Source organism: Methanolobus sp. (genome assembly GCF_030682845.1).
Classification (GTDB): domain Archaea; phylum Halobacteriota; class Methanosarcinia; order Methanosarcinales; family Methanosarcinaceae; genus Methanolobus.
In genome coordinates this window covers 1-57,113 of sequence record NZ_JAUXNK010000046.1, presented here as the reverse complement: position 1 = coordinate 57,113, position 57,113 = coordinate 1, and the positions used below count along the sequence as shown (strand labels likewise).

Here is a 57,113-nt window from a genome sequence, read left to right as displayed (position 1 = left end):
CGTCAACATCCCTTTTACTGAAAGAGGATTCAAGCAGTTCACTAAGGGTGTCAACCAACTTCTCGTACTGCTCAACGGTTGCAAGTGTCTTGTCCATCAGTTCCAGGAATCCTGTGCTTATCTCGGGAGGGGCCTCGAACCTGCGAAGCGTTAGCCAGTAAGAGACTTCCTGAGCCTCATCTGAAATAGAATCCTGTGGTTTGAGGAAATTGAGCAAGTCTGTAGCATGTACAGGAAGCATTATAGAGGAGGAGAGTTCACCCCGGATGGTCTGCTTGATGACATCCGCTTCGTGCTCAATGTCATCGATCTCATGGTTGAGCCTCTCAACCGTTTCCATGTCGCCCTCACAGAAGGCGTATACAGATTCACTTAATTTCCTAACGCAATCTCCGCCCTTGTTTGCATGTATGCACAGGGGCTTGAATGGGGAACTTGCAAATATATTCAAAACCGAGCGAATGTATTCTTTCTTCATATTCCAATCCCTAACAGTCCTACAAATATCAGCGCGGATGTCAATGCTGCCACAGGCACAGTGATTATCCAGGAGAGAAATATCTTCCCTATAACACTTAAATCAACCGCTGCAAGTCCTCCTGCCAAGCCTACACCTATAACGGAGCCTACAAGAGTATGCGTGGTGGAGATGGGAAGAGCAATATAGCTATGCATTACCACAACTGTTGCGGTGGCAAATTCAGCAGAGAAGCCTCTTGTAGGGGTGAGTTCTGTTATTTTTGTCCCAATGGTTTCTATAACACGGTAGCCCCATGTCGCAAGGCCGAATACCATGCCAAGGCCCCCCATGATCATTACCCAGAGGGGAACTGTTACTCCTGCCATGTCAAGTGCATGAAGGGCCGCATACAGAGGGCCCACAGCGTTTGCCACGTCGTTTGAGCCGTGTGCGAAAGCAATAAAACATGCAGTGGCTACCTGCAGGAAGACAAACTTGTTCTCTATCCTGTAGGGATCATCGCTTTTCTGCAATATGAAATATCTTATCAGGGAAAAGATGATGTAGGCAAGCAGGGCGCCCAGTACAGGAGAAATCAGCCAACTGGCAACGATCTTGAAAAGGACTGGCCAGTTTATCTCATTAAATCCTATGATACCATTGTATGCTGCTATCAGGCCAAAACCTAATACAGCACCAACAATAGAGTGAGTTGTTGAGACGGGGAGATTGTAAAAGGTCGCAAGGGTGATCCAGAAACCTGCCGCAAGGATGGCGGCAAGCATTCCGATAGCTACAAGATGAGTATCAGTCATGGCTATCGAATCAATAGGTACTATGCCTTTGGCAATAGTGGAAGTAACCCGCTTTCCGAAGAAAACGGCACCTGCGAACTCAAAGACGGCTGCAACGATAATAACCTGCTTTATTGATAGAGCACCGCTGCCTACTGATGTTCCCATGGCATTGGCCAGGTCGTTGGCACCAATGTTCCATGCCATATATAGGCCTGCGATGATAAGCATAATTACAAGTGGATCAAATAATTCCATTTTGTGAGATTCCTCAATATGATTTTTTAGTACGGCTACGGACCATATATAGATAAAGGTGCCTTATTTAAACTATATATCACTATATAGGAATATATATGCACATCTAGACTGAACTAAATATGAACTGCCATCAAAAAAAGGAATCAAGAGTGCGCTGCGCCCTTATATTGCAGAGCATCTTTGCTTTTTCCATCCACTGACCCGAAGGAGTACGCAGACGCGAGGACATATCCCTGAGTGCCTCTTCCACAGACCCGAATACCTGTGGCTGTGCTTTTAGGGCCGCACGGGCTGCCTCACGCACAACCCAGACACCCAGAGGGGCCCAGTAATCAGGCCTAATCTCGCGCACCATGAAAACCGACGCCTGCTTGCGTATAGAACTCATGTGTTCCAGAGCTGCCAGCCTTGCTGCATAGTAGCCGCCGGCAAGATTTGAATAGCCCTTCTTTCCGCTGAGATCCTCACTATCTGATTCGATCCATGTAGTGCCCCCGGTCCAGACTGCCTGCGGCATCCATACCTCTATAAGTTCAAAAGTGAAGCTCCTTGGGATTATCATGATCTCAAAATGGTTGCCAAAAGCCCCACCGCTGAAAACGCACACATCGCTTACCTGCTGGTAGTCCCTTATTTTCATGAGCAGTTGCTTCCCGACCATGTCATCCACAGCAGTGATAGACCAGCGGGTCGGTACCAGGCGCCTCTCCTGTCCCAGAAGGCCTATGGAAAGAAGGCGAGTTATATGTTCAGCAGGTATGTTGCTGCCCCACAGTTCGGAGATGGCGTCCTTTGCAAGAGCATCGGTATCATAAACTAAAGAGTCCACTTTCCGGGGAACCTTGGGGTTCTCAGTTATATCGAAATCCTTCAGTTCACCGGAAGGACCCATGGGAGTCAGGACATTATCGAACTTAAGTTTATTCCGGATAGGCTTACTGAACCACGCTTCAGTGTCCACCGGTTTTTTCGACAGGGCCAACTCCTGTGACTTTTCAATTAGAGGATTAGCAGTATTGCGGGCGTTTCTGACATTTACACCGGTGCTTGCCCTGACAAGCCTTGAACGCGACGAGATGATATCCTGTATCCCCATTTTCAACAGAGCTTTGGGGTCTTCAAGCAGGATAGCCTCATCTCCTCCAAGCTGAGGAGGGATCATGGGTCCGGCCCTGACCTCCGGGTAATTGTGCCTGCCTACGAACACTGCAGGAGGGGACGCACCAAAAATAGAGGTCTCGCCAGTAATGCCGGAAAAAGACGATTCTACAGACCTGAATTTCTCAAGGATCGGGCAGAACGGGCGGCCACAAAGTCCTTTACCCTTGCATTTAACACAGAGACTGCTGTTCAAAGACTTTCCGAATCTCCACAAAGGATACAATAGCCTGCATCAGGCTCATTCTTGTTCAACCAGCCGGACATCTGGACATATTTACATATATTGCACATGCCTGCAACCTGTTCCTTAGGGCTTAAGCCCTGCATGAGCCGGAAAGTGAATTTACGTATTTCTTCCTGAGTGTCTTCCGAAAGGCCAACTTCAGCTCCTCTTTTCTCACTCAGATACTGGGATACGGCCGCCCTTGAGAGGCCCAGGACCTCGGCCGCTTCCTGTTGAGTACGGCCACGCTCAGATATGATAATACGAGCTATCTCTGCACGTATGGCAGGCAGCACCCTTTGCACCATGATCTCACATGTAGTTTTCACTGGAATTTCCCCTGTTCTTTCAATTGTTCATGACTTATTGCGGTAATCTTCAATCGCTTTATGCAATGCATCCAGAGCAAACCCAGAGCATCTGTCCTTTCCCTTTGGGAGGCCTCCCAATGCATCCTGGACATCCTCATTGGAAATTGCAAGAGCTTCTTCAACGGTCTTCCCCTTTGCAAGCTGGGTGACCATCGTGGAAGTCGAGATTGCCACGACGCACCCGAATGTTTTGAATTTTACATCCTTGAGCACGTCGTCGTCCACCTTGATATATACAGTAATGACATCGCCATCGATAGTACTGCCTATCTCACCGACGCCATCAGCATCCTCAATTATCCCGACGTTCTTTGGATTTGTGAATTCTTCAATTATCTTCTTTGAATACATGTAATTTCTCCGGGTGTATATTCAGCATTCTACCGGGGAGGATATCTGCCTAAGCTTTGCCACTGTTTCCTGCAATGCCTCTGCAAGATAATCGACCTCATCCATGGTGTTTTCCCTTCCCAGACTTATCCTGATAGAGCCATGGATGTAATCCGGGTCAAGCCCGATAGAGTCTAACACATGGGATGCATGCTGGGATCTTGAAGAACATGCAGAACCTGTAGACACGGCAATGCCTGCGATATCAAGCAGCATAAGCATTGATTCCCCTTCTACGTGCCTGAAACTGAGATTGGCATTATTCGGCAGCCTCTGTGTGGCATGACCGTTAAGACGGACATCATCAATAGTATTAAATACTTTTTTAATAAGGGCATCACGAAGTCTGCCCATCCGGGCCGGGTCAGTCCCAAGGCGCTCTTTTGCAATAGAGGAGGCTTTTGCAAAGCCCACAATACCAGCAATGTTCTCTGTTCCAGGGCGCAGGCCCGATTCATGCCCCCCACCAAAAATGACAGGTGTCAGGCTGGTACCTTCACGCACATACAGGGCGCCCACGCCTTTTGGCCCGTGCAATTTGTGAGAGGATATCGAGAGCATATCCACGCCGAGCTGGTCCACATCCACAGGTATCTTGCCGACCGACTGTACAGCATCAGTGTGCAGATACACATCATTATCCTTTGCTATCTTCGCAATCTCTTCTATAGGCTGTATGGTGCCTATCTCATTGTTTGCATGCATTATACTTATGATTACAGTGTCATCCCTGATGGCCCTCTCGATATCGCCCACATCCACAATACCTTCACTGCTTACTGGCACATATGTGACATCATGTCCTATGCTCTTGAGAAAATCACATGTGCTGAGAACGGCAGGATGTTCCAGAACCGATGTGATGATATGCTGCCTTTTTCCCGGTTCCCGCGAAAGGACACCCTGGAGAGCAAGGTTATCAGACTCAGTACCCCCTGAAGTGAATATGATCTCCTCTTCCCGGGCACCAATGGAATCTGCAACATGGCCGCGTGCCATGGAAAGCGCCTCAGCGGCTTCCTGTCCGAATGAGTGAAGACTTGATGAATTACCGAACTTTTCCGTAAAATAAGGAAGCATAGCATCCACAACCCGGGGATCGACCGGCGTGGTTGCACTGTGGTCCATATATATGCGCTTCATAATATCCATCATGAATAGAAGAGGTGTTTAACAAATAAATACCCTGCACACAGACACTAAATGTAAAGACAGGGAACACAATCCCTGTCCTGAAAACAAGTTATATAGAAATATCAAGGAATAGGATACTCAATCCTTTATCTGATCCGGAGAGAAACCCCGCTCAACCAGAACATCCTTCATGCGTCCTATGTGGTTACCTTGCAGTTCCACACCAGTGCCCTTGACAGTCCCTCCACATGCGAATTTGGACTTCAGGTACGTAGAGAGTTCGTGAAGATCTATCTCATGGGCATCAAAACCTTCCACAACAGTGACCTCTTTCCCATAACGCCTTCTATTTACCTTTACCGTTATCCTTTGCTGCTCCTTCGCTACTTCTTCGCATATGCAAAGTTCCTTTGGCAGGCCACATACCGAACACATTTCAGAACTCATCTTTTGACTTATCCTCCGGGATTATTACCTATTTTAAACTCTACATAGTTTTAAATTAAAATAGATGATTAAAGTAAACAACAATGATATTAAAACCTAGTGGTGAATATGTCGCTACAAGTACCGAATTTGCATGCAGCATATATAAGCAGGCCCTTGGCCTGATGTTCAGAAAGAATATTCCGGAAGGATATGCCCTTATCTTTGTTATGAATAAAAGCAAAAAAGTGTCGTTGCACATGCTTTTTGTTAATTTTGAAATAGATGTCCTATTCCTTGATGAGGACAAAAGGATAGTTAAAATCTGCGGACTTCGTCCATGGACAGGCCTGTGTTCATCCGGAACAAAGGTAAAATACATAATCGAGACAAACACAGGTAAAGCAAAAAAAGCATGCCTTAAAGTTGGCGACATGCTTACTTTCAGGAATGAGTGCTAAAAATAGATGGCTTCATCACGTATTTTTCGGATATCTGATGACATTTTCACAAGGATATCTGACTGTCCCCGGATTCCTTAAAGAAACGTTTATTAGTTTCCGGGTGCTTTAAAAGCCTAGTTAATCTTGAGTTTAAATACCGAGGCACATGAATGTTATCTGAAAATGATTTTAAGATCGTTACTGAAAAGATGGGAAGGGAACCTAACCTAGTGGAACAGGGGTGCTTCCTGAACCTCTGGAGCGAACATTGCTCATACCGCTCAAGTGCGCCGCTGCTCAGAACCTTTACAACCACAGGCGAACGTGTGATCATCGGACCGGGGGACGATGCTGCCATTGTGAGTTTTGGTAATGGATGGGTACTTGCCATAGGAATGGAAAGTCACAACCATCCTTCATATGTGGACCCGTATAACGGGGCAGCTACCGGCGTTGGAGGAATTGTACGCGACATAATATCCATGGGCGCACGCCCCATCGCATTGATGGATCCTCTCTATTTCGGGCCGCTTAACAGTCCCAAGAACCTGTATCTCTTCGAACACATCATCAAGGGCATCGCAGGATATGGAAACTGTATCGGAGTGCCTGTTGTTCGTGGAGAGGCTTTCTTTGACGAGGCATACAGCGGTAACCCTCTTGTCAATGTGGTGGCCGTAGGTCTTGCACGCGAAGAGGACATAGTCACAGCATGCGCACAAAAGGCAGGCAACAAACTCGTCCTCATGGGTTCGACCACAGGCAGGGACGGACTTGGCGGTGCATCCTTTGCGTCCAGGGACCTTTCAGAAGAATCAGAGGCAGAGGACAGGCCAAGCATACAGATAGGTGATCCGTTTACAGAGAAACTGGTGATAGAAGCAACCCTTGAGATAATCAGGAAAGGATATGTCAAAGCCTGCAGGGACCTTGGAGCTGCAGGGCTTGCCGGAGCCAGTTCAGAAATGGCTTCAAAGGGCAACCTGGGGATGTACATCATCGCTGATAATGTGATACTCCGCGAGGATGGCATGGTCCCCTATGAGATACTGATAGCAGAATCACAGGAGCGCATGCTGTTTGAGGTTGAACCCCAGAATGTCCAGGCAGTCCTTGATGTCGCAAAGAAATATGACCTCAATGCAAGTATGATAGGAGAGCTCACTAAAGAACTCAAGTATACTGTTGAGTTCAAGGAAGATATAGTCGCTGATATTCCCATAAAACTGCTCACTGAAGGTGCACCTACCTTCGAGCGCCCTTCCCGGGCCCCTGCGCCCCGCGAGGAAGGCGACAAGCCGGAAATACCGAAAGACCTCAAAGAAACAGTACTCAAAGTCCTCTCATCCCACAACGTGGCTTCAAAAAAATGGATATACAGACAGTATGACCATGAAGTCCAGTTAAGGACAGTAATGAAACCCGGAGATGATGCGGGAATTCTTAGGATCAGCGGCAACGAGGGTATTGCAATGTCCTGCGGCTGCAACCCGAGACACACGCTGCTTGACCCCTACCAGGGAGGAAAAGGCACACTGGTCGAGAATGCCATGAACCTTGCTGTTAAGGGCTCCCGGGGGATAGCCGTTGTAGACTGCCTCAATTTCGGCAATCCAGAAAAACCCGACATCTACTGGCAGTTCAAATATGCCATCCTTGGATTAGGAGATGGCTGCAGGGAACTTTCCATTCCGGTTGTGGGAGGTAATGTCTCCCTGTACAACGAAAGCGAGGAGTTCAGAACTGCCATTCCACCCACACCATCCATTGGCGTCATAGGCTACATCAGCGATGTGAATATCGCACCTCGGTCTGTGTTCGTGAACGAAGGGGATACCATCATCCTGGTCGGGACAACAAAGGATGAGATGGGAGGTTCCGAGTACTACAGCCTTGCAGGAAAGAAGAAGAACGGGAAAGTGCCCCGGGTACCGGAGAATGCTTCTGATATCATCGATGCTGTGATCAGGACAGTAGAAAGTGGGAAGGTGACAGCTTCACACGATATTTCTCTTGGAGGGCTTGCAGCAGCGCTGTGTAAAATGTGCATGAATATGGGTGCTAGTGTAGACCTGACATCCACAGGACAGGAGATGAGGGTTGATGACGTGCTGTTTTCGGAATCATACGCCAGAGCCATCATTACAACCTCTGATCCTGAAGCTGTTGAAAAATTGCTTGGGAACATTCCCCATACAGTCATTGGGACGGCAGGTGGCAGCGAACTGAAGGTAACAGGAAACGGATTTGGCATATCTGTTCAGCTTGAGGAAATAAAAGAGGCAGAAGAGAGCCTCACAAAACTGATGATGGAGTAAAATCCATCATCAATTCAAACACATAAGTACAACTCACTTGCGTGCTGTCGTTGTTCTGGTTTCATCTGCCCTGTCAGAGCTGCCTACCCGTGTTGCGAAATACAGCATGTATAGCGCTGCCAGACCTACAAGGATGTAGATTATTCTTGAGAGCAGAGTCATCTCGCCAAAGATTGCTGCTACAAGGTCAAACCTGAGTGCACCAATCAGACCCCAGTTGAGACCACCAATTATCACAAGTGCAAGAGATAACCAGTCAAGAGCGTTCATTCTTGTTGCCAATTTGTCACCTCCTAAAAACTCCCCTAAATATTAATTTTCTTTATGTGGGTGATGGTTATTAAAATGTGGAGTAACAATTTTAAGAATCAGTCATGAAGCGTGGAATTTCAACGGAGAAAAGAGGTATGCCTGTTTAAGCACCAGACGACTATCCGTTCTCTGAAAAGAAAGGGTAAATAAGGATATAAAATTAAAATATAAAATTGAATATAAATAAGATGGGCTCTGGCCCATCATAAAAGTTTATTCTTCCTTTTCTGCAAATGCAAATTTACGCAGTACTTTGGTGATCTTGATGTTTACAGTCTCGCCGACTTCGGTCTGAGGCACAAAGATAACAAAGCCCTCTATCCTGGCAATGCCGTCGCCTTCTTTTGCGATGTCCTGAATCGTTACTTCGTATGTTTCTCCAGCAGCTACAGGAGCTGTTGACTCTTGATTATTGTTAAACAAAACAATGCACGTCCTTTATTTGAAAAATAAGATCTTCAACCATACTGCTGAAGAGCCACCATAAATAAGGAATTTATAGAGAATCCGCAGAATAGTTTCTTATCTCAGGCATAATACATACAAATCCATATTTAAATCTTTTTAGTGATAATACAAGCTGCCGGGTAGATCATAGACCACATCTATTTTAACTATGAAATAAAATAAGTACCTAGCAATCACAATCAAATTATTGATTTGAAATAATATTCAGGATGAACTCAATGGACGAAGTACAGATCAAAGTAGAGAAAGCACATCCGAACGACTTCGGCAGGGGCATTGTAAGGCTTGACCCCACAACCCTTCTTAGTTTGCAGTTGTCTCCCGGAGACATAGTGGAGATAGAGGGTAAGAGAAAGACTGCGGCCAAGGTGTGGAGAGCCGAGAGGCAGGACTGGGGGCAGGGCATAGTCCGCATAGACGGATTCATCCGCCAGAATGCCGGTGTGGGGATTGGAGAGCGGGTTACGATCAGGAAAGCTGATGTTGAAACAGCTACCAAGGTCATCCTGGCCCCGCCGGAAGGCGTGACCATGGAATTCGGGGATCACATTAGCGAGATAATCAAAAGGAACATAATGAAGCGGCCTCTTGTGGAAGGGGATGTCATACCCATCATCAGTTCCATGACCCAGCCAATGTCCAGCCAGGTGGGCGGAGGGCAGGCTATACCGCTTATAGCCGTCGAGGTCGAACCTACCGAGACCATTGTGATAATAGGTGAATTCACTGAAATAGAACTGAGGCAAAAACCCGTAAGGGGATATGACGGTGCGGCAAGAGGAATCACCTATGAGGACATCGGAGGTCTTGGCACTGAGATACAGCGTGTAAGGGAAATGATAGAGTTGCCCCTGAAGCACCCGGAGCTGTTCCAGAGACTTAACATTGAGCCACCCAAAGGCATCATACTGTTCGGACCACCGGGCACCGGAAAGACGCTTATTGCAAAAGCTGTGGCAAATGAATCCCGTGCCAACTTCCTCTACATTGCGGGTCCCGAGATCATGGGTAAATACTATGGTGAGAGCGAGGAGCGCATACGCAAGATATTCGAGGAGGCAGAGGAAGAGGCTCCCTCTATTATATTCATTGATGAGATAGACTCCATTGCACCCAAGAGGCAGAACGTTACAGGTGAAGTGGAAAGGAGGGTTGTCGCCCAGCTCCTCACAATGATGGACGGCCTTGAGGAAAGAGGACAGGTAGTTGTCATCGGAGCCACCAACCGTGTGGACGCCATAGACCCGGCCCTGCGCAGGCCTGGAAGGTTTGACAGGGAAATCGAGATAGGAGTCCCGGACACGGATGACCGTCTGGAGATACTGCAGATCCATACCAGGGGAGTACCACTTCGCGAGGATGTCACACCTGAGATGCTGGAGTATCTTGCAAAGCACACCCAGGGCTTTGTAGGTGCAGACCTTCTTGCACTGGTGCAGGAAGCTGCTATGAAGTCACTCAGGCGCGCACTGCCTGACATCAACCTGGAGGACGAAGAAATACCGCCGGAGATCCTGGATACCATCAATGTATGCAGGGAGGACTTTGAGGGTGCGCTTCGCGAGATAGAACCGTCTGCCATGAGAGAAGTGCTTGTGGAAGTGCCCGCCGTTAAATGGAGCGACGTGGGAGGGCTTGATAAAGCGAAGCAGGAAATTGTAGAGGCAGTGGAATGGCCTCTTACAAGGCCTGAAAAGTTCGTTCAGATGGGCATCAGGCCCCCAAAAGGTATTTTGCTGTTCGGCCCGCCGGGCACCGGAAAGACGCTTATTGCACAGGCAGTTGCTAATGAATCTAACGCGAACTTCATCAGTGTGAAGGGACCGCAGATGCTCTCCAAGTGGGTGGGCGAGTCTGAAAAAGCCATCCGCGAAACATTCAAGAAAGCAAGACAGGTAGCTCCTTGCATAGTATTCTTCGATGAGATCGATTCAATAGCACCCATGCGCAGTGCGATGACTGAGGACGGCAAGGTTTCTGAAAGGATAGTCAACCAGTTGCTCACAGAACTGGACGGCCTGGAACCCCTGAAAGAGATAGTCGTGATAGCCGCCACCAACCGCCCCGATATGCTGGACCCTGCACTTCTTAGGTCCGGGCGCTTTGACAGGCTGGTGCTTGTAGGGCAGTCCACACTTACCGGCAGGAAAGACATATTCCGGATACACACCCGGAATATCCCCATGGGAGATGACGTCAGTATAGATGACCTCGCAATCCTTACCGAAGGCTTTGTTGGCTCAGACATAGAAGCCGTATGCAGAGAAGCGGTGATGCTGGCACTGCGCGAAAACTTCGAGAGCGAGAAGGTCGGCATGAAGTATTTCAGGGAAGCTCTGGCCAAGGTCAGACCAACGCTGTCAGAGAACATGGTAGAGTATTATGAGAGAATACAGGCACAGTTCAAAGGTGGCATAAAGAAAGAGGAACCAAGTTCTTATATAGGATACAGATAAATATATGAAAAATTTAAGTGTCGCTTTTATATTCAGGGGTGAATGAAATAATGGCAAATGTCTTTGCAAAAAACCTTTCAAGCAAACAGGTAATGGCAACCGATGGTACAGAAATAGGTGTCCTTTTCAATATAGTGATGGACGTAAAAACAGGAGACCTGATAAACCTGATAGTAAAGCCGGATATGAGTCTAGATACATCCAAATACCTGACCGATGACCAGTACATATTGTTACCGTTTGAGTCTGTCAGGGCTATCAAGGACTACATAGTTGTCGACAAGAACCTTGCCAAGAGCCTAAAAGATAAAGCAGGTTTGTAAAGCCACGGATACAAGTTCACCCCGGGCTTTACAGCCTTTTTACAGCCTTTTTTATACCCATTCACTTCAGGCTTAAAAGGTCACAGCATACCCTTTGAAAGTAGGTAGTCAATAGCTTCTGCTGTTCCGTCGCCATATGTAGTGCCTGTAACATGATCTGCAGCGCTTTTAGTCACACTATCGGCATTCCCTACAGCGACAGAGAAGCCTGCCACATCAAGCATTTCGACGTCATTCACAGAATCGCCTATTGCAACAAAATCAGATACTTCCAGACCCATAAGTTCAGCCATTTTTACAAGGCCTGTGCCTTTGTTTATCTTTTTGCTCTTGATATGGATAGCAAAATGGGTGTCGATGATCTCAACATCAAATCCGGTGGTTTCCAGCAAAGCTCTCGCGCTCTCAATATCAAAGTTCCTTCTGAGCACTATCTCCGTTCTTCGCAGGGACGAGTCAAGTTTCTCCATGTCCGGTACTACCTGCGAAAGAAAACTGAAGGCCTGCTCACACTCGTGTATATGATCCGACACTATGGGTTCCTTATCAAAGCCATCTGTGATAATACCACCATTCTCGGCTATTATGCGACAACATACCCCTATGAGTTTTGAGGCAGCTCTGGCATAACAGAGTACATTACCCGTTGCAAGAACAACCGGAACATCAAGGATGCGCAGTTTTTCAACCGCTTTCAGGCTGAGCCGGCGATCCGTATCTGTGATCGTGCCGTCTATGTCAATGGCAAGGGCCTTGAATTTCATAAAAAGTAGATAAAGGGAAACAATTAAAACATTTCCCTGATCATGGATCTCGCAATCCTGCAGTAGTGACGGAGATTATAGACTCGGCATCCGGAAGGTTAGGCGAGTCCACAAGCCGGACTATTCTCTTGTCCCCTTTGGATTTGCGCAGGTATAACCTGAAAGTGGCCGTATGACCCACAATATGCCCGCCAATTGGTTTTGTAGGATCACCGAAGAAAGCATCCGGTTTTGACATTACCTGGTTCGTCACAACAACACATGCGTTTAAAAGGTCCCCGAACCTTTGCAGCCCATGAAGGTGCTTGTTGAGTTTCTGCTGCCTGTCAGCAAGGGTGCCTCTGCCTATATACTCAGCCCTGAAATGGGCTGTCAGGGAGTCCACAATGAAAAGCCTTACAGGTTTTTCGGTGTTTTTGAGTTCATTAGCAAGTTCCATTGCTGAATCCACAAGCAATATCTGGTGGTTGGAATTGAAGGCACGGGCAACATGTATGTTCTTCAGGAACTCTGCATGGTCGTACTCCTGGCCATACTTTTCGGATAGCCCTTCCACCATCTGCTGGATTCTCTCCGGTCTGAAAGTGTTCTCAGTGTCGATGATGATCACAGAGCCGTTAAGGCCGCCCTGCTCCCGGGGAAGCTGTACATTGACTGCAAGCTGGTGTGCAACCTGGGTCTTCCCGGAGCCGAACTCACCGTACATCTCAGTTATCGATTGGGTCTCGATCCCGCCTCCCATCATCTCATTGAACTCCACACAGCCCGTGGAAAGTTTTCCCACGTGCTTCCTGCGTTCCATTACAACATCCCCGGTCTCAAAACCTCCGATATCCGCCGATTGCCGGGCAGCCAGGATGATCTTGGCGGCAGTGGATTCACCTATATCTGCTGCAGTTGCAAGTTCCGCAGGAGATGAAACAGCTATCGCTTCTACTGTCGTGAACCCTGCATCCATCAGTTTCTGTGCGGTTGCGGGACCAACATGGTCCAGTTCTTCTAATAACACTTCAGTCATTCTTGTTACTCCATAGGTGCACATGCTATCCATTTCGTGCACAATTGTGCTATTCTATAGCGACTGGAGTATATATACATAGACCAAGCATGGTGAAAGTATTCAATACTCAGGAGAGGTTCCTGCAACAAAAACCTTATCAAAGAAAATGATAATTAACATCCCGATGGCAAAAGTAGCGATCGGTGGTACTTTCGAATGCTTGCACGACGGGCACAGGGAACTTCTCAGGAAGGCATTCGAGCTTGCAGACAGCGGACAGGTAGACATAGGCCTGACATCAAATGCAATGGCAAACAAACGAAGTCGTAAGATACCGGACTATCCCTATCGCGAGTTACAACTCCTGAGATACATTAAGGAAATCCCGAAAAAAGCAGAGTACAGACTGATAGAACTCAATGACCCTTATGGCAAGACACTCGACGAAGACTATGATTATATTGTGGTTTCACCGGAAACACACCCGGTAGCACTTAAGATCAACAGCATCCGCAAAGATAAAGGCATGAAGCCTATAGAGATAGTCAGGATCGGATTCGTGCTTGCGCAGGACAGCGAACGTATCTCCTCGACCAGGATCGTCAGTGGAGAAATAGATATACATGGGCGCATCCTGCGCTGAGGTCAAAAGTACATAATTTTATTAACCTCCTTTTACAACTAATCTCCATGAGCAGAGAATTCTCGCAGATGGATAAACAGATATTTGACAAGCTGGCACCTGAAGCCGGCGGAAGTACAATGTCCAAGATGGGGCACAGTTACCCGTTCATCCTCAGACCTATATCCCACAAGATAGCACAGTCTGCGGAGGATTTCAGGGAAAGGCTGGAAAGGCTTGATGCCACCGAGATTGATTATCTCGTAGGGCTTGCCATGGAAGAGAAAGAAGATATCCGCTCCCTGGAAGAAGAAGATGTTGATTCGTTCATGGAACTTGTCAGGAACAAGCTCTCTCCCGAGAGGGAAAAGGAACTGAAGGCAAAACTCGGGTTCGCATGACCCAAAAAATGCCTCATGAATTACTTTTCGGGACAGCAGGCACACCCGGAGGCTCTCTTAAAGGCACAAGTGTCAGCGGGATCGAAAGGATAAGGGAACTGGGGCTTGGCTGCATGGAACTTGAGTTCGTCCGCGGAGTGAAAATGGGAGAGAAGGGTGCAAGAAGCGTTTTTGGAAGGGCAAATGAACTGGAAGTGGTCCTGAGCGCGCATGCACCATATTACATCAACCTTAACTCTGCCGAATCCGAGAAAATAGATGCCAGTATCGGAAGGATATATGCAGCCTCAAGGACAGGTAGCCTGTGCGGGGCAAGGAACATCGTATTCCATCCTGCATATTATCATGAAGACACCACGGAAAAAGTGCACGAGAGAGTTTCAACTCTTCTCAAAACACTGACAGCAAGACTTGAGGACGACAGCATACATGTTATCCTGCGGCCAGAAACTACCGGCAAACCTTCTCAATTCGGGTCCCTGAATGAAACACTGAGACTGAGCAGCGAGATAGAAGGAGTGCTGCCTTGCATTGATTTTGCACACCTGCATGCCAGGAGCAACGGAGCTGAGAACTCCGAAGAGGAATTCTGCCGTGTACTTGCAATGATTGAAGAAACACTCGGAAAAGAAGCCCTGTGCGATATGCACATGCATGTTTCGGGGATAGAGTACGGAGAAAAGGGGGAGAAGAACCACCTCAATCTGGAGGATTCAGACCTTCAATATGCAGAACTTATGAAGGCATTGAAAGACTTCAGGGTGAAAGGTCTTCTGATATGTGAAAGCCCGGACAATGAAGGCGACGCACTGCTGTTGAAAAGAACCTATGAGGGCATTTGAACACTCCTTTTCAGATATGTATACCCGGTGCCAGGTGTTCCAGTATCGGATGCAGCAGTGTCAGCACCCCTATGATAATTATGAATGAACCGCTGACCAGGGGAAGCTTGCTAATGCTCTTGCTGCTTACATAGCCCTCTATAAAACCCTTTCCTTTAACAAATACTATCGAGAGGAGAGTTATAGATATTGCCAGACCGGCGCTGAATACGAGCACATAGAAAAGACCTTTATATACCTGATCATTGGATATGCTGAAGAGCAATATCGCAAGCGCTGCCGGGCATGGTATCAGCCCTGTGGAAAGCCCTATTGCAATTACCCCTTTCCTTGTATCGATAGTGTGCTCATGGGGGTGATAGAATTTCCTTAATATCCATACTCCCACACCTATCAGTATGAGCCCACCGACCAGGCTCATGATATCGTGGGTCGGATCGACATTCAAGGCCTCGACCAGATAAATGGAAGCAACACCCAATGCCATTACTACAATGACATGAGAAATAACTATTGTAAGTCCAAGGAGAAGAGCATCTTTTAGATCTGCATCCGTACCCATGACAAAAACTGCCATGATCGATTTTCCATGACCTGGTTCGAGTGCATGTAATGCACCAAGGAGGAATGCAGAGAGAATTATCAAGAAGTTAAGATCCGAAGACAATACACTCATTCCCGGCGGCAATAATTCCATGATTTTTAATCCCCGTATGATACTACTATTTAACTCCAGAATCTTTTAGTATTACTTAATACTACATAGAAGGATATAAGCTATATAAGCGTTATGAGCAAGTATGTCCTAAGTACGTGCTAAAGTAGCACCAGATTATTCAGGGCTACGTAGGAATTGGACGAAACCAAGCAGATAAGATTGGTTTCTATATGCAATGCAGCCGCAATATGTATACGATGTTCACTCTTGTAGAGTCTTAAAAAAGAGAAGATACCACATGCAGGCTGCATTTATAAAACACAACGTTTATATAATTATAAAATAAGTTAATATCTGATGAAAGAAAAATACATAATTCTTTTATTTGCACTATATATTATGCTTGCTATTACATTTTTATTCAATGGATGACTTTTGCTCTGCGAGAGTATAACTGTAAAAATTACCGAATGGAGTATAGTCCCCGGATGCACAATCAAGAGAGGTATTTGCCTAGATCAGCAGATATTTCATTATAAATGATTTGTCTGCTTTTCCGTTACCTGATTAGCAACACTTACAGGAATATTTATTCCACTTTTTTCCATATAGCATTTTATCCGGTCCATGGCGTGGTCAACCATTCCACCGTGCGTCAGAATAAGACATCTTTGGCCTGACAGTGCATTAAGTATCGAACGGTCGATCACCCCGGAAGTAACATGAATGTAAAGGTCGTTTTCTTCCGCTATGAGTTTGCTTTTCTTGCCCATAGCACCCACGCATTCAATGCCGTCCCTTGAAATGATACGTATCAGTTCATCATGGGAATATCTGGAAGTGTCATAGATACCAATAGAGCCGGCCCTGAGAGCTTTTCTGTCCATCTCGACTATCGCAAGACCATCTTCGTGGATGTGCAGTACACGACAGTTAATGGCCTCATACATCGAATCCATAGCATATTCCCCGTAAAGTATCCCCAGGTTTATAGTATCCCCTTCCTTAACCTCGGGAGGGACATCGACCCACATCAGATGCTGAGGACGCAGGGTCTGCACCAGGTCGGGAATATCACGGGGGCAGCTTTTTATTTTCGCAAGACCTCTCTTTTTGATCTCCTCGTATATCTCCAGCGTAACAGGCCTCTTGAGATAAGCTGTCTTGAGATTCTCAGTCTGCCTGAATATTTCCTCAGGAACACCTTCACTGATTACCCTGCGGTTGTTCATAAGGAAGACATAATCTGCCCAGCTGTATGCAAGGTCGACATTATGGGTGGAGATCACGATTGTCTTGCCGAAATAATTTAGCTCATTTAGCAGGTCCATTACTTCATCAGCGCCCACAGGATCAAGGTTGGAAAGTGGCTCATCAAGAATGATAACTTCCGGGTCCATGGCGACTATGCCGGCAATTGCAACCCTCTTTTTCTGCCCTCCGCTGAGGTGGTGAGGAGGTTTGTTCCTGAGATGGGTCAGCCCCACATACTCCAGGGTGTCAGTGACTATCTTTTCGACCTTCTCTTTGGGATAACCCAGGTTAGTAGGTCCGAAAGCGACATCCTGGTAGATCGTGGGCGCAAATATCTGATCATCGGAATTCTGGAAAACAATACCTACATTCTTTCGTACTTCGCGCAGGGACTTTGAATCATATTTCAGGGGCTCCCCGTGATAGAGCACCTGGCCTTTCTGAGGGCGGTGGGTCCCGTTAAGGGCAAGGAAAAGCGTGGATTTGCCAGAGCCGTTGCGACCGACAAATGCTATTTTCTTTCCCTTTTCGATCTTTATATTGATATCCTCAAGAGCGAGGGTGCCATCAGGGTAAGAGTAACTGAGATCCTTTGTTTCCAGAACGACCATGTTTTTACCTCAGATAAAGGATATACCTCTTGTAAAATAGAAAACAGCCAGCACAAGCGTAAAATAACCGCATGTCAGCACGATCTCGAGTAGCCGGACTGGTCTTTTCTCATCAAGCATGGTCAGCTTCCCGTCATAGCACCTTGAGTTCATTGACACATATAGTTTTTCCCCCTGCTCCCATGACCTGATGAAAAGGTTAGTCGCAAGCATGGCCACAGACCGGAAGGATGTCCTGAAATCCTTATATCCCAGCCGGACAGTCTGAGCATACTTCACACCCATAGCCACCTCCAGGAAGACAAAGATATAGCGATACATCATCATCGATATCTCAATGAACGAGTCAGGAATTCTTGTCGCCTTTAGGACCGAGAACAGTTCTATCATAGGCGTGGTAAGGGACAGGAAGAGCAGGCAGGACATACCTCCCAGGGTCCGTGCAAGTACCAGCAGGGCCATATTGAGACCGGCAGAGCCCACACCAAGGGTAAAGCCCAGAACCTCAAAGGAAAATAACTTCTCCCCCTCTCCAAAGAAAAATGCTATTATTACAGCACTCACCATGACAAAACCTGCAGGTGCTGCCAGTATTCGGAAATATGGACCTGCAGGGACCTTGCCAAAATAAACTGTTGCGAAACTCATGCACACAGCTATTACAAGAGGGACAAATGGAGAGTTGGAGGAAACACCTGCAAGGATGCCAAATGCAACAACAGTTAATTTGAGCCAGTTGTTCCTGTACCTGAGAGGGCTCGATACGGCATAGTCATCCAGGATATGTGTCATTTTCCAAACCAGCTTAAAACTAACCAATAAATAGAACGGATCTTACCTGCTATTGTACAAATATAAAGAAAGGAAATACAGTACCTTCTAGATAAGCATTTCGTTATGAATCAACATCGATAAGAACTGTGATGTTTACAGGATATCAGGGAGCTCAAGAGATATTTGCATCGGACAAGTGGACATCTCCAGTGCCAGTATAGATCGAGCATGAAAATGAAAAAAGAGAAAGGAAAAAAAAGAAAAGAATTTGTGCCTTTCCCGGGGAAAGCACAACGTCATTCAATTCTTCTCGCCTTTTCCCTTATAGTAGCCAATCGTGTATCCGATCACAACAGCACCGAACGCGGCCTGAAGAGCAAAGAGCAGGCTTTCTGTCTCGCCTCCTGGTGGTTCAAAGCCAATGCCTCCGAACCACGGTTCATAGTCAGGATTCATCTCAGCTATCATGTCTGCAGCCTCACCATCCGCACCGCCGAATTCCGAATCAGGATTATTGGCTACACCATAGAAGAACTGTGCTGCAAAGAGTATCACGACTATGGCAACAAGGTATTCAAGCTTCATTCCATGGCCTCCCTTAGTTTTGTGGCTGCTGAAGAAGTGAGCACATTAAGGCCCACCAGCACATCGCCCTTGATCTGCACCACATATTTCATTATCAGTGCTGTCAGAGCTCCTTCCATGATAGCAAGAGGGACCTGGGTTGTTGCAAATACAAGGGCAAACATTTTGAATGATGCAAATACGCTGCCTTCGAAGGGAAAGGCTAAAGCAAGCTGTAAGGAGGTTACGACATACGTTACCCAGTTGGCAATTGCAGTGGCAAGGAATACGTTCAGGTAGAAATTCATACCTGCCTTTGATGCCATCTTATAGAATGCATAAGCAACAAAAGGACCTGCGATACCCATTGAGAACACGTTGGCGCCCAGAGTAGTCAGACCGCCATGTGCCAGGAACAGGGACTGATACAATAGCACGATCACACTTAGAACAGAAGTAACAGCCGGTCCGAAGAGGATAGCTGCCATTCCGGTACCGGTAGGATGTGAGGAACTGCCAGTCACAGAAGGAAGTTTCAGGGACGACATCACGAATATAAACGCACCTGCAACAGCAAGCAAAGGCACGATTTCACGTCTTTGGCTCACCAATTTGTTCATCTGATAGATACCATACATTATAACAGGAATGGAAACGGCAAACCATATCTGCCACCAGGGAGAGGGTAGAAAACCTTCAAATATATGCAACTAAGATCACCTTCCTTTTTATAACACCACTAAATCAAGTATAATTGAGTAGACGTATATCAGGTATTATGTTATGGTAAATAAACATAACGATAGAGATTGAAGTTAAGTTATGTTAGTGCTTATGCTAACAGCCGTCCGTGTTGAAATAACTTATATACTCACACATCTGTTGATAATAGACTGATATGAGAAAATTCAGCTAATACAGTCCTTCAAAACCGCACATATAATTATAAAACAGAGCTTAAAAAAAGTAACTTTACTTGATATTATCTGACAACCATCAAACAGTACACATCCGACTTGTTCAGAGGCGGCTCGCTCACAGTGCCAACCGCGGACCGTTCATCCGGGTAGCCAATATCCTCATAGATGCATATTTTCGCATCGATACCCATCTCTTTCAGAATCCCTGCGACTTCAGCCGGCCCGAAGTTGTCAGCAGGTAACAGGAAAATATTCTTTCCCAGAGACAGTTCACGGATGAGAGATTCTTTTGCCGGAGCCGGATCCCTGCCGTGAGCTGTTATCATGGCGAGATTTGACATCTCCACATGGAAGCGTGCGCATGACGCCTGTATTGATGAAACGCCGGTGACCACTCTATCATGTTCTCCTGCGAATTTTCCCAGCCCTGAGAACATGGGATCTCCGGTAGAGAGTACAACTGCATCCGCAGGCAAAAGATGCAGGTTCTTGAAACTCTTGATAGGGTGGGCTTCACACTTAATGTGATCCCTGGCAAGCTCTATGGCTCTTTCAGAACCATAGACCACAGCTGCGGCACTGATAACTTCTATTGCCTCCTGTGTCAGCATCTTCGGACCGACACCCACACCTACGATTATCATATTCCATCCCCGTTGTCCATGAGGACTGTTCCGTCGCGGTCAACAACGACGATGCGTGCTCCTTTGCCTTTCCCTATTGCCATCTCAAAGGCTTTCCTGAGCCGCTCGTTGCCGGGGTCAAGTTCAAGCATCTCAACAACGGTGGCAAACCCGCTGTCTTTGAGCATGTCAGGGTTTCCCCACTTCAGGACAAGACCTGGCAGGCCGCATATAACAACGTCCCCGGTTGCAGCCTCAAGAGCCTCATCGATACGGCTACCGGCAAGCACTACAGTATATTCCGGGAATAGCATGGTGGAATACCTGATGCCTATCCTGCCGGTGGTAAGTACCACTTTATCGGACTCCCTTATCAGGTCCCCTTTCATCTCTCCAAGATGGTCGTTCCAGGGCTCCACAAAACCGGTGGTCCCGAGGATTGATATGCCATCAACGATACCTATTCGATTGTTGAGAGTCTGCTTCGCGATTTCCTTTCCCTGCGGGAGATAGATGGTAACTTCAGCACCCCTGAGGTTCAGCTCTTCCACAGCCTCTGTTATGGAGGCAACTATTTGCTCCATGGGCCGCGGATTGATGGCAGGGTGCCCTTTCTTGGATTCAAGCCCGCTGCGTGTGACGATACCGACACCCTGGCCGGCATTCACCACAATGCCATCGGTTTCCTTGGCGTCGGCAGCGAATTCAAGCCCGCGGGTGATATCAGATTCATGATCGTTATTGATCTTGACTGCAACAGCATGCCCCTTGCTTGCTTTGACATCGAGTTTGGCCCGCAAACCTACCGGAGTGGGCACGGATACATGTGTCACATCCGCTCCAAGTGAGAGCACCGCAGCCTTTGCGGCAATTGCAGCCGTTGTCCCGGTAGTATAACCTCTCCTTAACACCGAGCCATTGCTAAGTACAACCAGCATTCCGCTCCTTATGCCTTCTTCCAGTTCCTTGCGGGGCATTTGCGAGCGTTCAAGCCATTCTTCTGGGATCTTGGATTTGTTTACCGGGTCGATCATCTCAGGTCAATTGTAGTTCATACTTTTAAAATTTACCGACAAGTCATGTCCTTCCAAACATCTTACCCAGCTCCTCCTTTGTGAAGGATACCATCGTAGGCCTTCCATGCGGACATGTATATGGATTGTCGCATAACATCAGTTGCCTCAAAAGCCCGAGCATCTGCTCCTGGGTGCACACCGCGCCTGCTTTTATCGCCGCCCTGCAGGCCATGGTGCTGCACAGGCGGTCATACACCTGTGTGTCCTCTTTGATCCTCCCGCCTGATACCAGGTCCGAGATGATATCGTGAACGATTTCCGGCTCCTCCAGCCTGCCAAAAATACTTGGCACTGTCGTGACCACATAGCTGCCGGGCCCGAACTCGGATATGGAAAAGCCGATCTGCTCCAGAAAAGGTATGTAATCCTCTATAATGGCCATTTCCTTTGTACTGAGCTCAAGGGTCACAGGAGTGATAAGCTCCTGCCAGCCCATGTCCCGCATTTTCAGGACCTGCTCGTACATGATACGCTCGTGGGCTGCGTGCTGGTCCACCAGCACAAGTTTCCCTTCTGTTTCTGTTATTATGTAAAGATCGAAGAACTGCCCAAGCACCTTCACATCCGGGACCTCACCTTTCCTCACAGGAGGTACATGCTGCGCCTGAAGCCTCTCACTCTTCATCAGTCGCTTCTGGGTATCCTTCATGGGATACCGGTAAGGCTGGCTGTTCTCTTTAATAAGAGCAGGCTCTTCCTGATGCGGTTCCTGCCTGTACCCTTCAGTGCGCTGTTCACGGGCTTCCGGATAATAATCCCCAACCTCTTCCTTTTCCATCGGAAGTCCCGCTGGCTCCGGATCATATATCTTTGACTGGAGGGTGCTCTCCTTCGTCACCCTGAGCTCAGGGATGAGGTCTGCTGTGCTGAGAGCCTGTTCAACTGCCGCGATAATAGCAGATTCGATCTCCTTTTCATGACTCAGCCGAACTTCTCTCTTTGTAGGGTGTACATTAACATCAACGCTGGCGGGGTCGATATCAAACTTAAGGAAGGCAGCCGGGTAGCGCCCTTTGGGAAGGAGCGTATAGTAACCCAGCCTCACAGCATTACTTATAACCCTTGAATAAATACTCCTGCCATTGATGAAGAAAGCCTGCAGGTCCGTTCCGCTTCTGGTAAGTTCGGGTTTTGATATGTATCCGGATATGGATACAAACTCTGACTGTAGTTCCACTGGAACTAATGAGCGCGCAACATCTGCACCGTAAAGATGCACTATGCTGCCAAAAAGGTCTCCTGAGCTCGGGGACCTCATGATTACCTTGCCATCGCTTAAAAGCGTGAAAGATATTTCCGGATGCGCTACTGCATGCCTGGTGACCACGTCAGTTATATTGGCAAGTTCGGTGCGCAGGCTCTTCAGGTACTTTTTCCGCGCCGGAGTGCTGTAAAAGAGGTCGGTCACGGATATAGAGGTCCCCACGACCGAACCTGCCGAAGAGATGCTTTTGATACCGCTGCTGTCCACGATAACCTTCGTGCCAGAGATGTCGCTTTCCTGCCTTGTGACGAGTTCGACCTTCGAGACCGAGGCTATGGATGCGAGCGCTTCCCCCCTGAATCCCAGAGTAAGGACACGGTCAAGGTCCTCGATACTGCTTATCTTGCTAGTGGCGTGCTTGGTGAAAGCCAGAGAGGCATCCTGATGACTCATTCCCGAACCATTGTCAGCAACAAGTATGCTTTTCGTGCCAGACCCCTTTATTTCCACTCGAATATCGCTTGCATAGGCGTCAATTGAGTTGTCGATAAGCTCCTTTACCACGGATGCAGGGCGCTCGATGACTTCTCCTGCAGCTATTTTATTTATCGTGGACTCGTCCAGCACATGTATCCTGGAACCCTTCAAATCACACGCTTTGTCCGTCATTTTCTTCCCTTCATTTCTCACTCACTTGCTACTTTTCCCTGAGAGCCGACTCTTCATCTGGCTCAACTTATTGAGCGCCTCAAGAGGTGTGAGTGAGTTCACATCCAGCTCCCTCAGTTCCTCCACAACAGGATGTGGTTTGCTTTCCTTTTCAGAGGCATCCTGGTCAAAGAGTATCAGCTGGGTGTACTTCGCATTGTTGCGATGCTTCCTGCCTGCCTTGGCATCGTTCATGCTGATGGCGCTCTCGTTCTCGATATCCTCCAGTATTTCCCTGGCCCTCTTGGTTACGCTGAGGGGGACACCGGCAATCCTTGCCACGTGGATACCATAACTCTTGTCTGTGGCACCTGGCACGATCTTCCTGAGGAAGACCAGATCGTCACCTTCCTCTTTTACTGCGATGTGGAAGTTCTTCACCCTTTTCAGGTTACCTGCAATCTCAGTGAGCTGGTGGTAGTGGGTGGCAAAGAGCGACCTCACGCCGACACGGCCCTTGTTATGGATATACTCCACCACGGCCTTTGCTATGCTGTAACCATCGTAGGTGCTGGTACCCCTGCCGATCTCATCCAGCAGCACCAGGCTTCTGGGTGTGGCATTGTTCAGGATATTGGCAAGCTCCACCATCTCCACCATGAAAGTGCTCTGCCCGCTGGCAAGGTCGTCAAAGGCTCCGACCCTTGTGAACACCCTGTCAACTATGCCAATGGATGCATGTGAAACAGGCACAAATGAGCCTGCCTGCGCCATGATGACTATCATCGCTATCTGGCGCATATAAGTGGACTTACCGGCCATGTTCGGGCCTGTGATAAGCATGAACTGGTTGTTCTGGCAATCCATGTCAGTATCGTTGGGAACGAAACCACCCCGGACAGCGCTCTCCACCACAGGGTGCCTTCCGTCCCTGATAAGCAATTTGCAGTCGTTCGTGATGCCCGGCCTGATGTAATTGTTATTTGCAGCCACTTCCGCAAAATTGGCGAGCACATCCAGCATACCTAGGGTTGCAGCAGTGTCCTGCAATTGTTTTGAATGAGAAGCCACCACTGCGTTAACCTCGCACAGCAATTCGTATTCAAGAGCAACCATCTTCTCGTCAGCAGAAAGAATGTCACTCTCCCGCTCCTTAAGTTGGGGTGTATAGAACCTCTCTGCATTGGTCATGGTCTGCTTGCGTATGTAATCGTCCGGAACCTGGGCGATATTGGCTTTGGTGATCTCCAGGTAATAACCGAATACCTTGTTATAACCCACCTTCAACGACTTGATGCCGGTCCTGTCACGCTCTTTCTGCTGGAATTCCGCTATCCAGTGCTTGCCGCTCTTTGACAGACCCCTAAGCTCATCCAGCCTCTCATTATAGCCGGACTTTATCATTCCGCCATCCCTGACACTCACCGGTGGCTCATCCACTATTGCCCTGCCTATCAGTTCCGTAAGCTCTCCCAGTTCTTTGAAGGAAGAGAGCTGTGAAACAATATCATCCAGAAGTTCGGATTTCCCGCATCCTCTCATTGAATCTACTATTTGCGGCACGGCCTCCATGGACCGCCTCAGCGCAACCAGGTCCCTTGCATTGGAATTGCCATACAGCACTCTTCCCACGAGTCTCTCCATGTCCTTCACATAAGACAGGTGTGACCTGAGATCAAACCTCACAAGAGTATTACCAAGAAGCTGTGAAACTGCATCCAGCCGGTAATTGATATCATCAACGGATACAAGAGGCTTGAGCAGCCATTTCTGCAACACCCTGCCACCCATAGGTGTCCTTGTCGAGTCAAGCACGTTCAGCAGGGTGGAGTCGCTGCCTTCACCCCTGACATTCTTTACTATCTCCAGATTGCGCAGGGTGATGGCATCCAGCACCATGAACTCCGAATCAAAATAGGTTTTGAGATGCTGTACCTGTGATAGCTCCCTCATCTGCGTGTCTATGGCATACTGAAGAGCTGCGCCCGCGGAACTTACAGCAAATGAAAGCCTGCTGCATCCCATACCTTCAAGTGTGGAAACTTTGAAATGTTCCCTGAGCACCTTCTCAGCAGAGTCATGAACGAAAGCGTCTTCTTCGTATTTGTGAATGATTATCTTCAGTTCCCTGATGCGCTCCACCAGTTTCTCATCGGCAAGCATGGCAGCCGGCATGATGCACTCAGAGGGACCCATGCGTGCAGCTTCGCTTGCTATCCTGTCATAGGGCGAACTGTCTGCAAGCTGGGTAGTCAGGAACTCACCTGTAGAGATGTCCAGGAACGCGATACCGAAATCCTTTCCTTCCCCGTACAGCGCCATAAGGTAGTTATTCGAGGCATCCGGAAACATAGAAGGGTCCATGGCAGTACCAGGCGTGACAACGCGTACGACACCTCTTTTCACGACACCCTTAGCCAGTTTAGGGTCTTCGAGTTGCTCACATATTGCGACCTTGTAGCCTTTTTTTATAAGCCGGGGCAGGTAATTGTCAATAGCATGATAAGGAATTCCCGCAAGTGGCATGTCCTTTCCATCCTTGTCCCTTCCCCTGGTAGTGAGAGTTATCTCCAGCTCTCTTGCAATGGTCTTTGCATCCTCGCCGAAAGATTCATAGAAATCCCCCATCCTGAAAAATATAAGGGCATCCCCATGCTCCTCCTTGGCTGAGTAAAACTGCTGCATGGCAGGCGTTATCTGGTTCATGGTGATCTGTTGAATGGTTTGTTTCCCAAATTATCTGGCTGTTACTATTTTTGTGTTTGCATTGGGGACAGACACCATGCTCCAAATATTTTTATGTATTTAGGTCAGACCCTGTCCCAAACTGGAACTTAGCCTTGTTCCTTTTCATGATACTTACAAAATGCAGCATCACAGGTACCTCCACCAGCACGCCTACAACCGTTGCCAGTGTAGCCCCCGAATCTATGCCGAACAATATCAGGGCCACTGCCACCGCCAGTTCGAAGAAGTTGCTGGCACCAATGAATGTAGAAGGTGCAGCTTCCTGGTAGAGTATCCTGAGCTTCCTGGCTCCCATGTATCCAATGAAGAATTAAAGTATGTATGGAGTATCAAAGGTATGGCTATTAGCAGGATGTGCAGCGGATAATTGATTATCTTATCACCCTGGAATATGAAGATCAGCACAAGCGTGTCAACAGACCCGCAGGTGTCACCCATTCTGTTGTAAGACAATTAATCAAGGACAGCAGAAGCTATTTAAAACTGGGAAGGATTAAAGAAAATAGATACTTTGGTCGTAAGATATCAAATATTCTAATAACAGGGTGTAATTAATGGCCTCTATTGAAAAATACCAATCTTTCATCATATTAGCGTCTGTTGTTACAGAATTCCTTCAGGAACTGGAAATTTGCAGGTGTCAGCGGGAGCATTAATTTCATATTCAATCCTCTGCTGGCCTTTGCCCTCGGGTTCCTGTTCTTAAGGGATACACCCGCCTTATGGATTGGCTTTATCATGCTGATGGTTACACCCTGTACTGACTGGTACCTTCTTTTTACAGGTATTGCACGCGGTAATGTATCACTTTCCGCATCCATCTTACCTATGAACCTTATCCTGCAGCTGGCGTTGCTACCATTATACCTGTTTATCTTCGCAGGGACCATTGCAAGCATCGATTCCTCCCTGCTGGTTGAAAGTGTGATCCTTGTGCTCTTTATCCCTTTTATTCTGTCTCTGGTCTCAAAAGTTGTCTTGCCAAAAGCAAAGGGAGAATACTGGCTTGAAGAAAAGGTTTTCCCGAAACTGGATCATGTGCAGTTCTCTTTTCTGAACCTTGCGATCATATCCATGTTCGCTTCGCAGGGAGAATACCTGGTCCAGAATCCCCTGATATTGCTCAAGCTCATAACTCCCGTGTTGCTCTTCTTTGTAATAGTGTTCATTGTAGGTCAAATAGTTGGAAGATATCTTCGTTTTTCCTACCAGGACACTGCCAGCCTGAACCTCACAACTCTTGCACGCAACTCCCCGATAGTGCTTGCAATCGCACTCACGGCCTTTCCGGAGGAGCCGCTGATAGCATTGGCACTGGTCATAGGTCCTTTGATAGAGTTGCCTGTGCTGGGAATCATATCCCATACCCTGCTGTGGATCAGGAAAGGATGGGTATGCGACGATGAAACTTATTGAGAAATAGTGCTGTTAATAAATTTGTAGGAGAAGGGATTTCCCCCTCTTCTTATCATTCACCCCACGGTCATATCCATCCCACTTGCCTCTGCACTCACCTGCGGGTTGTAGTACGAATACGCCCTGCTCTCCTGTGCGATAGCCTTCACCGGGAACAATGCCTTCATCCGGATGCTGAAATTTATTTCCTCGCCCGGCTGCATGTCATCGATGTAGAGTATCACTTTGCGGCCTGCGACTTCATAGCGGGTTATCACGCCTTCGTCCTTAAGGGCCGTGAGGCTTGATGTCACAGGAGTGAAGCCTGTGGGAACTGCGATGTCAACGACCATCATTCCGCTGGATGTCTCCCGGCCGTCGATGCCTCGTATGCCGTTGTACTTCACACGGGTCTGCACATTCACGATATCATTCACAGCTACATTTGTGGAGTCGTACTTCACATCAAGTTCGATCTCTTTCTGCGGTGTGACTTCCGGCAGTATCACATTGAAACGCCTCACCAGCTGGTAACTCAGCTCGCCTGTGCCCTCCATTTCGAGCCTGACCTGTGAAGCATTCTCAGGGATCCCGACGATCTGCACTACATCGAAGTTCCGGGAGTTCACATCTATCGACCTGACAGTAGTGTTGTCTGCAATGACCTTTACCGTTGCATCGACATCCCTGCCTGCTGATGTCGCGGCACTCATTAAGGCCCTGAAGGCCATGACAGTATCCTGGGTACTGGAAAAGCCACCGTTGGAATTGCGCTGTGCGGATATCCATTTCAGTGAAGAACTGGCTACCGGGTTCCTTGCATCTATCAGAGCAAGGGTGGCGTAGGCTGTGGTCTCGACATTCTTGCTGGACGGCACCATGAAATCATAACCGCGATGCTGGTATGGCATTGACACTGGTCCATCGCCATAACCCCAGTATGTACCATGGTCGTCCTGTTTTGAGATGGCGAGCAGGTCATTCAGGGCTTTATCCGCAAGCGGGCTGTCTAACTTCTGCAGAGCCAGAGTACCGATGGCAAGAGCATAGGGGTCTTTCTGGCCTGCAAGGTTGTCCTCTAGATACTTACGGGCATCGGCCATCACTGCCGGATTGGCTGAGCCATAATCATCAAGCGCCAGGGTGACATAGGCTGTCAGTGCATAGGTGCCACTGACCCCACCCATCATATCCTGGTGTATCACAAAACCCACTGGCTCCCAGGAACCGTCGGCCAGCTGATGAGATTCTATCCAGCCATCTGAGTCTGCAAGAATACCTTCATCGATGGTAGTAAGGTCCCTTGCCCCGCTGAACTGGGAAAGCACGAATGCCGTCAGCCAGAGACTGCCTTCAGGGTCGCTTTCACCGAAAGCGGAGAAGGAGCCATCACTGTGCCTGTAGGTCAGCTGCCGCTGGTAGCCTGTGACTATGTACATCTCTGCCTTGGCTTTGAGTCCGGGGTTGTCCTGTCCTGTGGCCTCAAGGTAGCGGAGCACTTCAACATCAGTGGAAAAGAGCATCATATTCTGTTCCCCGCATCCATAGGGCATACCCAGCAAGTTGTCAACACCGTTGATGGTCTGGGCCACTATGCTCGGACTGAAGCTCACGAGCACCTTTCCTGAATCCGGTACTATTCCTTCAGGAAGAGTAACATCCAGCATCACAGAACCATTCTTGAAGATACCGTTTTCCACAAGCTCCCTCGTGGCACCTTCGGGCTCAACGATAATATCCTTCCTGACAGCATCTGCCTTCTCTGTGGTCTGGCCCGTTATCTCGATAATCTTCCTCCCAGCCTCGGTGGGCCGGATAGTGAAACTTGCATAACCGACACTGTTGGCCTCAACTGTCACTTCCTGAACATCATCACCTACTATATCGAACCATTCGGCGTCCGAGAGAGTAAGCCTCACATTCTGCTCCCTGTCAAGGTAATTATAGACCTGTATCTGCACCGGGAACTCCTCACCCCGGATAACCGAATACGGCAGGTCAGGGTCGATGAAGAAGTCCTGGAACACTCTCAGCTTTGCCTCTGAAATACCTATGCCTTCAGGACCCGAGGAAACTGCATGCACTCTCCATGTAGTGATACTGTCAGGCGCCGTCAGTTCAATACTGGCACGTCCTTCCTCATCGGTAAGCATGTCAGGCATCCACACCCATGTCTCGGGGAAGAACTGGCGCACCCTTTGGACTTCAGTAAGGGAAGCGCCTGAACCTGTATCTTCTGCAGCAGCTTCATCAAGAACTATGCCTCCATCCATGGGAGCTTCCATCATAGGGGCTTCCATCTCAACTGCCATGGCTTTATCCATGTCAACAAAAAAACCTGCAAAATTACCTGCCTCCCACCCGGCGCTGTTCTGAGATTTGGGGACACTGATTCCGGGGGATGCCATCACTGTCACACCGGCATTTTCCAGCATCTCATAGGCACCCTCACGGTACCAGTAGGGATGGGATTCCACCTGGGGTACCATGAAGCGCTTTTCGAGTTCATCAAATACCTGCTTCAGGTTGAGCCTGCCTTCACTCAGTGCATATACCGACTCATCAACGATAGAAAAGCCTATCATTGACCTGCTTCCTGCATCAAAGTCAACGCTCACGTTTTTCCCCGGCTCCACGGACTCGCTGTCAAAAGAGCTTTTCAGGTCCAGTTGTGCAGAGAACTGCACGTCAAAGGGCAGCAAATCCACGGAAACCTCGCTGTTGGGGTTGATCATGTAAGCCACGACCTTTGCCTGCGGGCTCATCTGCATTGTCACAGGTATATTGATATCCTGTTCCTTGCTGGTTCCTGAATACACAGTCCTGCCGTTAGCGAACACATCATAGAACACAGTTCCCGGATTGGTTGAATACACCCTGAAGGTGATGACATCCCCTACTTCCGGGATACCGTCACTGACCTGGCTTACATGGATGAAACTTGCACTTGGGGAATAAACCGCGTTCAATTCCTTGTATGCATATGCATTGTCTGCGTCTGCGTTGAGATAGCACTGCATTGCGGACTCAGGCACATCGTATGTAAGGAGCGCAACACCGTTTTTGGTAGATACGGTTTGCTGGTCTGCAGTATCGCGATAGGAATCGTCCCTGAAAGTCATATCAACGGTTACCTGAGTGTCCACCGGCTTTCCTCCAGGGTCCTTCGTCACCACAAGCACCTGCAATGGCATACCTGGCTTGATGTAATCTGATTCGGGAATGATCTGGAGCAACAGGGGAGACCCGGCTATGGTCAGCAGCTTGTTGCTGATCTCGCTATGGTTGCCCGTGTCCGTGACAGTCACGTTGAGCATCAGGCTTGCCTGCCCGCCTGCACCGTAAGTGCCCGCAGCATACCCCACTGCGGGAAGTTCGAAATCCACGGAGCCGTTGCTGAGCTTTGCATTATATGTGGCATACTGCTCCCACTCACCTACATATCGGGAAGCTTCCACAAGCACTTCCCCTTCCACATCCTTGCCGAAGAAGTATGAAGAGGATACAGTGCCTGTAATCTTATCCGACACAAGGAACCATTCCTGCGGAGTGGTTACAGTGACATCGAACTTCGGAAGCACATACTTGTCAACCTGAACATCCACATTAGATATTGAATCTCCGGCACTTGCCTTTATCTTCCAGGTGCCCAGGTTAAGCTCTGAGGCCAGGGGCAGGTCAAAGGAGGCAACTCCGTATTCGTTCGAGCTCATTTCCTCCTTGAACACTTTGATGCCCTTTGCATCCGTTATCTCGACCAGGATGTCCTGTTCCACAGGCACCAGATTGTTGTTGAGGGACAGTATCCTGCCGTGGATGGCCTGTCCCGGTTTGTAGATAGGTTTGTCGGTTTCGATGAAGAGCGGGTTGTTCCTTACCACTTCCACCGTGGCGGTGAAATTGCGCTCATAGCCCGCCGGCCTTGCTGTGAGCACATAGCGCCCCTCCTTCACATCAGGCACTTCAAAGGAAGCTACGGAGTTTCCTGCACCCGTGGTGGATGCGGTGACAAGCGGGACCTCATTGTTATCCTCATCCACAAGGGTATATTCGATGCAGCGGCTGACTGGCTGGCCATTCTCAAAGGCCGCCATGGTTATGGAGCTCTCACCGCCGGAGAAGAGCACTTTGGGAGCGAGTATGAAGAACTCATCACCTGCGTCTGCAAGCTGGCCGGTGCACGGACCGGCGAGGTTGGAGGAGAGTTCGCTTTGGTTAGCTATACACCCTGAGAAAAGGGAGAATAATATCAGTATGCAAAGTAACTGGGACTTAAGTCTGGTTCCTTTCATTTTTAGTATCATTTTTCTACCACACCCGACATTATATCAGGAATATTGTTTATGATAGAAAGAATGGAACAGGACGGTATATACTTTGCTTAAACTTCAAGGATGTCTGAAGTTATAAAAGACAATGCACATCTAATCTGGAATTAAAAAGAGTTGTACGTTTTTAAAACTAAGTATTTTAGGGCTGCCACTCCCCCACCAGCCTCTTCGTGATCTCCGCCACGTGCCTACCCTGGAAACGCGCTATCGCCAGCTCATTCTCGCTCGGGAGCCGTGTGTCCGGGCCGCTGCCTGCAATGGTTGAGGCCCCGTAAGGACTGCCACCTGTGATCTCAGAAAGTGTGGACTGCCTTTTTTCTGAATAGGGTACTGGGAATGCTTATCCTTGTAATGGCGATCACTGCAAAAGGTTTCCAGTGGTACCTCTTCAGAAAAGGTGATGTTGAGTGATCAAGAGGCAAAGATGAAGACCAGGATAAAAGAACTGAGGGCGAGATACGATATGACACAGGAAGATCTGGCCACTCTTGTGGGGGTAAGAAGGGAAACCATTGGATTCCTTGAGAAAGGCAAATATAATCCCTCACTCAAACTTGCCTGCAAGGTTGCAAGATGCCTGCAAACGAGCATTGACGAACTATTTATATTCGAGGAAGAAGACCTCAAATGAAAGAGTGTTAGATGAAGGATATGGAAACAAAAACAAAGGTATGGCTGACATCGGAAGGGAAGCCGCTTATCGGTGCAGGGAAAGTAGCTTTGCTCAAAGCAATTGATGAGGAACGATCTCTCAGAAAAGCCTGCGGGAAACTGGATATCTCCTACAAGCATGCATGGAATGTGCTCAATACAATGAGCGAAAGACTGGGAAAGGACGTTGTGACAACCGTACGAGGAGGTAAGGACCAGGGCACTTTCCTGACAGAGGATGGGCGCCATCTTATCCGGGAGTATGAGCACAACAGGGAGTTCCTTGAAGATACTATGAAAGACGAAGGCTCCTGGGAGAATATCGGGCTGAAGATATCCGCACGTAACAGGATACCGGGTAAAGTGACTAAGGTGGAGCGTGAAGGACTAGTCTCAAAGATAACACTTGAGATCGAGTCCTCTGTCCTGACATCCATCATTACCAGCGAGGCTGTCGAAAGGCTTGATATCCAGCCGGGGGACAAGGTCTTTGCAATAGTTAAATCTACCGAGGTCCTTATCGGAAAAAAGTAAAGCCTTAATGCAGCTTTACTGCCTGCACTGCTTTCTGGATATACCGTACACGATGAACGGAATAAGTGCCAGTGCGAATGCAATCTTCACCGGTTCCGGTAATATCTCGCTTGCACTGCCGACCACAGCACTTGCCTCGATGCCCATTCTGAAATATACCAGGTCAAGCAGTAGCCCAAAGCCCAATGAGCAAATTGCTATTGTTCCAAGGTAGATTGCAGCACTTTTTTTGCCGAGAAATTTCGTTACCATTGTAATAGTTGCCGCGTTGGTTGCAGGTCCGGCAAGCAGGAAAACGAATGCTGTTCCAGGGCTCATTCCTTTTGCTATGAGAGCTGCAGCCAGCGGTGTGGAGGCCGTGGCGCAGATGTAGAGGGGGATACCAACTATTAGCATGAACATCATAGAGGTAATGCCACCGCCCAGGTAAGAGCTCACAAGCTCATAGGGAACTGCATATGATATGATGCCTGCAAGAATTATGCCAACTACCAGCCATTTTGAGATGTCGCCCAGAAGCTCGACAAAGGCATATCTCAGGCCTTCTTTAAAGCGGGCAGGTCCGGAAAGGACACTATCTTTTACAGAAGAAGGCTGGCAGGAGCAGGATGCATCACTGCATGCAGTCAAAGGTACTGAAGGCTGCATCATTAGGATGTTCTTTTTATCAGCTACTTTTTTTTCAGGGAGATGAGGTTCTTCGTGATTGAGGAAATTCTCTGCAATCCCTGCCGAGAGAGCTGTTACAAGAGTTGCCAGCGGGCGGAACACTGTCATTATAGGGTCAAGCAGGGCATAGGTTATAGTAATTGAATCCACACCGGTTTCAGGAGTGGATATAAGGAAGGACAAAGTGGCACCCTTTGTAGCACCCTTCTTCTGCAGGGATAGCGCAGTGGGAACTACACCGCACGAACAGAGAGGTATAGGAATACCCAGCAATGTTGCATGCAACGCCGACCTGATCTTTCCCGCGGAATTGCCAAGATACTTCATGATTTGTCTTTCAGGAATGTACACATGCAGAATACCTGCTATCACAAATCCAAGAAAGAGATATGGAGCCATTTCCACAAAGAGGCGCCAGGATTCCATCGCAATTCCTGTAAATGCAGCGAAGATAGTTCCCATCATGATCATTCACACTCAGAGACGTGCTTCCTGCACATTTCAACAAAGGTCTGCACATGTTCGTCAGCAATATGGTAGACTGCAAATCTGCCTTCTTTTTTCACACGCACCAGATCAAGCTGGCGAAGTGTCCGCAGGCTGTGGGAGATGGCGGGCTGGGAGATACTGAGTGCCTGTTCAAGTTCCTTGACACAGAGGCCGCCCCGGGAAAGCAGGAACAGTATCTTCAGGCGGGTTTCGGACTGGAGGGCACTAAAGATATTGCACATCCTGCAAAGTTCCTCTTCGGAAGGAACGTTTTGCGATAAAAGGGATATCGATTTTTTATCAGCACATACATGCTCGACATTTTCAGCCATGAATATATGAACATATGTGCATGTATTTATGTGTACCGGGGCATAAACAGGCATGCAGGCAAAATGGCCCTTAAACCAGTAAGAACATCACAATACCAAAAACGAGTAAAGCTGCAAGATCATTTTTCTGCATCACAGGCTCATTAAGGGAACTGCGGTTTACCCCCTGATAGCAGCGGCTTTCCATGGCCACAGCCACTTCTTCTGCAGAGATGAAAGCGGTGCGGACCATCGGGACAGAGAGAGAATACACAGCTTTGAAAGGATTTCGAGCCATATCCAGGCCACGTGAGACCTGTGCATCCCGGAGATGACTGAAACTTCCATAAAGAAGGGGTACAAAATGTAATGACAGGAACATCATGGTTGCAAGGTCAAAAGATGAGATCCCCAGCCTCTTCAGAGGCAGAGGGCGGAGCATTTTTTCTATTCCCGTTGTCATTAACGATGGAGCTGTGGTGGCCGTGAGAAGTGAAGCGAACATCAGCAGGAAAAGGAATCGCATGCTCATTAGAACTCCAAGGGCAAGTCCTTCGTAGGTGGCATCAAGGCCCACCAGGGAGAACAGAGGATTCCCTTCAGTAAGGAAAAGCTGTAGGATGAAAATAATACCCAGGAACATTAACATCGGCCTGACTGCACTGAGGATGACCCTGACAGATATGGATGAAATCAGGGCCAGTAAAAAGAATACAAGGGCTACGACAGCCATTTCCCTGAGAGATGAAGAGATGAAGATACTGATACTTGCTATCAGCATTCCGGCTATTTTTACCCGGGGGTCGAGCCTGTGAACTATAGAGTTACCCGGAACGTACCTGAAGAAAAGAGTGTTCATCTCCTCACTGCCTCCTTTGTGTTTAAAACGCGGGAAATCTCACTGAAGGCATCATCTATATTGAAAATGTCACCCCTTACGTCAAAACCCTTCCTGCGCAATTCTTTCATAAGGCATGTTATTTCGGGAAGATGAGAAGGTGCATGTTTTACATATTCAGCAGGGGTTCCGCCAAATACAAGATTTCCCTGATCGAGCAGGAAAACCCGGTCTGCAACAGAGAGCAGGTCGGACATCCTGTGGGATACCACGATAACAGAGGTTCCCCTTGAATTCAGGTGCCTTAACGCAGACAAAAGGATTTTTTTGTTCTCAGCGTCAAGTCCGGAGAAAGGCTCATCCAGGACAATGTAGTCCAGCCTGGAGGCCAGAACGCCTGCTATGGCAACCAACCTCATCTGGCCTCCGCTCAGGCGAAAAGGGGAAACGGAATATATTTCTTTGCCAAGCCCGAGGAGCTCCAGGGCAGAATGCACCTGCAAGTCCAGTTCATTACCCCTGTATCCAAAATTCCGCGGTCCGAAGGCCACATCCTCAAAAACGGTCCTACCAAACAGTTGTTGCTGCGGGAACTGGAAAAGCACACCTACCCGGGCCTTCACTTTTTTCTCGTGTGCGGCCATGCCATCGACTGTCACCTGCCCTGAAAAAGGTTTGAGCAGACCGTTGAAATGTCGGACAAGTGTCGATTTGCCAGAGCCGATCTCACCGCCAATGAGAACAAACTCACCTTTGTCGATGGAAAGACTGACATCTTCAAGAGAGGTCTTCTCAAGAGAAGTACCCCGATCGTATCTAAAGGTCAGATTCCTGACATCTATGGACACAGAGCCTCCAGCAGTTCATCCTTTGTAAGAGCCAGTCCGATGTCAGGAAAACCAGCTTTTGAAAGCATCAGTGAAAGTGCCACAACCGGGGGCAGTTCAATGCCATACTTTTCAAGATCATGATGTAGGAACACATCACGCGGAGATGCATCTGCTACAACCCTGCCTGAGTCCATGATGACCAGACGATCAGCATTCATAGCTTCTTCAAGCCGGTGAGTAACATAAATTACAGTAGTGCCTTTTGCATGGATGCGCTTTACAGTATCAAGCACTTCTTTTCTTGAGAATGGGTCGAGCATGGAGGTGACTTCATCAAAGATAATACACTCAGGTTCCATTGCAAGCACGCCTGCAATTGCAACTTTCTGTTTCTGTCCACCGCTCAGGGATCTTGGGGAATGGGACCGAAGTTCGGAAATACCTAGCGTCTCCAGGGACATTTCCACAAGCTCCCTTATTTCAGAAGGAGGAAGACCCAGATTCTCCGGGCCAAAAGCTACATCCTCTTCAGCGGTCATCCCGACAAACTGCGAATCCGGATTCTGGAAGACCATGCCAACTGTCCTGCGAATGTCAGGATGGTGTTTCTTCTGTGATGTACACAACCCATTGACAGATACACAACCTCCGGACGGCAGGAGCAAAGCGTTGATATGCCGGACCAGAGAAGACTTACCGCTGCCGTTCCTGCCTGCAATTACAACGAATTCCCCTCTGCCAATGTGCAGGTTCACTGAATTCAGCGCAGGAGTCCCATCCGGGTAACTGTGGAGAAGGTTGCTTATCTCAATCATAAGGGTCATTCAACCGGGTATTTTGCAACTATAAATGAAGAGAGGGCCAGTTTCAGCAGATCCCCTGGCAGGTAGGGGAGAACACCCAATACTATCGCGCTGTCCATTGATATCTGTGCAACATACATAAGGTAACTTGCACCGAACAGATATATTATAAGCAGCCCTGCAAACATGAATACAGCATTTTTGAGTACACTGGAAGTGCCTAACTTCTCAGAGAATGCACCGATAACAAGAGCAGCAACTGCAAAACCCACCAGATAGCCACCTGTGGGCCCTAAAAGCACGCCAATACCCGAGGAACCACCTGAGAATACGGGCAGTCCTACAATACCCAGCAGCAGGTAGACTATTACACTCACAAGACCCCATCGTGCACCGAGCATTGCCCCTGCAAGGAATATGAAAAGTACCTGCAGAGTTACCGGGACAGGGCTGATGGGAATGGGTATCCTTATAAATGCCCCTACAGCTATCAGCGCAGCAAAAAGGGAGGCCAGTGCCATTTTCCTTATGTCGCTCTGATAGTGATTTTCTTGAAGGTAACTTTCATTCACAGTTATGCTCCTTTTTTATATGTTCCTTTCACTCCTTCTGCCTACCTCCGGTCCATCGTCTTCCTGGTTCCCAGGTTCGGTACGATACATCTCACAGAGGTTTACAATAAGGAGCAACACAGACTGCATAAAACTGCAAAGCTTCATCTGAACACAGGCAATACAGAGTACGCAAGCATTGTCAACCTTTTTTTTCACATGGTTTACATGGTATAAAAAACTTATCTCTGAAACAAAATAGAAAGATATGGGTTTACAATACAACCTGAAAAGGTCTGAAAAGGATTTGTGAAAATCAAAACAAAACAGCCGGAATCAAAAAATATAAGTGTGCCGGAGTACCGGCACTATATACAAATGGACTTTTTGGAAAATTACATACCCATGTCAGGCTGGGGCATTCCAGGAGGCATTCCTGACTTCCTGGAGCTTGCAACCACATCATCAATCCTGAGAATCATTACGGTTGCCTCTGTTGCAGCATTGATAGCCTGGGTCTTGATCCTGAGAGGTTCAAGGACATCCATATCGTACATGTTCACTACCTGACCGGTGTAAACATTAAGACCTGCATTCTTGTTGCCCTGCTCGTGCTGGGAACGCAGTTCGATAAGCATATCAATAGCGTCCAGACCTGCATTTTCAGCAAGGGTTTGAGGAATGATCTCGAAGGCTTCTGCAAACTTGCTGACAGCAAGCTGTTCCCTGCCCTTGAGAGTTGCTGCGTATTCCCTGAGCCGGAGTGCAAGCTCGATCTCCGGAGCGCCACCGCCTGCGACAATCTTCCGGTCTTCCAGCGCTACACCCACAACACATAATGCATCATTGAGTGCGCGTTTGAGTGAATCAACGATGTGCGTTGTACCACCGTGGAGTATAAGGGAGACTGTTTTCTCTTCCCTGCATCCGGTGAGGATGGTCATCTTGGCACCGTTAACGTCACGCTCTTCTACAATTTCGGCAGCTCCAAGGTCACTGGGCCTGATGTCAGTGACATCCTGGAAGAGGGTCGCTCCTGTTGCCTTTGCCAGCTTCTGGAGGTCGCTCTTCTTAATCCTTCTGCATGCATAGATACCAGCCTTCTCAAGATAGTACTGTGCAAGGTCGTCAATGGCCTTCTGGCAGAACACAACATTTGCGCCGCTTGCGATGATCTTGTCAACCATCTCCTTGACCATTCTCTCTTCCTGCTCTACGAAGAGCTGCATCTGGTTTGGAGAGGTGATCTTGATCTCTGCATCCTTTTCGATCTTATGGAACTCTATTGCAAAGCTCGCCAGCAGGATCTTCGCATTTTCGATCTTCTTTGGCATGTTTGGCCTGACACGCTCTTTGTCAATAATAAGACCAGGAACCAGTTCCGTGTCAAGAATACTTCCACCTTCCTTCTTCTCGATGGTTATGTCACTGACATCGACCTTGGTACCATCATCTGTTTCCTCGGCAACCGAGATAACAGCATCGAGAACGATATCTGCAAGGAATTCCTTGTACTCGCCTTCGCCTTTACCTGTAAGGGCGGTCTTGGCAAGTTTTTTCAGTGTTTCCCTGTCATCCTTGGAAACGTCTATTGTGATCGTTTCGAGGATCTCAGCGCATTTCTTTGCAGCGTGCCTGTATCCTGAGGCGATTATTGTGGGATGGATGCCTTTCTCGAGAAGCTCTTCAGCTTTTGCGAGAAGTTCTCCTGTAAGCACGGCTGCTGTAGTAGTACCGTCGCCGACCTCGTCGTCCTGGGTCTTTGAGACCTCGACCACCATTTTTGCTGCCGGGTGTTCGATATCCATTTCCCTGAGAATCGTTGCACCATCATTAGTGATCACAATGTCACCTAATGAGTCTACAAGCATCTTGTCCATACCCTTGGGGCCAAGGGTGGTCCTTACTGCCTTTGCTACGGCTTTACCTGCAAGGATATTCATGCTTTGCGCATCTCTTCCGCCTGATCTCCTGCTGTTGCTTCCTGAAACGAACCTGGGCTGTCCTGCCAAATTATAACCTCCTTATAATCATGAATCATTCTACCGCTGTAGAAAGTTAGTGTTAGTTGCCATCAAGTATCCGGGATACTCATGCTGCTCAATCTAAATGCAAGCAGTTCTATATAAAGATAACCGGTCAGTATCCAAGACTAAAATAAGAAATAGAAGATAAAATAGATCAGGGCCTGTTGTATAACTTGTCCAGATGTGCACCTATAAGGCAATACACATGCTGCCTGTAACGTGCCGGATCAGGGATGTTGAAAAAGGACATACCTGGATTCGGGGCATTGAAAAGAGAATTAGCTCCCGCATTCCAGCCTACGTTAGTTATCACGAGCGAACTTTCCATTTCATCCACCATGGCCTTGACTTTACCGAAATCTTCGATGGTCCCTCCCCTTTCACTTTCATTAAAGTTCGGAGACTTGCCGCCCGTATTAAGCTCCAGTTGCTGCAGAGCAAAACTATATGTCCTGAACCACTGGACATCATCATCATTCAGATCTATGACACCCTGCCTCGCATCCTGATGCAGGCTCTTCATCAGCAGAGGAATGTCGTATGATCTGAACGTATTATTCTTTGATTTCTCAAGAAAGATAGCTGGCTTACCCATAATAATATACCCCGTTGCATGAAGTTTATTCTGATTAAAAGATGGTAGGCAATGCAAATAAGCATTTTGTCCGAAAGTACTCTTGTTGGTTTCAGTACATCAGTAAAAGTTAAAGAAGGGCTGCAGGAGCTATAGACCCTCCAGGGACTAGGATATTTATCCCCTTAAAATTTCCCAGGACCTGCCATTACCCGGATGAAGCCAGGCCTAGCAGACCACGAGACTCCTTATACAAGCATTCTTGATGAACTGGATCATATCGTGCCGGAGAAGGAATTCCTGGTCAGAAAGATTATCTGTGTCAAGATACCGATGGAATATTTCCTTAAACTCATTGAAAGTAGTTTCATCTTTTTTGTTCATGCAATACTCCTGAAATGAACAATTTATAATATCTAATTAGAAAAATAAATATAAATACTTATCTATTATAATAGCTGCGCATCATCAAAAACATAAAAATTCATGACTGAAAGAATAGAACTAATATTTTTAATTAGTTATCAATCCTGCAAAAACCACAGACATTATTATAAATAAATATATAGTAAAAACAATCATTATTCTCACATTTCCGGGACATACATATCTGCTCATCAGGCCATCTCCTGTTGAAAACAATATCAATTAAAGTCAGAATGAACCACATCAAAAAAGAGGATGAAGGAGAGAGGACAGGGTCATCTACCCCGTCTCAGTCCATATCACCCGTGGTAATGCTGTACTCAAAGTTATCTGCATTTACAGGAAGTATGCTCAGTGTCCATTCGCCTGCGGCACCTGAGACCTCATAGACTTCAGTATAAACAGTACCAGTGCTCTGATAACCAAAGGATGCGGGGGAGGTCATCGGCTCCATAGGGCTTGTACCGTAGGTGACCTGTCCCTTTGTAGTTGTCCTGACGAGCTGCATATCTACCTGCTGGCCACCCTGCATCATTGAGACTTCGAACGAAGGAGACAGACTGGATGACCTGGTACCATAGATACCATAATCATATACGCTTGTCGTGATCTCTATCCTCATTGTACCGTCAGTGTAAGTGGTGAACTCCCTGACGAAAGCTTCAGAGGGCTGCTCCCATACTGTGAAGTACAGCTGCACCTGGCCTTGCCAGTCACGCAGGGCCGGATCGTCTATCCCAAGATCAATGGTACCGCTGAAAGAGCCAGTTGCATCCTGAGGTACGTCCAGCCTTACTTTTACAATTACCGTTTCACCGGCCTTGATTACAGAAGGGGCATCCACCGTGATGGCACTCTCATCAATTACAGCCATTGAAGCACCTCCATACCTGACAGAAGACACAGCCTCAGCATAATAGATATTGTTTATGAGTACTTCGGGGTCCATTGCAATATCCTGCTTACCCACGTTGGTTATCTTGACTTCATAGTCATAACTGCTGCCTGCCTCAACACGGTCATTGATGTAGGTTGTCCCGATCTGGACGCTTGGAGGGGTCCAGACATCTATTGACATCTCCAGGGAGCCGCCGTACACAGGATACATAGTGTAGTTCTGTGCATCAAACTCCCCAAAGACCAGGGTTGCATAATAGTACCCCAGGTCTGCATTTTTGGGAATGCTTATCCTGACAAGGAACTCCTGTTTTGCATCCGGCGCAAGTTCAGAGGATGCTGGTGTTACGACTACCCATTCATCCTTGAGATAGTTCTGGGTGTAGGGCTGGATGACCAGTGTCGGATCGATGGAAGCGGTTTCATCTCCCCTGTTGGTGACACTGACCTTTATCTCCCTGCTCTCGCCGGGCTGCAGCCTCACATTAGTATAACTTGGTTTTACGACAATTTTGCTCATTTCCCCGTAAGGATAAGGATAGATCACCATATCCGTGGAGATGGCCATGTCTCCTGCATTTGCAGGCTCGGAAGATACACCGGAGCCTGCAGAGGAGACCATCTTTACTTCTGTGTTGAGCGATTGGATCAAAGGCATTCTGCCATCTGCCATTGCACCTGATACAAAGAGCGAACTGATAACCAGCAGCCCTATTGAAATATAGATCAAGGATTTCTTCATAAATCACACCTCTTGTTGTTCTCAGTACATCTAGGGAGTGTACTTATTAAAGAATTGTGTAAACTTCAGTGCAGTTCGCACTTATTCACGTCAGAGAATATTGATTCCATAAATATCGGGAAGTCGGGTGAACAAAGCCCCCAGATATATGGCAATCAAAAGATTCTGAGCCGGGACAGATCAAGCCTATGTAACGCTGTTACTTAACTTAATTTAGGAACATTCTTATAGAAGAACGCCTTGCAAATTAATGGGAAATATCCTATTTCCTAAAAAGTGGTGGTGAAATATGATGAAAAATAGTACGAATAGTGTAACGTATAGATTGAGATCACTCGGGATTGCATTGATCGTCATAACCTTGCTGATAGCATCAGCATCCCAGGCTTTGGCTAATTCCGGACCATGCGAAGTTGGAAAGATTGGCGATCGTGTGTGGGAAGACATAAACTTCAATGGGATACAGGATGAGGGAGAGCCTGGCGTGGAAGGCGTGACGGTGAACCTTTATAAATGTTGTACAATGATCCCTGTTGCAACAGCTACAACCGATGAAAATGGATCCTATTGTTTTGAAGACATACCTGCCAATTACCAGAGTTATTACATAGAGTTCGTGCTCCCGGCCGGATGGAAATTCACTCTTGCAGACATAGGACACTATGCCACTGACAGTGATGCTGATCCAGTAACAGGCCTGACAGAATGCACAAACCTTGCAAACTGTGAAGAAGACTATACCTGGGATGCCGGCCTGGTGCGTATGACAAACGATATACCGGAGTTCCCGACAATCGCCTTGCCCATGGCTGCGATAATAGGACTGGCATTTATCTTCAGGCGCAGGAATGAGTGAGTTCGGCACTCATTTTTTTGATTTTGGGATCATACTTGAAGGTTATTTAGAATGCGTAAGTTCTCCTGTTCAGATAGTATTTGGCTCCAGAGGCTTTCACCTTCTTTTTGGACCGGGAGTTGCGGTTTTTAGTCTTGTCGGCGCTGCTGTTGCTGCCTTGTTTCTTGTTATTCAGGATATCGAATCTCATTTTATGGATTGCAAGGTCCATTGCAAGGCCCCTGAGCATCCACCGGAGTGCCTGCGCCTGATAATGTTTGCTTCTCTCCTTTTTTCCAGGGAATGCTTCAGCAACCATCCTCACAGCCTTGTCCCCGGCCATTGCCTGCAGTTCGAAGAGGCCCTTGTCGGATAGTATGTCCCTTGAGGCCGTATGTAAGCCTTTGAACATGGAATTAGCGGGAAATGGTATGGAGTTCATCCGGGCTATCTTCTGCCTGAGATTTCCCGATACCGGAGCGTCCTCCAAAGAGATGAGAAACTCCCGGTCATCCGGGTAGAGTATGCGAACCTTCCCCTTGGTCTTTGACAGCCGGTCAGCCTGCTGGTTCTGTGCTCTGGGCACCCAGCGGAAATGAACATCGAGCTCATACTCCCGGATGATAGCGACAATATCCCGGTAGATATTCCAGATGTCATCATTCATGACAGGGTAAATACCCCGCAGCTGGTAGATCACCGTCTGGCTGTCCCCCATAACAACCAGAGGTCCCTGCCCCTCAGCCCTGACATATTCAAGCATGCCCTTCTTAAGGGCGAGATATTCTGCAAAAAGAGCGCTGTTGCTGTTGTCTTTATCAAGCCGGTCGTTTCCGAGTATTGAGAAGGAGTTGTTCTGTAAAGTTACAACCCAACCTAACCCCATGCAACCTCCCGGATTCGGTGTGCATGAGCCGTCAAAGGTTATTGCATCCATGTCTTTCGTACTGGTATGAATCATCTTCAGCCGTACACAGGATAATAATCCCTTGAAATATTATATTGAGTTAATTAGATATTAATGTGAGGTATGGGAAATATGGAGGAGTATATATGTTAGAGGTGGCGGGGAAAATATAATTCTATTCAGCAAAAAGCCAGGAACATTATTTCCCTGGTCCTTTCGATCAATTCCCGGACTTCGTCTTCCTGCGGCTCTTCATCCGGATGGGTGCATTTATCCCTTAAAGTTGCGAGATGATCCATAGATCCGAGGATTTGTGAATCATGGTCATGCAGCTTATTGGATCCAAGAAGTTTTTGAGCCATTGTGACCATTGTGTCTTCAGGTTCCAATACAATCCCGTTCACTTCGCACAATGCCCTTAAGTATCTTTCAAGACCAAAACCTGCAATAATACCTGCCTGGCGGATAGATCCTTGCTGATATAAACTTTCAGCTTCTTCAAGTCCGGAATTCACCAGATCTGCCGTTATCATTCTCTTGTAGTTGTTCTTACTTAAGGTGATAATAGGCTCTATTGTGTGCAGCATGCGGACCTGGGCATCAAAACCGGAGGTGAATCCTTCTTTTAAGTGCTTTTTCTCATTAGAGTTGGTGTCAGGGTCTTTCAGATCGATCAGGCTCAATATCCTCCCGTACATCCCCGTGAAACTCTCATACTTCGCTCCCCTGCCCCTGCCCAAATATTGAAGAGCAAGCTTTCGGCAGGCTTCATACCAGACCTCATATTTCCTCAAAAGGGCATGTTGCAGCAGCTCGTTCTTGGAATTGATGATACAGACCTTATATTCGACATTCGGCAATCCCGAAGAACCGTCATCAACACACCTCATCCTTTTCTGGGTCGTACCTTCCAGCAGGTCCATGTACATTTCTTCGATCTCTTCGGCCTCTTGAATATATGTGTCAATGTCTGGATCGTTCATGCGTAGTAGAATAGTGAAAAATCTATATAAATAAACGGAATTGGCAAGATTTTGCTTAGAGAGGATATCCCATAAAAAGAGCGTTATTAGCGGTGTCTTTCCCAAGCCAGTCTTTTCTTAGAATTGAGCAGGGATTGTTATATAGGGTTCAACTCAAATCAAGCCTACTCACTTTATTTTGACGTTCCAATCGATGAATTTTTTCTAAGCGATAGGATTCTTGTAATAGCACAAAAAACCAAAGGTACAAAAACTCCAAAAAAATAACCTATATAGTGAGCGAGTGAGTTAATTATGACACCGTTTTGTAGGATATTCTGAGGAACTAAAATTGGAAGAACAAATATAGAAACTATAGTGAAAGGCAATACCAAAGTAAGATATAACTGCTGAAACATAGATAGTTTTCTCAACCAATTTTTAATCTTAAAACGATTTTGCACTATTTCTTTAAAGGTTTCCTTTTGTAGAAAGATTAAAAATACAGCAATTGTTAGTATCAATATAGAGTGAAACATTTCAGAGGGAATATTTCCGAGAATCATATAAAGGTTCAGGATAACGAGTAAATAAAGAGAAGTAATCTTTATAGTTCCACAGCAATATTTTTTCAAGAATTTATACAACGAATATGCCAAATAGCCAAACATAGAGCTAACTATTCCTGAAAATCCCTGATAAGTTGTTTGTAGAACAATTGTGTTTAAGGAGATTATTGATATTAACCAAGGTAGAATTAGAAACATAAAAATGGAATATGCGTAGAAATCACGTTTTTTTGTCTCGAAATTGAAAATTAAAAAACAGACAATAAAATAAGATAAAAAATTGCCAGCGAAGTGTTGTGAACTGCTGTGAACATAGTTAGATAAAAAAAGTGTGAAAAAACTTACATTAGATGGATTTAAAATGAAATATGATTCTTTCAAGTTAGTTGGAAGCTTAAAAATGAAGAAAAGTAGTGACGGAATTAGCACAAAATAGGACAGCTAATCATGTTTTTTCCAATTAGCTGTAAACAAATGCATTGACAATAGCAATTCAAAGTAAGGCCTAATACCTTTTAGCATTTTTCACAATATTTAATTCAACATTTATATTTATTTCTTCACTTAGTTTGAATATGAGGTATCATTTTTAGATATAGAATAAGTAGCTTATAAACTCAAAAAACTATTTCCTTAACAAAAATAAGAAGAAATTTACGTCCCGACCGAGGATCGAACTCGGGTCTAAGGCTCCGCAGGCCTCAAGGATATCCGCTACCCTACCGGGACACTTGGTTCGTGTTCTAATGTCCTGCTTAGATATAAAGATTATTGCCTGAGAGGATATTGAACTTGCGGGTGAGAGGGGAAAGCATTGATAACAGTTAAATCCTGCAACAGTGATTAGTTAAGCATGTCAATGACCATAGGACTTGCAGGAAAACCCAATTCGGGAAAATCCACATTCTTCAAGGCCGCCACAATGGCGGACGTGGAGATAGCGAATTACCCTTTCACCACCATCCACGCCAACCGCGGAGTCACTTATGTACGTGCACAATGTCCCTGTGTCGCACGGCCCAAACGCTGCGGACACTGTGTTGAAGGCATTCGATACGTACCCGTAGAACTCATCGATGTAGCAGGACTCGTACCGGATGCACATCTGGGCAAGGGGCTTGGGAACACATTCCTGGACGACCTGAGGCAGGCGCAAGCCATCATCCACGTGATAGATGCATCCGGAGGTACCGATATCGAAGGTAATCCCATAGACATCGGAAGCCATGACCCTCTGGAAGATATCGACTTCCTGAACCACGAGATAACCATGTGGATGTTCGGCATCCTCAAACGCAACTGGGAAAAGCTCTCACGCAAGATCCAGGCCGAAGGTCTCAAGATCGAGAAAGTACTCGCCGACCAGCTTGCAGGAGCAGGAGTGGACGAATACCAGGTCATATGCTCGCTTTCAGAGTGCAAGCTTGACCACAGCCACATCAAATGGACCGACGAAGACCTCATCAGCCTCTGTGACGTCATGCGCATGATCAGCAAGCCCATGATGATCGCAGCCAACAAAGAGGACATAGCACCGGAGAAGTTTGTCAGCAACCTCAAGGCACTGGACCAGATAGTAGTCCCTACAAGCGCTGCCGCCGAGATCGTACTCAAATCCGCATCAAAAGGCGGAGCCATCAAATACAACTCCGGGGATGAAGACTTCGTCATACTCAAGGAAAACCTCACACCAGCACAGAAAAAAGGTCTGGAAAGCGTGCGCTCGCTACTCAAAAAGACAGGCGGCACAGGCGTCCAGGAATGTATCAACAGAGCTGTGTTCGAACTGCTTGAGCTCATAATCGTATATCCCGTGGAAGATGAAGGAAAGTGGTCAGATAAGAATGACAGGGTGCTGCCGGATGCATTCCTCATGAAGAAAGGCTCAACAGCCCATGACCTTGCCTATAAGATACACTCGGACATAGGCGACAGGTTCCTCTACGCAGTCGATGCGAAGACCAAGATGCGCCTTGGGGAAAAACACGAGCTTAACAACGGCGATGTCGTAAAGATAGTTTCCACTGCAAAATGACCGGCTTAAGATGAGATAGCATCTTCAGGACACTATGAACATTATCACCTCTTTCTACGAAAAGTACCTCCTGGAACAGATAACCAGAACCTCGGCAAAAGTACCGGAGCATGTGTCCCTGGTACTTTCCGAGACTGACCTTCTTCATCCGGGAGGTTTTGTAAAGCTCAGGGACTACATATCCTGGTGCAGGCAGCTTGACATCAGGATCACAAGTATCTATGTGGATGTGCTGGATACGGAAGAGCAACTCAGGACAGAGATTATCGGACAGCTCACACGGAAACTCTCCGAAGTGCTGTCAAAAATGCCTCAGGGACTCGGTTTTGAGATTTACACCGCCGATGGCGAACTCAGTGCCAGAAGAGATGCCACAGAACTGCTGGTGTACATCTCCGTAGGATTCGGGGGGAGGGAAGAGGTCACTAAAGCTGTACTGTCCGTCCTTTCGGATGTGAAGGAAGGCAGGATATCGCCTTCAGATATCACGGAAGCAACTATCGAATCCCGGCTGAAGGTAAAGCACGAGCCGGACATATTCATCCGTTCCGGCGGCAAGCACCTGTCAGATTTCCTGATCTGGCAGGCAGTATATTCAGAGCTCTATTTTACGGACGTTAACTGGCGTAACATGAGGAAATTAGACATCCTGAGAATAATCAGGGACTTCCAGAAAAGACAGAGGCGGTTTGGCAGATAAAATCAATGAACATCCCGCAAACAGATATAGGATCATATTTTCCTGGTCATAATGATCGCATCGTCATCCAGATAGTAACCTGCAACGGTGCCACTTTTTTTAAAGCCGTAGTTTGCGTAAAAAGCCTGTGAGCTTGTGTTCTTTTGCCCAACCTCCAGAACCATCACGCGATATCCATATAACTTAACAAGATCTATGCACCACTCAAGGAGCTCCGTACCAATGCCCTGCCTGCGAAACTGAGGGTGTACGGCAATGTTCTGGAGATGAGCCTTCCCTTTGGAATCACCGATCATGGCATAGCCCAGGATATTGCCTTCCCGCTCGTATACCACAAAGCCCGGATTGTTAAGATGGGCCTTGAAAAGAAAGTCAGGCCATGGCACATCAAAAGACAGTTCTTCGACCTTCACTAAAAAAGGAACATCGTCTAAGGTCACCCTGCGTATCATATTCTCATCCCGGACGCTGAATCATTTATACAGCTAGTATATATAGGTAATACCTACTGGATACATTATGAATAAGGAGCAAGCATGCCACCCTTTGGAGTTATAGTCTGTCCCAGATGCAGGGAACATGCGCAGATACTTGAACTTGCCTGCGCGAAAAAGACAAGATGCCAGAAATGCGGGGCATCCCTTGAAGTAAGGAAACTGCGAGTTCTGTTCTCATCCGACAGCCTTGAAGAGGCAGTATCCGCAAGGACGCTCCTTCAGGCGAGGGTGCATAAGCTGGAGGAAGAGATGGAAAGCGTGCTTGCAGTGGAAGGAAAGAGAGTCACTGTGACAAAAGAAGAGACTGAGGCGCCTCCCGTGGTCTGGCAGGACAAAAGACCGCCTCCAAAAAGAAGCCCTTTGCAAGTGATTCTTCGGTTACTGAGGTCAAATGGGGGAGAAATAGAGACCGGTTTTTTGATATCCCTGGCAAAAGAGCAGGGTATAGATGAGCAGAAACTGGAAGCCATTCTTGAAAAACTCAAAAGCACTGGAGAGATCTACGAGCCCTTCACAGGAAAGCTCTGCCTTGCATAGGAATAAAATAAGATGTCCGTGTTTTGGGATATTAAAAATTGTATTAAATTACTATACAAAAGATATATTTGAAATGAGACCTTATATATAATGTCTCAACGATTGCAAAACCCTGCATATCCATAGTTTAAGTTCATTCTATAGGTAAGAACATGTCCGATACAACGTCTGATATCATTGAACTGCTGCTTACTGCACAAATATATAACAAGTACCTGGAACTGGATGTAAATGACCTCCCCAAGAACATCCGTAAATATTACTGGAGCAGGGAGCAGAGAACGGTCCCAAAACCCATCAGGGTGAAAACACTGGATATTGAAAAGATGTTTGAGATCAGCAAGGTCAATGGCATGCTGAACTCACTGCCATTCGTCAGTATAGACGACATGGAATTCTCGGTGAAGATCACAGCCCTTGAAGTCGGAGCGGACTGGTTCCAGAAAAAGGAAGATGCAATGGATAAGATCGCCCAAAATCCCACTCTTGCTTTTTACTACGAAAAGAAACATGTCCAGGGTGCAGATTATGGTACTGCCAAGTCTAAGGCCAGACCCAAGGAAGTTGACAGGGAATGGATAGAATCCCTCATAATGGAAATACAGAAGGAAGAGGGTGGCGAGGACATGGTCAAACTTGCCGAGATAAGCGCTCCCGAAGACATCAGACAGACACTTAAGGAATTTATCCTTACACCTGCCCAGGAAGAAGATGTCAAAAAAATAGTAAAGGCTATCCAATACAGGGAATATCTGAAACGTATCGGCCTCTATGATGTGGGCAAGATCCTCATGGTAGGGCCGCCGGGGACAGGAAAAACCTCACTGGCAAAGGCAATGTCAGAGCATCTTGCCATCCCCTTTGTGGAAGTGCGGCTGTCCATGATAACCGACCAGTACCTCGGCGAGACTGCCAAAAACATCGACAGAGTGTTCGCACTTGCAAAAAGATTAAGCCCCTGCATACTTTTCATTGATGAGTTCGACTTTATCGCAAAGACCCGCTCTTCAGATGAGCACGCTGCCCTTAAGAGAGCTGTCAATACATTGCTCAAGGCCATAGATGGCATCAGCCTTACAAATGACGGTGTGCTCCTGCTGGCTGCGACCAACCATCCCAAGATGCTTGATTCGGCTGCATGGAGGCGCTTTGACGACATTATGCAATTCCCGCTTCCGGACACGGACATGCGCAAGAAGATACTTGACATCGTTATGAAAGAGATTCAGGGAGAATTTGACACACACGAGGTCGCCTCTCTCACACATGGCTACAGCGGCTCCGACCTTCGCATGATAATCCGGGAATGTGTGCTCAGTGCGCTGATGACCGAACGCATGGAGCTTACACAGAAAGACCTGATCAGTGCTGTTGCAAAGTTTGACGAGCGAGCTGTGCTGAAGACCAACGAATACGATGCTACGATGTAAATGTGGTGCCCATGAGAATAACGCTTCTGGGCACAGGCGATGCTACAGGGACACCTGTTATCGGATGCAACTGCCCGACATGCCAGGATGGATATCGGGGAGGGAGAAGTCAGAGGACCAGATCTGCAATACTGGTCGAGTCTGACAGGGGCGCGGTCCTGATAGATACCGGGCCCGACCTTCGCACCCAGATGCTGAAAAACAATATAGGACGTATCGATGGTGTAATATGGACACACGGCCACTATGACCACTTTGCAGGTTTTGCCGAATTCCACAGGGTACAGTACAATGTGGATGTCTATGGATTAGTGGAAACCCTTGATTACATTTTCGAGTACCTGAAATTCATGCATCCCAAAAGGCACAATATACCATTGTATAAGCCTTTTAATCTGATAGGACTGGAATTCACACTCTTTGAAGTGGTGCACCCGCCTGCAAAAAAACCTGTGGGGATTATCATCAGGCATGCAGGAAAGAAGGTAGTCATCACGGGAGATTGCCAAAGGAACATACCACAGAAAAGCATGCAGCACATCATGAACCCAGACCTCCTTATAGCAGATGCGATAGTACCTCCGACGGTCGGGGTCAAAAAGCACATGAACACCGACGAAGCAATGGACCTTGCCCGGGAGACTGGAGCAAAGGATGTGGTGTTCACGCATCTGAGCCATTTCTTTAAACCACATGATGAGGCCGTAGAGGACTATCCTCTGGCCTATGACGGAATGGTCTTTGAACTATAGAAAAAGCAAATTGAAGATATTAATTCATCAATTCTTACCTTTTTTATTTTTATCCTTACCGGGGAAACTTTCCTCAACACTTTCCCTTATTCTGGCAAGGCGTTTTCTTTCCCGTCTGCTCCTGGAAAGTACAAGGAATGCCGCCAGACCAAGGATACCGCCTGCAGCCATCAGGCCCATGGGAGCTGACTCTGAGTAGTACTTGATACTTATTGCCCTTGGCGCCTGATTTACCTGGGAGATAGTATTGTTAGAGAAGATCTGTAACCTTTCAGTGATACTGCCTGTAGCTGTCCCCTGATTCACCCATACCAGATTCTTCCTGCCAGAGGAATCATAGTAAGTATCATCAGGTCCGGGGGTTGTCTTTCCGATAAGGGGATTACCGGTAGTGTATCCTTCAGGGAGAACAAAGCGCACGACAGAAGGCGGTGTTGTGATATGCAGAAAGTCCTGTCCGCGCGGGGTGGTCATTGTGAACGCTACAAAGCCGGTAATTGGTTCGCTGAAGGTAATATAAATATGCTTTTGTCCGCGTATCACGTCCTCAGAAAGAGTATAATTGATATAAGCAGGCTCAACTGAGCTTGAAAGGTTCATAAAGGTCGTGACAGATGCTTCCAGGTTACTTGAATAATCACCCAATACCACGATATTGTTTACAGGGTCCTCATTTGAAGAACGCAGGTCCTCAAGAGGGATTATATCTATCACAGACTCATTCTCTACCATATAGACTGCTTTTGTGAGTCCTTCTCCTGTGAGATAGAAAGTGGAGGTGGGTATAAACTCCTCATCGATAAAACTATAATTGGTAAAGGCTTCAAATTCATATACAGATATGTCTCCCATGCTGGTCTGCTGATCAACGGGAACAAGCTCGTCGATACATCCCCCTGCAAGGAAAACGAACATAAGGATGCAAAATGCCAGTGTGATCCTTTTTTTCATCATTACACAATCGGTGATGTATTTTATCAAGATATCGCTACGTTTCATGGAAATGGAGTATTCTTCCCATAAATAAAGGCTCAAACGATAAGTCTCTTCTTCATCATATTTATTGACACCAGGAGCAGGATTGCACAGACAACTATAATCCATGCGAGATCGAACAGGAGCACAGGCTCAAGTGTCCCGTACCCGATCAGGCGGATACCGTTGACTATGTGTGTAAGCGGAAGGAAGGCGATGGCAAAATACTGTACGGGCAGAGGCAGTGCGCTGAGGGGGAAGAAAGTACCGCTGAACAGGAACATAGGAGTGATAAAAAGCAGTACAGGATAATTGATAGACATTATATTGGGAGTAACTGCGGTGAAACACATGCCTATTGCTGCAAAGAGCAGGCCTCCCAGGAAGGCGAAGGGTATTATCAACAGTGCATACCTTATATCTATCAGGCCAAACAGTGCTATCACAGGTATCATCACCGCCGCATTGATCATGCTCCTGGTAGCGCCCCAGAGCAACTCTCCGGCAATCACATCCTCAATAGTTACAGGGGTTGCGATAATAGCATCGAAAGTCTTCTGGTAGTACATACGCACATAGGAACTGTAACTGCATTCAAAGAACGATGCGTACATCACGGAAATAGCTATGAGTGCAGGAGCGATGAAATTTGCATATGGCACGCCGTCGATGTCCTCGACAAACCTGCCAAGCCCGAATCCAAGAGCCGCCAGGTAGAGCAGAGGTTCGAGGAAAGGAGGAAGGAAGTTCAGCTTGATGTCCTTCATGAAAACGTCCTTGTTCCGCTGCCAGACCTTGTAGGACTTAGAGCTGACTTTGGGGAGACTGAAATACTCGGAAATCCTCATTCCCGGAGCCTCCTGCCCGTAAGTTTGAGAAAGACGTCTTCAAGGGTTGCCGGCCTTGCACTCAGCTTTGAAAGGGAGCACTCCATTGTCAGGTACTCTGCTATCTGTTTAGGGTTGTCTGTGTAGATATGCACAAGGTCACCTATAACCTCATAGTTTGCCTCCTTCTTCTCCAGGCAATCGATAAGTTCCGGGTTGTGCTCAGCTTCCACAATGCCTGAACCAACATATTTCTCAATGACCTGCGCAGGACTGCCTTCCACGAGGATCTTACCATAGTCCATCACAACCAGCCTGTCACATAGCTTCTCTATTTCGTCAAGATAGTGTGAGGTCAGTACTATTGTCACTCCCTGCTTCTTGAGGGAACGGAGCTTGTCCCAGATCATATGGCGTGCCTGGGGATCAAGACCCACCGTAGGTTCATCGAGTATGAGCATTTTAGGACGATTTATAAGTGCGCGGGCAAGGATAAGACGGCGTTTCATGCCTCCGGAAAGACTCTCTGTCATTGTGTCCTTCTTGTCTTCCAGGTGGACGAATTCCAGCAGTTCATTGGCCCTTCTTTCAGCTTCATCGCGGGGTATGTCAAAATACCTTGAGAATACAAGGAGGTTCTCATACACGGTGAAATCCATATCGAGATTGTTTTCCTGGGGAACCACGCCCATATGGGATTTTATTTCACTGGGATGCGACATGGTATCCAGCCCGAATATCTCCAGGCTTCCTGATGTAAGAGGAGAGACACACTGGATCATGCGCATGGTAGTGGTCTTGCCGGCGCCGTTTGGCCCCAAGAAACCAAACATTTCACCTTCCTCAATAGTGAAGCTGACATTGTCTACTGCAACAAGGTCCTTATATTTCTTGACAAGCTCCCTGGCAACTATAACCGCTGCTATAAATCATCACCCTTATGGAAGTTGTGGGGAACGTTCTTATTCTTTTCGATGTCTGGTCTGTAACTGCACTGAAAGCGAACCGGTTTTTAATGTAAAGGTACAATTAAGAACCGGAGAAACAAAATGGCTGAATTGAATAACCTGATAGACACCGCCAGAAAGAAAGGTTCATTCTCAACCCTTGTTAAAGCTGCAGAAGTGCTTGAGCTTACTGGAAAGTACAGTAAGGAAGGACCATATACGGTGTTCGCACCTGTAGAGTCGGCTTTTGAAGCAATCCCTGCCGAAGTGATAGACGAATCGTTCGAAGATCATCCGTATCTGCTGGGGATAATCAATTATCATATAGTGAAAGGTAAATACACAACAAATGACCTGCAGAGCCTTACTTCGCTTGAGACTGTTAGCGGAAAGGTACTAAAGATAACATCAAACGGCGTATTCAAAATAGATAGCGCGAAAATAATAGAAGCAGATATCGAGTGCACTAACGGCATCATCCATGCGATTGATGAGATACTTATACCCTAAATAGACACTGTAACAATAGTTCTTTAAGTCAGAGGTGTCTAAATAGTATTACCGATCGATCTTACAGAATGCATCAGGACAATATACACCTAATAGCGCTCTTTTTGACCGGTCGATCAAATAGGTGGATTAAATAATGAGTGACAGAAGAAGTGGTGGCGGTTTCAGACCGAGCGGTCCAAGAGAGATGCACAAGGCAAAGTGCGCAGACTGTGGCCAGGAAACGGAAGTTCCTTTTCTACCGGATCCCGACAGACCCGTGTATTGCAGGGAATGTTACCAGAGCCATAAACCCAGCAAGCCTAATAGGTATTGATAAGCAGGAGATCACTGCTGTACAGGGCCATTGGCGTTGTATTTCAGGATTGAAAAGCAGGATATATTAAAAGGGAACAATTTAAGACAAAATCTTAAGCCAGTATACTTCTGGCTTATAGTATACTTTTTTGAGCAGGATTTTTTGTGAATAAATGGTGGGACCGCGGAGATTTACAACCCAGATAACGCTTCTGGAGCGCGAGAAGAGGTGTAACACTGCGTGTAACACCTCAACAGCCAATGATTAAAATGGTGGGACCGCGGAGATTTGAACTCCGGTCGCTAGACCCCCAGCCTAACAGGATGGACCAGGCTACCCTACGATCCCGCGGGAATGATACTTAATACGCGTACCAGTATTTCACTCTTTCTGATGCTTAGGCCCTGCTCAGCCACAAATCATAAGCCTTAACGACTTCCCCGCCTTCGACAAAGACCAGGTCCTGATCCTTTCCATACTTAATAGCATCTTCTTTTGAAAGCGCACGTCCGGTATTATCGTCCAGCATCTCGCATACGACCATGGCTGGAGTTATGCCAGCGATCTTTGCAAGAGCAATGGATAGTTCGGTCTGACCCATGCGTTCATGAACAAGAGTCCTTGCTGCACGCAGGGTTGCAACATGTCCTGGTGTGCGGAACTCTTTTCCAAAATCAGGAATTTCCCCATCCAGCGCCCGATCGACTATCTCTCCCAGTTTGTTGATGGTCAGCGCCCTGTCGTTGTCAGGGATGCCTGTGCGGGTGTCCCTGTGATTGACCCAGATTGAAAATGAGGAGCGTGAATCGTATTTGAGGTCTCCGCCCTTTTCAACGATGTTGTTCAGGGATTCACTGCGCTGACTTGCATCGCGAAGGATATCAGCCATGAAAGGCAGGCCTAGTTTCTCTGAAGCGTGGGGGTCGAGAGCCACACATATAAGGCCGCCTGCATCCTTGCGCATCCATTTCACATCAGCCGGGGTGACAGATTTTGCAGGGATCGTGAAGTCGGTCTCAGCCTCACGTCCTTCCAGATCGAAAAGAAGTATCATTCTGCCATTTTGCAAGGCTTCGATAGCCTTGCTTATATTATCGCTGTATCCGTTTGTAACCGAACTCATCTTCATTCACACCTTTGTGGGTCCCTTACCACTATCCTGACCTTGTCGCCATCGTTTATCCGTAGCATTTCCCGCAGCTTCACAGGGGCTATTATCTCAAGCAGGTCCGCAGGGTAATGTGTCCGGTCCGGGATAATGACCGCTCCCTTGATGCCCTCTATCTCTATCTGATAACATTTGCCTCCCCCGAAACTGCGCTCGCCGTCACTGAAGCCGTGGACAACTACAGGCCTTATGAAAGCCATTCTGTCCCTCATCTCCGCACTCGGGCCATCGAGTCTGACATTAAGGGTTCCCGGGTAGGGTTTAAAACCCAGCTTGTCCCTGAACTGGGACATGTAACCTTCCCTGGATATGTAATATTGACCTTCTCCAAGCCCTGTAATGATATTTCCGTAAAGATCAATATCATTGTGGTCCCTGCAAAAGATGGTACTGTATTCGACATACTCATTTTTGAGCAGGTCCACACCTTTTTCCCTGAGCTGGACCATCTGCCCTCCGGCCACCATCTGCCTCTCTATATACTGCTCATCCTCAAGCTGTTTGAGGACCCTGGCAGCCGTCTTGGAGCTGGTTGAGGTGTACCTTGTGAACTCGCTGGAGGATATCTTGACCGGCTTTCCAATTGCCCCAAGCAATGCCAGTTTTTTGAGGGATTCGGTCCTGTACATAGTATTGCCATCTCAAATATGAGTAGAATCTCATATATGAGGAGTGGGAGATAAAGGTTTTGATGGTAGAAAATGCTTCGTCCTGTGAGGTGGAAAGTGGTTTTGGGTTTTCATGCGAAAGGGAAACTGGCACAGGTCGTAGAAAGATAGATAGGAAGATGACTACTCCAGCAGATGTTTCAGGCTCTCTATCCCATAATAGGAAGCTACGGTAACCA

58 protein-coding genes and 2 tRNA genes (1 of these 60 running past the window's edge) are annotated in these 57,113 nt (G+C 47.3%); 19 read left to right on the top strand and 41 right to left on the bottom strand.

All coding sequences use genetic code 11. The features are described from left to right. The 7 genes from Q8J68_RS05095 to yciH all read right to left on the bottom strand — a co-directional run. On the bottom strand, window positions 1-478 hold the 5' portion of the coding sequence (locus Q8J68_RS05095) for a TIGR00153 family protein (RefSeq protein ID WP_305310454.1). Its footprint begins 212 nt before the window's first position; only the first 478 of its 690 coding nucleotides appear in the window; the start codon lies at window positions 476-478; its stop codon lies off the left edge, out of view. After that, entirely contained in the window at window positions 475-1,512 is a 1,038-nt protein-coding gene (locus Q8J68_RS05090; RefSeq protein WP_370867601.1) for an inorganic phosphate transporter, read from the bottom strand. The genes Q8J68_RS05095 and Q8J68_RS05090 overlap by 4 nt, the downstream gene beginning before the upstream one ends. A gap of 133 nt (window positions 1,513-1,645) precedes the next feature. Continuing rightward, complete coding sequence (locus tag Q8J68_RS05085) at window positions 1,646-2,869, bottom strand: Nre family DNA repair protein (protein ID WP_305310452.1); 1,224 nt, start codon at window positions 2,867-2,869, stop codon at window positions 1,646-1,648. Next, a complete protein-coding gene (locus Q8J68_RS05080) occupies window positions 2,866-3,228 on the bottom strand; it encodes a transcriptional regulator (RefSeq protein ID WP_305310451.1) in 363 nt (120 codons plus the stop codon). Before Q8J68_RS05080 ends, Q8J68_RS05085 begins: the two co-directional genes overlap by 4 nt. 27 nt (window positions 3,229-3,255) lie before the next feature. Beyond that, window positions 3,256-3,621: an iron-sulfur cluster assembly scaffold protein gene (locus Q8J68_RS05075; protein ID WP_305310450.1), complete on the bottom strand. Its 366-nt coding sequence runs from the start codon at window positions 3,619-3,621 to the stop codon at window positions 3,256-3,258. 21 nt (window positions 3,622-3,642) lie between these two features. Beyond that, window positions 3,643-4,803, bottom strand: coding sequence for a cysteine desulfurase NifS (gene nifS / locus Q8J68_RS05070; RefSeq protein WP_305310449.1), 1,161 nt, complete (start codon window positions 4,801-4,803; stop codon window positions 3,643-3,645). Window positions 4,804-4,932: 129 nt separating this feature from the next. Then, window positions 4,933-5,241 carry a stress response translation initiation inhibitor YciH gene (yciH, locus tag Q8J68_RS05065; protein ID WP_048147043.1) on the bottom strand — a complete coding sequence of 103 codons (309 nt, stop codon included), beginning with the start codon at window positions 5,239-5,241 and terminating at the stop codon, window positions 4,933-4,935. Between the two features lie 83 nt (window positions 5,242-5,324). Between yciH and Q8J68_RS05060 the strand changes: the two genes are divergently transcribed. Both Q8J68_RS05060 and purL read left to right on the top strand, forming a co-directional pair. Continuing rightward, complete coding sequence (locus Q8J68_RS05060; RefSeq protein ID WP_305310448.1) at window positions 5,325-5,681, top strand: DUF192 domain-containing protein; 357 nt, start codon at window positions 5,325-5,327, stop codon at window positions 5,679-5,681. Window positions 5,682-5,833: 152 nt separating this feature from the next. Next, on the top strand, window positions 5,834-7,981 hold the full coding sequence (purL, locus tag Q8J68_RS05055; RefSeq protein WP_305310447.1) for a phosphoribosylformylglycinamidine synthase subunit PurL: 2,148 nt from the start codon (window positions 5,834-5,836) through the stop codon (window positions 7,979-7,981). A 33-nt stretch (window positions 7,982-8,014) separates the two neighbouring features. On the opposite strand, the gene Q8J68_RS05050 is transcribed toward purL, so the two are convergent. Continuing rightward, the gene (locus Q8J68_RS05050) at window positions 8,015-8,263 is read right to left on the bottom strand and encodes a DUF378 domain-containing protein (RefSeq protein WP_305310446.1); all 249 of its coding nucleotides are present in this window, start codon (window positions 8,261-8,263) and stop codon (window positions 8,015-8,017) included. A gap of 243 nt (window positions 8,264-8,506) precedes the next feature. After that, on the bottom strand, window positions 8,507-8,716 hold the full coding sequence (locus Q8J68_RS05045; RefSeq protein ID WP_015053914.1) for a TRAM domain-containing protein: 210 nt from the start codon (window positions 8,714-8,716) through the stop codon (window positions 8,507-8,509). A 263-nt stretch (window positions 8,717-8,979) separates the two neighbouring features. Between Q8J68_RS05045 and Q8J68_RS05040 the strand changes: the two genes are divergently transcribed. After that, a complete protein-coding gene (locus tag Q8J68_RS05040; protein ID WP_305310445.1) occupies window positions 8,980-11,217 on the top strand; it encodes a CDC48 family AAA ATPase in 2,238 nt (745 codons plus the stop codon). A 50-nt stretch (window positions 11,218-11,267) separates the two neighbouring features. Further along, window positions 11,268-11,540, top strand: a complete 273-nt coding sequence (locus Q8J68_RS05035; protein WP_015053912.1) for a PRC-barrel domain-containing protein — start codon at window positions 11,268-11,270, stop codon at window positions 11,538-11,540. An 80-nt stretch (window positions 11,541-11,620) separates the two neighbouring features. On the opposite strand, the gene Q8J68_RS05030 is transcribed toward Q8J68_RS05035, so the two are convergent. Next, window positions 11,621-12,304 (bottom strand): phosphoglycolate phosphatase, encoded by a 684-nt coding sequence (locus Q8J68_RS05030; protein WP_305310444.1) that lies wholly within the window; start codon window positions 12,302-12,304, stop codon window positions 11,621-11,623. A 40-nt stretch (window positions 12,305-12,344) separates the two neighbouring features. Beyond that, complete coding sequence (radA, locus tag Q8J68_RS05025) at window positions 12,345-13,322, bottom strand: DNA repair and recombination protein RadA (RefSeq protein ID WP_305310443.1); 978 nt, start codon at window positions 13,320-13,322, stop codon at window positions 12,345-12,347. Between the two features lie 166 nt (window positions 13,323-13,488). Here radA and Q8J68_RS05020 point away from each other — a divergent pair, with 166 nt between their 5' ends. Genes Q8J68_RS05020 through Q8J68_RS05010 form a run of 3 tightly spaced genes read left to right on the top strand, consistent with a single transcriptional unit; the run spans window position 13,489 to window position 15,169 of the window. Continuing rightward, a complete protein-coding gene (locus Q8J68_RS05020) occupies window positions 13,489-13,947 on the top strand; it encodes a phosphopantetheine adenylyltransferase (protein WP_305310442.1) in 459 nt (152 codons plus the stop codon). A 47-nt stretch (window positions 13,948-13,994) separates the two neighbouring features. Further along, window positions 13,995-14,327, top strand: coding sequence for a hypothetical protein (locus Q8J68_RS05015; protein ID WP_305310441.1), 333 nt, complete (start codon window positions 13,995-13,997; stop codon window positions 14,325-14,327). Continuing rightward, the gene (locus Q8J68_RS05010) at window positions 14,324-15,169 is read left to right on the top strand and encodes a TIM barrel protein (protein WP_305310440.1); all 846 of its coding nucleotides are present in this window, start codon (window positions 14,324-14,326) and stop codon (window positions 15,167-15,169) included. Before Q8J68_RS05015 ends, Q8J68_RS05010 begins: the two co-directional genes overlap by 4 nt. Window positions 15,170-15,179: 10 nt before the next feature. Here the strand turns inward: Q8J68_RS05010 and Q8J68_RS05005 are convergent, their stop codons facing one another. The 10 genes from Q8J68_RS05005 to Q8J68_RS04960 form a co-directional block, all read right to left on the bottom strand. Next, window positions 15,180-15,866 (bottom strand): sulfite exporter TauE/SafE family protein, encoded by a 687-nt coding sequence (locus Q8J68_RS05005; RefSeq protein WP_305310439.1) that lies wholly within the window; start codon window positions 15,864-15,866, stop codon window positions 15,180-15,182. A 494-nt stretch (window positions 15,867-16,360) separates the two neighbouring features. Beyond that, a complete protein-coding gene (locus Q8J68_RS05000; protein WP_305310438.1) occupies window positions 16,361-17,692 on the bottom strand; it encodes an energy-coupling factor ABC transporter ATP-binding protein in 1,332 nt (443 codons plus the stop codon). 9 nt (window positions 17,693-17,701) lie between these two features. Then, window positions 17,702-18,484, bottom strand: a complete 783-nt coding sequence (gene cbiQ / locus Q8J68_RS04995; protein WP_305310437.1) for a cobalt ECF transporter T component CbiQ — start codon at window positions 18,482-18,484, stop codon at window positions 17,702-17,704. A 282-nt stretch (window positions 18,485-18,766) separates the two neighbouring features. Further along, window positions 18,767-19,051 carry an energy-coupling factor ABC transporter substrate-binding protein gene (locus Q8J68_RS04990; protein ID WP_015053903.1) on the bottom strand — a complete coding sequence of 95 codons (285 nt, stop codon included), beginning with the start codon at window positions 19,049-19,051 and terminating at the stop codon, window positions 18,767-18,769. Continuing rightward, on the bottom strand, window positions 19,048-19,740 hold the full coding sequence (locus Q8J68_RS04985) for an energy-coupling factor ABC transporter permease (protein WP_305310436.1): 693 nt from the start codon (window positions 19,738-19,740) through the stop codon (window positions 19,048-19,050). Before Q8J68_RS04985 ends, Q8J68_RS04990 begins: the two co-directional genes overlap by 4 nt. Window positions 19,741-20,012: 272 nt before the next feature. Continuing rightward, window positions 20,013-20,594 carry a cobalt-precorrin-7 (C(5))-methyltransferase gene (locus tag Q8J68_RS04980; RefSeq protein WP_305310435.1) on the bottom strand — a complete coding sequence of 194 codons (582 nt, stop codon included), beginning with the start codon at window positions 20,592-20,594 and terminating at the stop codon, window positions 20,013-20,015. After that, window positions 20,591-21,607: a cobalt-precorrin-5B (C(1))-methyltransferase gene (locus Q8J68_RS04975; protein ID WP_305310434.1), complete on the bottom strand. Its 1,017-nt coding sequence runs from the start codon at window positions 21,605-21,607 to the stop codon at window positions 20,591-20,593. Before Q8J68_RS04975 ends, Q8J68_RS04980 begins: the two co-directional genes overlap by 4 nt. 43 nt (window positions 21,608-21,650) lie before the next feature. Then, window positions 21,651-23,522, bottom strand: coding sequence for a DNA mismatch repair endonuclease MutL (gene mutL / locus Q8J68_RS04970; RefSeq protein WP_305310433.1), 1,872 nt, complete (start codon window positions 23,520-23,522; stop codon window positions 21,651-21,653). A 21-nt stretch (window positions 23,523-23,543) separates the two neighbouring features. After that, complete coding sequence (mutS, locus tag Q8J68_RS04965) at window positions 23,544-26,207, bottom strand: DNA mismatch repair protein MutS (protein WP_305310432.1); 2,664 nt, start codon at window positions 26,205-26,207, stop codon at window positions 23,544-23,546. A 91-nt stretch (window positions 26,208-26,298) separates the two neighbouring features. After that, window positions 26,299-26,544: a hypothetical protein gene (locus Q8J68_RS04960; RefSeq protein ID WP_305310431.1), complete on the bottom strand. Its 246-nt coding sequence runs from the start codon at window positions 26,542-26,544 to the stop codon at window positions 26,299-26,301. Window positions 26,545-26,849: 305 nt separating this feature from the next. Here Q8J68_RS04960 and Q8J68_RS04955 point away from each other — a divergent pair, with 305 nt between their 5' ends. Then, window positions 26,850-27,665 (top strand): arsenic resistance protein, encoded by an 816-nt coding sequence (locus Q8J68_RS04955; protein WP_305310430.1) that lies wholly within the window; start codon window positions 26,850-26,852, stop codon window positions 27,663-27,665. Between the two features lie 56 nt (window positions 27,666-27,721). On the opposite strand, the gene Q8J68_RS04950 is transcribed toward Q8J68_RS04955, so the two are convergent. Continuing rightward, window positions 27,722-31,936: an alpha-2-macroglobulin family protein gene (locus Q8J68_RS04950; RefSeq protein WP_305310429.1), complete on the bottom strand. Its 4,215-nt coding sequence runs from the start codon at window positions 31,934-31,936 to the stop codon at window positions 27,722-27,724. A 463-nt stretch (window positions 31,937-32,399) separates the two neighbouring features. On the opposite strand from Q8J68_RS04950, the gene Q8J68_RS04945 reads away from it, so the two are divergent. Further along, window positions 32,400-32,606 carry a helix-turn-helix transcriptional regulator gene (locus Q8J68_RS04945; protein ID WP_305310489.1) on the top strand — a complete coding sequence of 69 codons (207 nt, stop codon included), beginning with the start codon at window positions 32,400-32,402 and terminating at the stop codon, window positions 32,604-32,606. Between the two features lie 11 nt (window positions 32,607-32,617). Then, on the top strand, window positions 32,618-33,160 hold the full coding sequence (locus Q8J68_RS04940) for a TOBE domain-containing protein (RefSeq protein ID WP_305310428.1): 543 nt from the start codon (window positions 32,618-32,620) through the stop codon (window positions 33,158-33,160). Between the two features lie 15 nt (window positions 33,161-33,175). Here Q8J68_RS04940 and Q8J68_RS04935 read toward each other — a convergent pair whose 3' ends face one another. The 8 genes from Q8J68_RS04935 to Q8J68_RS04900 all read right to left on the bottom strand — a co-directional run bounded on the left by Q8J68_RS04935 (window position 33,176) and on the right by Q8J68_RS04900 (window position 40,273). Beyond that, window positions 33,176-34,300 (bottom strand): SO_0444 family Cu/Zn efflux transporter, encoded by a 1,125-nt coding sequence (locus Q8J68_RS04935; RefSeq protein WP_305310427.1) that lies wholly within the window; start codon window positions 34,298-34,300, stop codon window positions 33,176-33,178. Next, entirely contained in the window at window positions 34,297-34,650 is a 354-nt protein-coding gene (locus tag Q8J68_RS04930) for a helix-turn-helix transcriptional regulator (protein ID WP_305310426.1), read from the bottom strand. The genes Q8J68_RS04935 and Q8J68_RS04930 overlap by 4 nt, the downstream gene beginning before the upstream one ends. A 70-nt stretch (window positions 34,651-34,720) precedes the next feature. Further along, complete coding sequence (locus Q8J68_RS04925; RefSeq protein WP_305310425.1) at window positions 34,721-35,488, bottom strand: energy-coupling factor transporter transmembrane protein EcfT; 768 nt, start codon at window positions 35,486-35,488, stop codon at window positions 34,721-34,723. After that, window positions 35,485-36,315: an ATP-binding cassette domain-containing protein gene (locus tag Q8J68_RS04920; protein WP_305310424.1), complete on the bottom strand. Its 831-nt coding sequence runs from the start codon at window positions 36,313-36,315 to the stop codon at window positions 35,485-35,487. The genes Q8J68_RS04925 and Q8J68_RS04920 overlap by 4 nt, the downstream gene beginning before the upstream one ends. Continuing rightward, window positions 36,306-37,121 (bottom strand): energy-coupling factor transporter ATPase, encoded by an 816-nt coding sequence (locus Q8J68_RS04915; protein ID WP_305310423.1) that lies wholly within the window; start codon window positions 37,119-37,121, stop codon window positions 36,306-36,308. Before Q8J68_RS04915 ends, Q8J68_RS04920 begins: the two co-directional genes overlap by 10 nt. Beyond that, window positions 37,118-37,672, bottom strand: coding sequence for a biotin transporter BioY (locus tag Q8J68_RS04910; RefSeq protein ID WP_305310422.1), 555 nt, complete (start codon window positions 37,670-37,672; stop codon window positions 37,118-37,120). The genes Q8J68_RS04915 and Q8J68_RS04910 overlap by 4 nt, the downstream gene beginning before the upstream one ends. A 374-nt stretch (window positions 37,673-38,046) precedes the next feature. Beyond that, a complete protein-coding gene (gene thsA / locus Q8J68_RS04905; protein ID WP_305310421.1) occupies window positions 38,047-39,663 on the bottom strand; it encodes a thermosome subunit alpha in 1,617 nt (538 codons plus the stop codon). A 169-nt stretch (window positions 39,664-39,832) separates the two neighbouring features. Then, window positions 39,833-40,273, bottom strand: coding sequence for a hypothetical protein (locus Q8J68_RS04900; protein WP_305310420.1), 441 nt, complete (start codon window positions 40,271-40,273; stop codon window positions 39,833-39,835). A gap of 195 nt (window positions 40,274-40,468) precedes the next feature. Between Q8J68_RS04900 and Q8J68_RS04895 the strand changes: the two genes are divergently transcribed. Then, window positions 40,469-40,654, top strand: coding sequence for a hypothetical protein (locus Q8J68_RS04895; protein ID WP_305310419.1), 186 nt, complete (start codon window positions 40,469-40,471; stop codon window positions 40,652-40,654). Window positions 40,655-40,967: 313 nt separating this feature from the next. On the opposite strand, the gene Q8J68_RS04890 is transcribed toward Q8J68_RS04895, so the two are convergent. After that, on the bottom strand, window positions 40,968-42,317 hold the full coding sequence (locus tag Q8J68_RS04890; protein ID WP_305310418.1) for a hypothetical protein: 1,350 nt from the start codon (window positions 42,315-42,317) through the stop codon (window positions 40,968-40,970). A 292-nt stretch (window positions 42,318-42,609) separates the two neighbouring features. On the opposite strand from Q8J68_RS04890, the gene Q8J68_RS04885 reads away from it, so the two are divergent. Further along, window positions 42,610-43,173, top strand: coding sequence for an SdrD B-like domain-containing protein (locus Q8J68_RS04885; RefSeq protein ID WP_305310417.1), 564 nt, complete (start codon window positions 42,610-42,612; stop codon window positions 43,171-43,173). A 46-nt stretch (window positions 43,174-43,219) separates the two neighbouring features. Here the strand turns inward: Q8J68_RS04885 and Q8J68_RS04880 are convergent, their stop codons facing one another. The 3 genes from Q8J68_RS04880 to Q8J68_RS04870 form a co-directional block, all read right to left on the bottom strand. Then, a complete protein-coding gene (locus Q8J68_RS04880) occupies window positions 43,220-44,089 on the bottom strand; it encodes a ribonuclease HI family protein (RefSeq protein WP_305310416.1) in 870 nt (289 codons plus the stop codon). Window positions 44,090-44,238: 149 nt separating this feature from the next. Further along, window positions 44,239-45,042: a hypothetical protein gene (locus Q8J68_RS04875; protein WP_305310415.1), complete on the bottom strand. Its 804-nt coding sequence runs from the start codon at window positions 45,040-45,042 to the stop codon at window positions 44,239-44,241. Between the two features lie 1,205 nt (window positions 45,043-46,247). Beyond that, window positions 46,248-46,319, bottom strand: a tRNA-Arg gene (locus tag Q8J68_RS04870). 124 nt (window positions 46,320-46,443) lie between these two features. On the opposite strand from Q8J68_RS04870, the gene Q8J68_RS04865 reads away from it, so the two are divergent. Further along, window positions 46,444-47,625: a redox-regulated ATPase YchF gene (locus Q8J68_RS04865; protein ID WP_305310414.1), complete on the top strand. Its 1,182-nt coding sequence runs from the start codon at window positions 46,444-46,446 to the stop codon at window positions 47,623-47,625. Between the two features lie 34 nt (window positions 47,626-47,659). Continuing rightward, window positions 47,660-48,325, top strand: coding sequence for an undecaprenyl diphosphate synthase family protein (locus Q8J68_RS04860; protein WP_305310413.1), 666 nt, complete (start codon window positions 47,660-47,662; stop codon window positions 48,323-48,325). Between the two features lie 32 nt (window positions 48,326-48,357). On the opposite strand, the gene rimI is transcribed toward Q8J68_RS04860, so the two are convergent. Further along, window positions 48,358-48,777, bottom strand: a complete 420-nt coding sequence (rimI, locus tag Q8J68_RS04855) for a ribosomal protein S18-alanine N-acetyltransferase (RefSeq protein ID WP_305310412.1) — start codon at window positions 48,775-48,777, stop codon at window positions 48,358-48,360. Window positions 48,778-48,861: 84 nt separating this feature from the next. Here rimI and Q8J68_RS04850 point away from each other — a divergent pair, with 84 nt between their 5' ends. The 3 genes from Q8J68_RS04850 (at window position 48,862) to Q8J68_RS04840 (ending at window position 51,541) form a co-directional block, all read left to right on the top strand. Further along, a complete protein-coding gene (locus tag Q8J68_RS04850; RefSeq protein ID WP_305310411.1) occupies window positions 48,862-49,359 on the top strand; it encodes a hypothetical protein in 498 nt (165 codons plus the stop codon). A 152-nt stretch (window positions 49,360-49,511) separates the two neighbouring features. Next, window positions 49,512-50,789 (top strand): ATP-binding protein, encoded by a 1,278-nt coding sequence (locus Q8J68_RS04845; RefSeq protein ID WP_305310410.1) that lies wholly within the window; start codon window positions 49,512-49,514, stop codon window positions 50,787-50,789. 11 nt (window positions 50,790-50,800) lie between these two features. Continuing rightward, on the top strand, window positions 50,801-51,541 hold the full coding sequence (locus Q8J68_RS04840) for an MBL fold metallo-hydrolase (protein WP_305310409.1): 741 nt from the start codon (window positions 50,801-50,803) through the stop codon (window positions 51,539-51,541). Between the two features lie 27 nt (window positions 51,542-51,568). On the opposite strand, the gene Q8J68_RS04835 is transcribed toward Q8J68_RS04840, so the two are convergent. From Q8J68_RS04835 to Q8J68_RS04825, 3 genes are all read right to left on the bottom strand, one after another. Further along, the gene (locus Q8J68_RS04835; RefSeq protein ID WP_305310408.1) at window positions 51,569-52,492 is read right to left on the bottom strand and encodes a DUF5803 family protein; all 924 of its coding nucleotides are present in this window, start codon (window positions 52,490-52,492) and stop codon (window positions 51,569-51,571) included. Between the two features lie 80 nt (window positions 52,493-52,572). Next, a complete protein-coding gene (locus Q8J68_RS04830; protein WP_305310407.1) occupies window positions 52,573-53,364 on the bottom strand; it encodes an ABC transporter permease in 792 nt (263 codons plus the stop codon). Continuing rightward, window positions 53,361-54,257: an ABC transporter ATP-binding protein gene (locus Q8J68_RS04825; RefSeq protein WP_305310488.1), complete on the bottom strand. Its 897-nt coding sequence runs from the start codon at window positions 54,255-54,257 to the stop codon at window positions 53,361-53,363. Before Q8J68_RS04825 ends, Q8J68_RS04830 begins: the two co-directional genes overlap by 4 nt. 135 nt (window positions 54,258-54,392) lie before the next feature. Here Q8J68_RS04825 and Q8J68_RS04820 point away from each other — a divergent pair, with 135 nt between their 5' ends. After that, window positions 54,393-54,800 carry a fasciclin domain-containing protein gene (locus Q8J68_RS04820; protein WP_305310406.1) on the top strand — a complete coding sequence of 136 codons (408 nt, stop codon included), beginning with the start codon at window positions 54,393-54,395 and terminating at the stop codon, window positions 54,798-54,800. Window positions 54,801-54,936: 136 nt separating this feature from the next. Then, entirely contained in the window at window positions 54,937-55,116 is a 180-nt protein-coding gene (locus Q8J68_RS04815; RefSeq protein WP_305310405.1) for a CxxC-x17-CxxC domain-containing protein, read from the top strand. A 252-nt stretch (window positions 55,117-55,368) separates the two neighbouring features. On the opposite strand, the gene Q8J68_RS04810 is transcribed toward Q8J68_RS04815, so the two are convergent. The 3 genes from Q8J68_RS04810 to Q8J68_RS04800 all read right to left on the bottom strand — a co-directional run bounded on the left by Q8J68_RS04810 (window position 55,369) and on the right by Q8J68_RS04800 (window position 56,895). After that, window positions 55,369-55,446 (bottom strand) — tRNA-Pro (locus Q8J68_RS04810). A 49-nt stretch (window positions 55,447-55,495) separates the two neighbouring features. Further along, window positions 55,496-56,221, bottom strand: a complete 726-nt coding sequence (ribB, locus tag Q8J68_RS04805; protein WP_305310404.1) for a 3,4-dihydroxy-2-butanone-4-phosphate synthase — start codon at window positions 56,219-56,221, stop codon at window positions 55,496-55,498. 2 nt (window positions 56,222-56,223) lie between these two features. Beyond that, window positions 56,224-56,895 carry a winged helix-turn-helix domain-containing protein/riboflavin kinase gene (locus Q8J68_RS04800; protein WP_305310403.1) on the bottom strand — a complete coding sequence of 224 codons (672 nt, stop codon included), beginning with the start codon at window positions 56,893-56,895 and terminating at the stop codon, window positions 56,224-56,226. Between the last annotated feature and the right edge of the window lie 218 nt (window positions 56,896-57,113).

Coding starts and splice junctions, on each gene's coding strand:
- Q8J68_RS04890 (WP_305310418.1), bottom strand. CDS start 42,317: ATGAAGAAATCCTTGATCTATATTTCAATAGGGCTGCTGGTTATCAGT.
- Q8J68_RS05010 (WP_305310440.1), top strand. CDS start 14,324: ATGACCCAAAAAATGCCTCATGAATTACTTTTCGGGACAGCAGGCACA.
- Q8J68_RS04835 (WP_305310408.1), bottom strand. CDS start 52,492: ATGAAAAAAAGGATCACACTGGCATTTTGCATCCTTATGTTCGTTTTC.
- Q8J68_RS05020 (WP_305310442.1), top strand. CDS start 13,489: ATGGCAAAAGTAGCGATCGGTGGTACTTTCGAATGCTTGCACGACGGG.
- Q8J68_RS05035 (WP_015053912.1), top strand. CDS start 11,268: ATGGCAAATGTCTTTGCAAAAAACCTTTCAAGCAAACAGGTAATGGCA.
- Q8J68_RS04980 (WP_305310435.1), bottom strand. CDS start 20,594: ATGATAATCGTAGGTGTGGGTGTCGGTCCGAAGATGCTGACACAGGAG.
- Q8J68_RS04820 (WP_305310406.1), top strand. CDS start 54,393: ATGGCTGAATTGAATAACCTGATAGACACCGCCAGAAAGAAAGGTTCA.
- Q8J68_RS04840 (WP_305310409.1), top strand. CDS start 50,801: ATGAGAATAACGCTTCTGGGCACAGGCGATGCTACAGGGACACCTGTT.
- Q8J68_RS05005 (WP_305310439.1), bottom strand. CDS start 15,866: ATGGAATTATTGCCGCCGGGAATGAGTGTATTGTCTTCGGATCTTAAC.
- Q8J68_RS04800 (WP_305310403.1), bottom strand. CDS start 56,895: ATGTACAGGACCGAATCCCTCAAAAAACTGGCATTGCTTGGGGCAATT.
- Q8J68_RS04950 (WP_305310429.1), bottom strand. CDS start 31,936: ATGAAAGGAACCAGACTTAAGTCCCAGTTACTTTGCATACTGATATTA.
- Q8J68_RS04815 (WP_305310405.1), top strand. CDS start 54,937: ATGAGTGACAGAAGAAGTGGTGGCGGTTTCAGACCGAGCGGTCCAAGA.
- ribB (WP_305310404.1), bottom strand. CDS start 56,221: ATGAGTTCGGTTACAAACGGATACAGCGATAATATAAGCAAGGCTATC.
- cbiQ (WP_305310437.1), bottom strand. CDS start 18,484: ATGACACATATCCTGGATGACTATGCCGTATCGAGCCCTCTCAGGTAC.
- radA (WP_305310443.1), bottom strand. CDS start 13,322: ATGACTGAAGTGTTATTAGAAGAACTGGACCATGTTGGTCCCGCAACC.
- Q8J68_RS04960 (WP_305310431.1), bottom strand. CDS start 26,544: ATGGGAGCCAGGAAGCTCAGGATACTCTACCAGGAAGCTGCACCTTCT.
- Q8J68_RS04975 (WP_305310434.1), bottom strand. CDS start 21,607: ATGATCGACCCGGTAAACAAATCCAAGATCCCAGAAGAATGGCTTGAA.
- Q8J68_RS05090 (WP_370867601.1), bottom strand. CDS start 1,512: ATGGAATTATTTGATCCACTTGTAATTATGCTTATCATCGCAGGCCTA.
- Q8J68_RS04875 (WP_305310415.1), bottom strand. CDS start 45,042: ATGAACGATCCAGACATTGACACATATATTCAAGAGGCCGAAGAGATC.
- Q8J68_RS05060 (WP_305310448.1), top strand. CDS start 5,325: ATGATATTAAAACCTAGTGGTGAATATGTCGCTACAAGTACCGAATTT.
- Q8J68_RS05040 (WP_305310445.1), top strand. CDS start 8,980: ATGGACGAAGTACAGATCAAAGTAGAGAAAGCACATCCGAACGACTTC.
- Q8J68_RS05030 (WP_305310444.1), bottom strand. CDS start 12,304: ATGAAATTCAAGGCCCTTGCCATTGACATAGACGGCACGATCACAGAT.
- Q8J68_RS05015 (WP_305310441.1), top strand. CDS start 13,995: ATGAGCAGAGAATTCTCGCAGATGGATAAACAGATATTTGACAAGCTG.
- yciH (WP_048147043.1), bottom strand. CDS start 5,241: ATGAGTTCTGAAATGTGTTCGGTATGTGGCCTGCCAAAGGAACTTTGC.
- Q8J68_RS04915 (WP_305310423.1), bottom strand. CDS start 37,121: ATGACCCTTATGATTGAGATAAGCAACCTTCTCCACAGTTACCCGGAT.
- Q8J68_RS04850 (WP_305310411.1), top strand. CDS start 48,862: ATGCCACCCTTTGGAGTTATAGTCTGTCCCAGATGCAGGGAACATGCG.
- Q8J68_RS05000 (WP_305310438.1), bottom strand. CDS start 17,692: ATGGTCGTTCTGGAAACAAAGGATCTCAGTTACTCTTACCCTGATGGC.
- mutL (WP_305310433.1), bottom strand. CDS start 23,522: ATGACGGACAAAGCGTGTGATTTGAAGGGTTCCAGGATACATGTGCTG.
- Q8J68_RS04895 (WP_305310419.1), top strand. CDS start 40,469: ATGAAGCCAGGCCTAGCAGACCACGAGACTCCTTATACAAGCATTCTT.
- Q8J68_RS04865 (WP_305310414.1), top strand. CDS start 46,444: ATGTCAATGACCATAGGACTTGCAGGAAAACCCAATTCGGGAAAATCC.
- Q8J68_RS04940 (WP_305310428.1), top strand. CDS start 32,618: ATGAAGGATATGGAAACAAAAACAAAGGTATGGCTGACATCGGAAGGG.
- rimI (WP_305310412.1), bottom strand. CDS start 48,777: ATGATACGCAGGGTGACCTTAGACGATGTTCCTTTTTTAGTGAAGGTC.
- Q8J68_RS04880 (WP_305310416.1), bottom strand. CDS start 44,089: ATGGATGCAATAACCTTTGACGGCTCATGCACACCGAATCCGGGAGGT.
- Q8J68_RS05075 (WP_305310450.1), bottom strand. CDS start 3,621: ATGTATTCAAAGAAGATAATTGAAGAATTCACAAATCCAAAGAACGTC.
- Q8J68_RS04930 (WP_305310426.1), bottom strand. CDS start 34,650: ATGGCTGAAAATGTCGAGCATGTATGTGCTGATAAAAAATCGATATCC.
- mutS (WP_305310432.1), bottom strand. CDS start 26,207: ATGAACCAGATAACGCCTGCCATGCAGCAGTTTTACTCAGCCAAGGAG.
- Q8J68_RS04845 (WP_305310410.1), top strand. CDS start 49,512: ATGTCCGATACAACGTCTGATATCATTGAACTGCTGCTTACTGCACAA.
- Q8J68_RS04945 (WP_305310489.1), top strand. CDS start 32,400: ATGAAGACCAGGATAAAAGAACTGAGGGCGAGATACGATATGACACAG.
- Q8J68_RS04830 (WP_305310407.1), bottom strand. CDS start 53,364: ATGAGGATTTCCGAGTATTTCAGTCTCCCCAAAGTCAGCTCTAAGTCC.
- Q8J68_RS04925 (WP_305310425.1), bottom strand. CDS start 35,488: ATGAACACTCTTTTCTTCAGGTACGTTCCGGGTAACTCTATAGTTCAC.
- Q8J68_RS04860 (WP_305310413.1), top strand. CDS start 47,660: ATGAACATTATCACCTCTTTCTACGAAAAGTACCTCCTGGAACAGATA.
- Q8J68_RS04990 (WP_015053903.1), bottom strand. CDS start 19,051: ATGAAGCTTGAATACCTTGTTGCCATAGTCGTGATACTCTTTGCAGCA.
- purL (WP_305310447.1), top strand. CDS start 5,834: ATGTTATCTGAAAATGATTTTAAGATCGTTACTGAAAAGATGGGAAGG.
- Q8J68_RS04885 (WP_305310417.1), top strand. CDS start 42,610: ATGAAAAATAGTACGAATAGTGTAACGTATAGATTGAGATCACTCGGG.
- Q8J68_RS04900 (WP_305310420.1), bottom strand. CDS start 40,273: ATGGGTAAGCCAGCTATCTTTCTTGAGAAATCAAAGAATAATACGTTC.
- Q8J68_RS04935 (WP_305310427.1), bottom strand. CDS start 34,300: ATGATCATGATGGGAACTATCTTCGCTGCATTTACAGGAATTGCGATG.
- nifS (WP_305310449.1), bottom strand. CDS start 4,803: ATGAAGCGCATATATATGGACCACAGTGCAACCACGCCGGTCGATCCC.